52 protein-coding genes, 1 tRNA gene and 1 riboswitch (1 of these 54 running past the window's edge) are annotated in these 57,545 nt (G+C 64.2%); of the genes, 29 read left to right on the forward strand and 24 right to left on the reverse strand.

The window, feature by feature from the left end:
- The first annotated feature begins 265 nt into the window (after nt 1-265).
- Nucleotides 266-505: a hypothetical protein gene (locus DT069_RS22820; RefSeq protein WP_119462655.1), complete on the forward strand. Its 240-nt coding sequence runs from the start codon at nt 266-268 to the stop codon at nt 503-505.
- A 372-nt stretch (nt 506-877) separates the two neighbouring features.
- Here the strand turns inward: DT069_RS22820 and DT069_RS22825 are convergent.
- A tRNA-Gly gene (locus DT069_RS22825) sits at nt 878-951 on the reverse strand.
- 269 nt (nt 952-1,220) lie between these two features.
- On the opposite strand from DT069_RS22825, the gene DT069_RS22830 reads away from it, so the two are divergent.
- The 7 genes from DT069_RS22830 (at nt 1,221) to argE (ending at nt 9,053) form a co-directional block, all read left to right on the forward strand.
- Entirely contained in the window at nt 1,221-2,972 is a 1,752-nt protein-coding gene (locus DT069_RS22830; protein ID WP_162913391.1) for an ABC transporter permease, read from the forward strand.
- Nucleotides 2,969-3,667, forward strand: coding sequence for an ATP-binding cassette domain-containing protein (locus DT069_RS22835; protein ID WP_119462656.1), 699 nt, complete (start codon nt 2,969-2,971; stop codon nt 3,665-3,667). The genes DT069_RS22830 and DT069_RS22835 overlap by 4 nt, the downstream gene beginning before the upstream one ends.
- Nucleotides 3,668-3,885: 218 nt before the next feature.
- On the forward strand, nt 3,886-4,737 hold the full coding sequence (locus DT069_RS22840; protein WP_119462657.1) for an OmpA family protein: 852 nt from the start codon (nt 3,886-3,888) through the stop codon (nt 4,735-4,737).
- Between the two features lie 242 nt (nt 4,738-4,979).
- The gene (apaG, locus tag DT069_RS22845; protein WP_119462658.1) at nt 4,980-5,372 is read left to right on the forward strand and encodes a Co2+/Mg2+ efflux protein ApaG; all 393 of its coding nucleotides are present in this window, start codon (nt 4,980-4,982) and stop codon (nt 5,370-5,372) included.
- 171 nt (nt 5,373-5,543) lie between these two features.
- On the forward strand, nt 5,544-6,188 hold the full coding sequence (gene folE / locus DT069_RS22850; protein WP_119462706.1) for a GTP cyclohydrolase I FolE: 645 nt from the start codon (nt 5,544-5,546) through the stop codon (nt 6,186-6,188).
- Nucleotides 6,189-6,411: 223 nt separating this feature from the next.
- Nucleotides 6,412-7,863, forward strand: coding sequence for a TrkH family potassium uptake protein (locus DT069_RS22855; protein ID WP_119462659.1), 1,452 nt, complete (start codon nt 6,412-6,414; stop codon nt 7,861-7,863).
- Between the two features lie 11 nt (nt 7,864-7,874).
- Nucleotides 7,875-9,053: an acetylornithine deacetylase gene (gene argE, locus DT069_RS22860; RefSeq protein WP_425450487.1), complete on the forward strand. Its 1,179-nt coding sequence runs from the start codon at nt 7,875-7,877 to the stop codon at nt 9,051-9,053.
- A 94-nt stretch (nt 9,054-9,147) separates the two neighbouring features.
- Here argE and DT069_RS22865 read toward each other — a convergent pair whose 3' ends face one another.
- The 5 genes from DT069_RS22865 to DT069_RS22885 all read right to left on the reverse strand — a co-directional run bounded on the left by DT069_RS22865 (nt 9,148) and on the right by DT069_RS22885 (nt 14,263).
- A complete protein-coding gene (locus tag DT069_RS22865) occupies nt 9,148-9,744 on the reverse strand; it encodes a hypothetical protein (protein ID WP_119462660.1) in 597 nt (198 codons plus the stop codon).
- 63 nt (nt 9,745-9,807) lie between these two features.
- A complete protein-coding gene (locus DT069_RS22870; protein ID WP_119462661.1) occupies nt 9,808-10,770 on the reverse strand; it encodes an Hsp33 family molecular chaperone in 963 nt (320 codons plus the stop codon).
- Nucleotides 10,771-10,818: 48 nt separating this feature from the next.
- Nucleotides 10,819-11,787, reverse strand: coding sequence for an ornithine carbamoyltransferase (gene argF / locus DT069_RS22875; protein ID WP_119462662.1), 969 nt, complete (start codon nt 11,785-11,787; stop codon nt 10,819-10,821).
- Between the two features lies 1 nt (nt 11,788).
- Nucleotides 11,789-12,967 carry an aspartate aminotransferase family protein gene (locus DT069_RS22880; RefSeq protein ID WP_119462663.1) on the reverse strand — a complete coding sequence of 393 codons (1,179 nt, stop codon included), beginning with the start codon at nt 12,965-12,967 and terminating at the stop codon, nt 11,789-11,791.
- Nucleotides 12,968-13,189: 222 nt separating this feature from the next.
- The gene (locus DT069_RS22885) at nt 13,190-14,263 is read right to left on the reverse strand and encodes an aldo/keto reductase (protein WP_119462708.1); all 1,074 of its coding nucleotides are present in this window, start codon (nt 14,261-14,263) and stop codon (nt 13,190-13,192) included.
- A gap of 95 nt (nt 14,264-14,358) precedes the next feature.
- Between DT069_RS22885 and DT069_RS22890 the strand changes: the two genes are divergently transcribed.
- Together DT069_RS22890 and DT069_RS22895 are read left to right on the forward strand one after the other, a co-directional pair.
- Nucleotides 14,359-15,273, forward strand: coding sequence for a LysR family transcriptional regulator (locus DT069_RS22890; RefSeq protein ID WP_119462664.1), 915 nt, complete (start codon nt 14,359-14,361; stop codon nt 15,271-15,273).
- A gap of 152 nt (nt 15,274-15,425) precedes the next feature.
- Nucleotides 15,426-16,214: a polyphosphate kinase 2 family protein gene (locus DT069_RS22895; protein WP_119462665.1), complete on the forward strand. Its 789-nt coding sequence runs from the start codon at nt 15,426-15,428 to the stop codon at nt 16,212-16,214.
- Here DT069_RS22895 and DT069_RS22900 read toward each other — a convergent pair.
- The 3 genes from DT069_RS22900 to DT069_RS22910 form a co-directional block, all read right to left on the reverse strand.
- Nucleotides 16,208-17,107: a TraB/GumN family protein gene (locus DT069_RS22900; protein ID WP_119462666.1), complete on the reverse strand. Its 900-nt coding sequence runs from the start codon at nt 17,105-17,107 to the stop codon at nt 16,208-16,210. The two genes, DT069_RS22895 and DT069_RS22900, sit on opposite strands and share 7 nt — an antisense overlap.
- Nucleotides 17,108-17,179: 72 nt before the next feature.
- Nucleotides 17,180-17,983: an ABC transporter permease gene (locus DT069_RS22905; protein ID WP_119462667.1), complete on the reverse strand. Its 804-nt coding sequence runs from the start codon at nt 17,981-17,983 to the stop codon at nt 17,180-17,182.
- A gap of 38 nt (nt 17,984-18,021) precedes the next feature.
- On the reverse strand, nt 18,022-18,825 hold the full coding sequence (locus tag DT069_RS22910; RefSeq protein ID WP_119462709.1) for an ABC transporter permease: 804 nt from the start codon (nt 18,823-18,825) through the stop codon (nt 18,022-18,024).
- A 91-nt stretch (nt 18,826-18,916) separates the two neighbouring features.
- Between DT069_RS22910 and DT069_RS22915 the strand changes: the two genes are divergently transcribed.
- Nucleotides 18,917-19,552, forward strand: coding sequence for a regulatory protein RecX (locus DT069_RS22915; protein ID WP_425450488.1), 636 nt, complete (start codon nt 18,917-18,919; stop codon nt 19,550-19,552).
- Nucleotides 19,553-19,597: 45 nt separating this feature from the next.
- Here DT069_RS22915 and DT069_RS22920 read toward each other — a convergent pair whose 3' ends face one another.
- On the reverse strand, nt 19,598-21,883 hold the full coding sequence (locus DT069_RS22920) for a mechanosensitive ion channel domain-containing protein (protein WP_425450495.1): 2,286 nt from the start codon (nt 21,881-21,883) through the stop codon (nt 19,598-19,600).
- Nucleotides 21,884-21,950: 67 nt separating this feature from the next.
- Nucleotides 21,951-22,532 carry a TMEM165/GDT1 family protein gene (locus DT069_RS22925; RefSeq protein WP_425450489.1) on the reverse strand — a complete coding sequence of 194 codons (582 nt, stop codon included), beginning with the start codon at nt 22,530-22,532 and terminating at the stop codon, nt 21,951-21,953.
- A 16-nt stretch (nt 22,533-22,548) separates the two neighbouring features.
- Nucleotides 22,549-22,717: riboswitch (yybP-ykoY riboswitch) on the reverse strand.
- Nucleotides 22,718-22,975: 258 nt separating this feature from the next.
- On the opposite strand from DT069_RS22925, the gene DT069_RS22930 reads away from it, so the two are divergent.
- Nucleotides 22,976-23,473, forward strand: a complete 498-nt coding sequence (locus DT069_RS22930; RefSeq protein ID WP_162913393.1) for a tetratricopeptide repeat protein — start codon at nt 22,976-22,978, stop codon at nt 23,471-23,473.
- A gap of 19 nt (nt 23,474-23,492) precedes the next feature.
- Here the strand turns inward: DT069_RS22930 and DT069_RS22935 are convergent, their stop codons facing one another.
- A complete protein-coding gene (locus DT069_RS22935) occupies nt 23,493-24,164 on the reverse strand; it encodes a phytochelatin synthase family protein (protein ID WP_119462672.1) in 672 nt (223 codons plus the stop codon).
- A 235-nt stretch (nt 24,165-24,399) separates the two neighbouring features.
- Here DT069_RS22935 and DT069_RS22940 point away from each other — a divergent pair, with 235 nt between their 5' ends.
- A complete protein-coding gene (locus tag DT069_RS22940) occupies nt 24,400-24,663 on the forward strand; it encodes a DUF1289 domain-containing protein (RefSeq protein WP_119462673.1) in 264 nt (87 codons plus the stop codon).
- Nucleotides 24,664-24,832: 169 nt separating this feature from the next.
- On the opposite strand, the gene DT069_RS22945 is transcribed toward DT069_RS22940, so the two are convergent.
- Nucleotides 24,833-25,084, reverse strand: a complete 252-nt coding sequence (locus DT069_RS22945; protein ID WP_425450490.1) for a hypothetical protein — start codon at nt 25,082-25,084, stop codon at nt 24,833-24,835.
- Between the two features lie 506 nt (nt 25,085-25,590).
- Here DT069_RS22945 and DT069_RS22950 point away from each other — a divergent pair.
- Both DT069_RS22950 and DT069_RS22955 read left to right on the forward strand, forming a co-directional pair.
- Nucleotides 25,591-26,280 (forward strand): class I SAM-dependent methyltransferase, encoded by a 690-nt coding sequence (locus DT069_RS22950; RefSeq protein ID WP_119462674.1) that lies wholly within the window; start codon nt 25,591-25,593, stop codon nt 26,278-26,280.
- A gap of 9 nt (nt 26,281-26,289) precedes the next feature.
- Entirely contained in the window at nt 26,290-26,676 is a 387-nt protein-coding gene (locus DT069_RS22955; protein WP_425450496.1) for a DUF1326 domain-containing protein, read from the forward strand.
- A 17-nt stretch (nt 26,677-26,693) separates the two neighbouring features.
- Here the strand turns inward: DT069_RS22955 and DT069_RS22960 are convergent, their stop codons facing one another.
- The 5 genes from DT069_RS22960 to DT069_RS22980 all read right to left on the reverse strand — a co-directional run bounded on the left by DT069_RS22960 (nt 26,694) and on the right by DT069_RS22980 (nt 31,772).
- On the reverse strand, nt 26,694-27,770 hold the full coding sequence (locus DT069_RS22960) for a potassium channel family protein (RefSeq protein ID WP_119462676.1): 1,077 nt from the start codon (nt 27,768-27,770) through the stop codon (nt 26,694-26,696).
- Between the two features lie 188 nt (nt 27,771-27,958).
- A complete protein-coding gene (locus DT069_RS22965; protein WP_162913394.1) occupies nt 27,959-28,930 on the reverse strand; it encodes a PA2169 family four-helix-bundle protein in 972 nt (323 codons plus the stop codon).
- 353 nt (nt 28,931-29,283) lie between these two features.
- Nucleotides 29,284-29,859, reverse strand: a complete 576-nt coding sequence (locus tag DT069_RS22970) for a PRC-barrel domain-containing protein (RefSeq protein ID WP_119462678.1) — start codon at nt 29,857-29,859, stop codon at nt 29,284-29,286.
- Between the two features lie 112 nt (nt 29,860-29,971).
- Complete coding sequence (locus DT069_RS22975) at nt 29,972-30,538, reverse strand: polysaccharide biosynthesis/export family protein (protein ID WP_119462679.1); 567 nt, start codon at nt 30,536-30,538, stop codon at nt 29,972-29,974.
- Nucleotides 30,539-30,575: 37 nt separating this feature from the next.
- Nucleotides 30,576-31,772 carry an outer membrane beta-barrel protein gene (locus tag DT069_RS22980; protein ID WP_162913395.1) on the reverse strand — a complete coding sequence of 399 codons (1,197 nt, stop codon included), beginning with the start codon at nt 31,770-31,772 and terminating at the stop codon, nt 30,576-30,578.
- Nucleotides 31,773-32,211: 439 nt separating this feature from the next.
- Between DT069_RS22980 and DT069_RS22985 the strand changes: the two genes are divergently transcribed.
- On the forward strand, nt 32,212-34,299 hold the full coding sequence (locus DT069_RS22985) for a glycosyl hydrolase (RefSeq protein WP_162913396.1): 2,088 nt from the start codon (nt 32,212-32,214) through the stop codon (nt 34,297-34,299).
- 34 nt (nt 34,300-34,333) lie between these two features.
- Here the strand turns inward: DT069_RS22985 and DT069_RS22990 are convergent, their stop codons facing one another.
- On the reverse strand, nt 34,334-34,834 hold the full coding sequence (locus tag DT069_RS22990) for a GtrA family protein (protein ID WP_119462682.1): 501 nt from the start codon (nt 34,832-34,834) through the stop codon (nt 34,334-34,336).
- 396 nt (nt 34,835-35,230) lie between these two features.
- Between DT069_RS22990 and DT069_RS22995 the strand changes: the two genes are divergently transcribed.
- The 8 genes from DT069_RS22995 to DT069_RS23025 all read left to right on the forward strand — a co-directional run bounded on the left by DT069_RS22995 (nt 35,231) and on the right by DT069_RS23025 (nt 45,420).
- The gene (locus DT069_RS22995) at nt 35,231-36,244 is read left to right on the forward strand and encodes a glycosyltransferase family 2 protein (RefSeq protein WP_119462683.1); all 1,014 of its coding nucleotides are present in this window, start codon (nt 35,231-35,233) and stop codon (nt 36,242-36,244) included.
- A gap of 101 nt (nt 36,245-36,345) precedes the next feature.
- Nucleotides 36,346-37,926 carry a glycosyltransferase family 39 protein gene (locus DT069_RS23000; protein ID WP_119462684.1) on the forward strand — a complete coding sequence of 527 codons (1,581 nt, stop codon included), beginning with the start codon at nt 36,346-36,348 and terminating at the stop codon, nt 37,924-37,926.
- 46 nt (nt 37,927-37,972) lie between these two features.
- Nucleotides 37,973-39,664, forward strand: a complete 1,692-nt coding sequence (locus DT069_RS23005) for a hypothetical protein (protein ID WP_119462685.1) — start codon at nt 37,973-37,975, stop codon at nt 39,662-39,664.
- A gap of 91 nt (nt 39,665-39,755) precedes the next feature.
- The gene (locus DT069_RS23010; protein WP_119462686.1) at nt 39,756-40,253 is read left to right on the forward strand and encodes a hypothetical protein; all 498 of its coding nucleotides are present in this window, start codon (nt 39,756-39,758) and stop codon (nt 40,251-40,253) included.
- Nucleotides 40,254-40,690: 437 nt separating this feature from the next.
- Complete coding sequence (locus tag DT069_RS23015) at nt 40,691-41,371, forward strand: hypothetical protein (protein ID WP_119462687.1); 681 nt, start codon at nt 40,691-40,693, stop codon at nt 41,369-41,371.
- Nucleotides 41,372-41,793: 422 nt separating this feature from the next.
- The gene (locus tag DT069_RS23020; RefSeq protein WP_162913397.1) at nt 41,794-44,025 is read left to right on the forward strand and encodes a GumC family protein; all 2,232 of its coding nucleotides are present in this window, start codon (nt 41,794-41,796) and stop codon (nt 44,023-44,025) included.
- Nucleotides 44,022-44,186, forward strand: coding sequence for a hypothetical protein (locus tag DT069_RS25110; RefSeq protein WP_425450491.1), 165 nt, complete (start codon nt 44,022-44,024; stop codon nt 44,184-44,186). The genes DT069_RS23020 and DT069_RS25110 overlap by 4 nt, the downstream gene beginning before the upstream one ends.
- A complete protein-coding gene (locus DT069_RS23025; RefSeq protein WP_119462689.1) occupies nt 44,176-45,420 on the forward strand; it encodes a glycosyltransferase family 4 protein in 1,245 nt (414 codons plus the stop codon). The genes DT069_RS25110 and DT069_RS23025 overlap by 11 nt, the downstream gene beginning before the upstream one ends.
- Here the strand turns inward: DT069_RS23025 and DT069_RS23030 are convergent.
- Nucleotides 45,413-46,339: a glycosyltransferase family 2 protein gene (locus DT069_RS23030; protein WP_119462690.1), complete on the reverse strand. Its 927-nt coding sequence runs from the start codon at nt 46,337-46,339 to the stop codon at nt 45,413-45,415. The two genes, DT069_RS23025 and DT069_RS23030, sit on opposite strands and share 8 nt — an antisense overlap.
- 5 nt (nt 46,340-46,344) lie before the next feature.
- On the reverse strand, nt 46,345-47,337 hold the full coding sequence (locus tag DT069_RS23035) for a glycosyltransferase family 2 protein (RefSeq protein WP_119462691.1): 993 nt from the start codon (nt 47,335-47,337) through the stop codon (nt 46,345-46,347).
- Nucleotides 47,338-47,572: 235 nt separating this feature from the next.
- Here DT069_RS23035 and DT069_RS23040 point away from each other — a divergent pair, with 235 nt between their 5' ends.
- From DT069_RS23040 to DT069_RS23060, 5 genes are all read left to right on the forward strand, one after another.
- Nucleotides 47,573-49,042, forward strand: a complete 1,470-nt coding sequence (locus DT069_RS23040; RefSeq protein ID WP_162913398.1) for a lipopolysaccharide biosynthesis protein — start codon at nt 47,573-47,575, stop codon at nt 49,040-49,042.
- Between the two features lie 65 nt (nt 49,043-49,107).
- Nucleotides 49,108-50,028, forward strand: a complete 921-nt coding sequence (locus DT069_RS23045; protein WP_119462693.1) for a hypothetical protein — start codon at nt 49,108-49,110, stop codon at nt 50,026-50,028.
- Between the two features lie 81 nt (nt 50,029-50,109).
- On the forward strand, nt 50,110-51,600 hold the full coding sequence (locus DT069_RS23050; RefSeq protein ID WP_119462694.1) for a hypothetical protein: 1,491 nt from the start codon (nt 50,110-50,112) through the stop codon (nt 51,598-51,600).
- On the forward strand, nt 51,597-53,147 hold the full coding sequence (locus DT069_RS23055; protein WP_162913399.1) for an asparagine synthetase B family protein: 1,551 nt from the start codon (nt 51,597-51,599) through the stop codon (nt 53,145-53,147). Before DT069_RS23050 ends, DT069_RS23055 begins: the two co-directional genes overlap by 4 nt.
- Nucleotides 53,144-54,085 carry a glycosyltransferase family 2 protein gene (locus tag DT069_RS23060; protein WP_119462696.1) on the forward strand — a complete coding sequence of 314 codons (942 nt, stop codon included), beginning with the start codon at nt 53,144-53,146 and terminating at the stop codon, nt 54,083-54,085. Before DT069_RS23055 ends, DT069_RS23060 begins: the two co-directional genes overlap by 4 nt.
- A 12-nt stretch (nt 54,086-54,097) precedes the next feature.
- Here DT069_RS23060 and DT069_RS23065 read toward each other — a convergent pair whose 3' ends face one another.
- The 3 genes from DT069_RS23065 to gmd all read right to left on the reverse strand — a co-directional run.
- Nucleotides 54,098-55,234, reverse strand: a complete 1,137-nt coding sequence (locus DT069_RS23065) for a glycosyltransferase family 4 protein (protein WP_162913400.1) — start codon at nt 55,232-55,234, stop codon at nt 54,098-54,100.
- Nucleotides 55,231-56,514, reverse strand: coding sequence for a glycosyltransferase (locus DT069_RS23070; protein WP_119462698.1), 1,284 nt, complete (start codon nt 56,512-56,514; stop codon nt 55,231-55,233). The genes DT069_RS23065 and DT069_RS23070 overlap by 4 nt, the downstream gene beginning before the upstream one ends.
- A gap of 127 nt (nt 56,515-56,641) precedes the next feature.
- A protein-coding gene (gene gmd, locus DT069_RS23075) for a GDP-mannose 4,6-dehydratase (RefSeq protein ID WP_119462699.1) crosses the window boundary here: on the reverse strand, nt 56,642-57,545 show its 3' portion. 167 nt of this gene lie beyond the right edge of the window; 904 of the gene's 1,071 nt are visible here — the last part of the coding sequence; its start codon lies beyond the right edge, outside the window — the gene reads right to left on this strand; the stop codon is at nt 56,642-56,644.

The following is a 57,545-nucleotide window of genomic DNA, read 5'->3' on the forward strand; positions in this document are numbered from 1 at the left end:
TATCCGTTCGATCGGGCGAGACCCGCGTCCCAGGTGCCAGCCGGTGTTGGCCGAATGGTGCGCGGCAGTCCAAGCCCGGTCTCCCTGATCCTCGAGGTTCATCCGACCAAGCAACGCCACGCCGACCGTGCCCTCCGCGCCGACCGTACCCTCCGGGCCGACCGTACCCTCCGGAATGTCTCCGGCGGCCGGCGATGCTGCGGAACCAGACCCCGCCGAGCGGGTTGCCTTGCCACCTCAGAGCCCGGCGGCGAAGGAGAGAGCCATGCACGACGCCCGCACCCGAGAGCGGCTCCACCGCTCGCTGTCCGAACTGGTCGAGGCCGCCGGCGCCGTCATGGGCAAGAGCAGCCTCGTCTATGCCGCGGGGCTGCGCGCCCTCACAACCCGCACCCCGGACGATACACAGCAGTTCTTTCGGCATCTCGACCACCTCAACGAGGCGGACCAGATCTGCATCGCGCAGCGCCGAACCATGGTCCGCTATGAGCACTGGTCGATGTGATGCCTGCGACGGCGGCCGGCTCCGTTCCGGCGATCAACAAGTCGGGCCCATGAGGACGTAGGACCCTGCGAGCAGTTGCAGCCCAGTCGGGGCATTCGGGTCTGTCGCCGCGGCCCTCCACGACGCAGCCCATGCTCCACCACCTTGGGATGCCGTAGTCGGGATGGGCCCGCCGCGCCATGGCGTCAGGGGCGTGAGCCTCCCAGGCTGTGGAGCGAGGTTCCGCATCAGCCTCGGCTTTAGCAGCGGAATGGCCCTTGCCGCGTGCCAGTAAGGACGCGCCGGCTTCGGCGTGGGCGGCACCCTGCGCGCGGCGGCTTTTCGTAACGGTGCCGGGCAGAGAGACATAAGGAAAGGAACGTGGATAAATCCTGGAGCGGGTGAAGGGAATCGAACCCTCGTCGTAAGCTTGGGAAGCTTCTGCTCTACCATTGAGCTACACCCGCATCGGCGAGATTTATAGGTGAAGCGACCGCCGCATTCAAGGTGCCGTGGCGTTGCCGGAGAATGATCCGATCACGCCTGCGTGAGGCCGGACCGGGCAAGCTGACAAGCGCGGCCGCGGCAGAGTAGTCTCGATGCCTGATTGACCCGTCCGCCTTCGCCCGATAGAGCCGCTTATGCCGCGCCGCGCCCCTTCCTTGTCGGCCTCCCTGCCCGCCGCTGCCCCAGCGGGTGATGTCCTGCCCTCCTGGGCGGCACAGATCGAGGCAGAATGGCGCCGCCGCCAAAACCGATAGCCGGCGCGGTCGCGCCCGCCGGCCCCCAGCCGCGGCGCGCCGGGCTGGTGCGCTATGCGCCGCCGCTGACGCTGGGCCTCTTCCTGGCCCCGATCGCCGCCGGTCTGGTCGGCACCTGGCTGCCCGCGGCCGGCTGGCTGCCGGCGCTGGGAGGCGACCGGGTCACCCTCGCGGCCTGGCGGGCGCTGCTGGCGGCCCCCGAACTGCCGGGCGCCGTGCGGTTAACGCTGGTCAGCGGGTTCCTGTCGACCGCGATCTCGTTCGCGCTCGCGATCGGGATCTGCGCGACCGGTCATCATACGGCGCTCTTCGCTCGGCTGCGCCAAGCCCTCACCCCTCTGCTCGCGGTGCCGCATGCGGCGATCGCCATCGGCTTGGCGTTCCTGATCGCGCCCAGCGGCTGGATCGTGCGCCTGTTTTCGCCCTGGGCCACCGGATGGGATCGGCCCCCCGATCTGATAATCTCCCAGGATCCCTATGGCCTGTCGTTGGTCTTCGGCCTCGTCATCAAGGAGACACCTTATCTTCTGCTGATGACACTCGGTGCGCTTGGCCAAGTTCGCGCCGAGCGCTCGATCTCCGTCGCGCGGGCACTGGGTTACAGGCCGGCGACGGCCTGGCTGAAGGTGGTGCTGCCGCAGATCTATCCGCAGATCCGCCTGCCGGTTTATGCGGTGCTCGCCTTCTCGCTCTCGGTAGTTGACGTGGCGCTGATCCTCGCGCCGACCACCCCGCCACCGCTCGCCCCGCTCCTGCTCCACTGGTTCAACGATCCGGACCTGACGATGCGCTTCCAGGCGGCGGCCGGGGCCAGCCTGCAGCTCGGCATCGCCGTCGCCGCGATCCTGGTCTGGATCGGCGGGGAGCGGCTGGTCGCGGCCCTCGCCCGGCCGTGGCTCTCGGCGGGCGGGCGCGGCGCCGGGCAAGGGCTCGGGAGACGGACCGCCGGAGCACTGATCGCCGGCCTGCTCGGCGTCGCCGCGCTCTGCTTCGCCGGCCTCGGCATCTGGTCGGTGGCGGAGCGCTGGCGCTATCCGGATCCGCTGCCGACGACCTGGACGCTCGGCACTTGGCAGAGCCATGCCTCGGCGCTGGCCGGGCCGGCCTGGACCACCCTGTGGGTCGGTCTCGCGGCGGCTGTCGTCGCCATAATCCTCGTGCTCGGCTGCCTCGAGAACGAGAAGCGGCGGGGGTTGCACCCGTCCGCCCGCGGGCTGTGGCTGCTCTATGTGCCGCTTCTGGTGCCGCAGGTCTCCTTCCTGTTCGGCGCGCAGATCCTGCTGGTGCGGATCGGCCTCGACGGCACCTGGCTGGCGCTCGCCTGGAGCCATCTGCTGTTCGTCCTGCCCTATGTCTTCCTGTCGCTGGCCGACCCGTACCGCGCGCTCGACGACCGCTATGCCCGGACCGCGTTCTGCCTCGGCGCATCGCCGGCGCGGGTCTTCTGGCGCGTCACGCTGCCTGTGTTGCTGCGGCCCGCCCTCGCCGCGCTGGCGATTGGCTTCGCCGTCAGCGCCGGGCTCTACCTGCCGACGCTTTTCGCCGGCGGCGGGCGCTATGTCACGCTGACCACGGAGGCGGTCAGCCTCGCAGCAGGCGCCGACCGTCGCGTTATCGGCGTCTATGCCTTCTTGCAGGCGGGCCTGCCGCTGCTGGCGTTCGCGGCGGCGCTGGCGCTGCCAGCGTGGCTCTACCGCAATCGCCGCGGACTGAGCGGGCGCGGATGAGCGCGAACATGCTGCAGCTGCGCGGGATTTCGCTGCAGCTCGGCGACCGTCCGCTGCTGGCGCCGTTATCGCTCACGGTGCGTGCCGGCGAAGTGGTCACCGTCATGGGGCCGAGTGGCTGCGGCAAATCGAGCCTGCTCGCCTATCTTTGCGGCATGCTCGACCCCACCTTCCGGGCGGCCGGGCGCGTCCTGGTCGGCGGCGTCGACGTGACGGACCGACCGCCGGAGCAACGCCGGATCGGCATCCTGTTTCAGGACGATCTGCTGTTTCCGCATCTCTCGGTAGGCGAGAATCTAGCGTTCGGCTTGCCGCCGACGGTGCGGAATCGACGCCAGAGGCGGGCGCTGGTCGCGGCGGCGCTGGCCGACGCCGAACTCGCCGGGTTCGCCGAGCGTGATCCGGCAACGCTGTCCGGTGGCCAACGCGCGCGAGTCGCGCTCCTTCGCATGCTGTTGTCGGAGCCGGCCGCCCTGTTGCTCGACGAGCCGTTCTCCAAGCTGGACGCCGACCTCAAGGCGAAATTCCGCCATTTCGTCTTCGATCACGCCCGCCGGCAATCCCTGCCGACCCTGCTGGTCACGCATGACCGGGCCGATGCCGTGGCGGCCGGCGGCCGGATCATCGAGATCGGTGAATTTTCGGAGGGCGCCCCAGCGGAGTCGCCTTCGGAGTCGCCTTCGGGGTCGTTTTGAGGCCCCGAACCGGAGATTTGGCTTAGGTACCGGCGGGTTACGGCGCGATGCGGAACCTTTTCGGGGTACTGGCATTTATAGGCCTGACGCCTAGTATCGAATGCGTGGCGAACCGTTAAATTCTGGTATAGGCCGGTATAGTCGGGGGCATAACTAACGGACGGCCACCACCAGTAGCCGATTTTCAGGCCGATATGAGACATGGGAGAGGATTTTCTATGAATAAATTCAGTCTTTTGGGCATCATGGCCGCGGTCGGCCTGCTCGCGGGCTGCGCCAGTCCCACCGACGAGATCCGGGGTATGCAACCCACCGGAGTCTCGTTCACCGAGGCGCTCGCGACAGAGTACCGGGATTTCGCGCTCTTCGAGACGGATCAGATGTACGACTTCGGCGACGGGCGCTATTTCGCGCAGAAGGGGCTCGCGGCCGCCGACGGCGAGGTCGTCCTGCCGGAATCGCTGGAGAACTGGGACCTGCCGGACTCGGCGATCGGCGATCTGTCCGCCGGCCGGACGCGCTTGGTCCAGCTGCTGGACGCCAACGGGCGCACGACGGCGCCCGGGTTGGCGGCGCACGCCCAGGCGCGCTTCGACTGCTGGGTCGAGCAGCAGGAGGAAAACCATCAGGCAGCCCATATCGCGGCCTGCCGTGAGGAGTTCCTGGCGGCGCTCGCCGAGCTCGAGATCGCGATGGCGCCGGAGGAAGAAGAGGCCGTGGTTGTGCCGATCGAGCCGGAGGAGTTCCGAATCTTCTTCGAATTCGACCGCTATCAGCTCGCCGACAGCATCAACGGGCAAGAAATCATCGATCAGGTCCTGGCCGAGGTGCAGGAACTGGGCATGCCGGCGATCTCGCTGATCGGCCATGCCGACCGCGCCGGGCCGGGCGACTACAACTTCGGTCTGTCGCTGCGGCGCGCTGACGCGGTCCGCCAGGCGCTGATCGATGGCGGCGTCCCGGCCGATCGGATCAGCGTGGCAGGCCGCGGCGAGGAAGACCCGCTGGTGCCGACCGCGGACGACGTCCCCTTGCAGGAGAATCGGCGGGTCGAGATCCTGATCCAATAACCGACGATAAGACCTGACGGGAATGGCGGCGCCGGGCCACCCGGCGCCGCCTTTTTTTGCCCGGCCGCCAATGGCGGGGCACGAGGAATCGAGGCTCGGCGGGATCAAGGCCCAGCGGAATCAAGGCCTGGGGCCGTCCGCTCAGGCGCTGTCTGGACATCCTCCAACCGAGGCGTAGAATAGCTTCGAGCGATGCCGAGCGACGGAATGAACCGAGCGCGGCATGATTTTGTTGTGAAGCCATGTACTCCCAGACCACGCGATCGATTACGGTGACGGTCAGACCGTTTTTCCTTGAAGATCAATCCTCTCCGGACGAGGCGCATTTCGTTTGGGCGTATCATGTGCGGATCGAGAACGATGGGTCGGAAACAGTTCAGTTGCGCAATCGCTATTGGCGAATCACGGATTCGCTGGGACGTATTCAAGAAGTCCGCGGCGCCGGGGTTGTGGGGGAGCAGCCGGTGCTGCGGCCGGGCGATTCCTTCGAATATACGAGCGGCGTTCCCTTACCGACGCCCTCGGGTATCATGCTTGGGTCCTATCAGATCGAGAACGAGACGGGCGAGCGGTTCGATATCGCGATTCCGCCGTTCTCGCTGGACAGTCCGCACCAGCCGATTCAATTGAATTGACCGGCTGCCGACCGATCTTCAAACCCCGGCGCGCCATGCAAGTGCCCGCTGCGCATCGGCACTGCCGCGGTTTCGGGATAGGGTGATCCTGCCCCCTTGGTTGGGCGCCCCCTGGTGGGCGTCCGCTTCGCGAGATAAAGAAAGGAAATCGCCTTGACGTCATCTCATCGAATTCAGGTACCGGCCGGCGAGTCCCTTGCCGCGGACGCGCGGCGGAGCCCGGCCCGGCCCAGTCGCGCCGAGGCTGAAGAGGCGATACGGACCCTGATCCGCTGGGCCGGAGATGACCCCAGCCGGGAGGGGCTGCTCGGTACGCCGGACCGCGTGGCCCGGGCCTATGAGGAGTTCTTTTCCGGTTACGAGACCGATCCGGTCGAGTTCCTGAAGCGCACCTTCGAGGAGACCGCCGGCTATGACGAGATGGTCGTCCTGCGCGACATCCGCTTCGAATCGCATTGCGAGCACCACATGGTGCCGATCATCGGACGCGCCCACATCGCCTATCTGCCGAACAAGCGCGTCGTCGGCATCAGCAAGCTCGCCCGGGTGCTCGATACCTATAGCCACCGCCTCCAGATCCAGGAAAAGATGACGGCGCAGATCGCCAACACCATCGACGAGGTGCTGCAGCCGAAGGGCGTGGCCGTGGTCATCGATGCGGCGCATCAATGCATGACCACACGCGGGGTGCATAAGCCCGGCATGAGCATGATCACGAGCCGCATGCTTGGCGCCTTCCGGACCGATCCATCAACGCGACGCGAATTCCTCGCCATCATCGGCAACCCGCCGACGACATCGCTCGGGAACGTTTAGTCCCTGATCGCGCAAATTCGGGAAATGCACCGTTTCCCGAATTGCGCGTGCATCAGGTAGTCATAATTAAATTCATGTACCAACTTCCCATGAAAGTTGGTACTAGGGCCGGATTACCGGTTGCCGAACTGCCATAGCAACCGCTTCAGGGGGGAGTGGACCGCGGCAGGCACATCATGGCGTTATGGCGTGCCACCGCTGTCGGACTCAATAGTCGCAAGCCGTGCCAGATTTTCGGCCCGTTCTCTTCACTGCCGGCATCCTGCTGATCGCGCTTTCGGCGGCGATGCTGCTTCCCGCCGCCGTCGACGCGCTGCGCGGCGATCCCGATTGGCAGGCCTTCGTCTGGTCCGCCGGGATCACCGGAGCGATCGGTGGGGCGCTGATGCTCGGCTACCGCCAGCCGGAAACCTCTTTGATGTCCGCACGCGAGGGTTTTGTCCTGACAGTGCTGGCCTGGCTTGCGCTTTGCACCGCTTCGACGCTGCCGTTTATGCTGTCGAAGCTCAGCCTCAGCTTCACCGATGCGTTCTTCGAGGCCATGTCCGGCCTGACGACCACCGGCAGCACCGTTGTCGTCGGCTTGGACGAGCTGTCTTCGGGGATCCTGCTCTGGCGCGCCATGCTGCATTGGATCGGCGGCATCGGCATCATCGTGATGGCGGTGGCGATCCTGCCAATCCTGCGGGTCGGCGGCATGCAGCTTTTTCGCATGGAGTCGTCTGAAAAGGCGGAAAAAGTCCGACCGCGCGTCACACAGATATCGAGCCTTCTGGCCTCCGTCTATGTCAGTCTCACCGCGCTCTGCGCCGTCGCCCTGGTACTCGCTGGAATGGGGCCGTTCGACGCCGTCTGTCACGCCATGTCGACGATCGCGACCGGCGGCTTCTCGAACTACGACGCCTCGATCGGACATTTCGACAGCCGCGCGATCGAATGGATCATTATAGTCTTCATGCTGATCGGCGGCACCACCTTTGTCCTGTTGGCGCGCGCGGCCCAGGGCGATGCGCGCGCCCTCTTCCGGGACGAGCAGATTCGTTGGTACATCATCTATATCGGCATCTTCATCACCGCGCTTTCGCTTTGGCAGATACTCGTCAATGACGAACCCATACGCGAGGCAGTCCGGTCGTCGGCCTTCAATGTTGTCTCCCTGGCGACCACGACCGGGTTCGCCTCGGAGGATTATCAGCTTTGGGGTAGCTTTGCGGTCGGCGCGGTGATGGCCTTGCTCTTCATCGGCGGTTGCACCGGATCGACATCCGGCGGCATCAAGGTTTTCCGGTTTTGCGTCCTGGGCAGCGTCGCGCACAGGCAGATCCTGCATCTCATTCATCCGCATCGGACGCTACCGCCGACCTACAACCGGAAACCGATCGCGGACGAGGTTGTGCGCTCGGTGCTGAGCTTCTTCGCGTTCTATATCGGCGCCTACGCGGTGCTGAGCGTCGCGCTGACCGCCCTCGGCCTCGATTTGGTGACGAGTCTCAGCGGCGCGGCGCAGGCGCTCGGCAATGTGGGTCCCGGCCTCGGCCCGATCATCGGCCCGGCAGGAAACTACGTGCCGCTGCCCGACGCCGCCAAATGGCTGCTGTCCTTCGCCATGCTACTGGGAAGGCTGGAGCTTCTGACTGTCGTAGTCCTGTTCAGCGCCACCTTCTGGCGCGGCTGACGGGTCCGGTCGTGAGCGGACCGACCTACAGCACCATCGAAATGATCGAGCGGCTGGTTGCGTTCGACACCGTCTCGGCGCGCTCCAATCTCGGCCTGATCGACTTCGTCCGCGACTACCTGGCCGGCCACGGCATCGACAGCCGGCTGACCTTCGATACGCGCCGCGAGAAAGCCAACCTGTTCGCGACGATTGAGCCGCAGACGGGTGGCAGTCCCGGGGGCGGTATCGTGCTGTCGGGCCATACCGACGTGGTACCGGTGGAAGGACAGCCCTGGGATACCGACCCGTTCCGGGTCGTCGTGAAGGACGGACGGCTCTATGGCCGCGGCACGGCCGACATGAAGAGCTTCATCGCCATCGCCCTGGCACTGGTACCGGAACTGCGTGCTCGCGACCTGAAGACGCCGATTCATCTCGCCCTTTCTTATGACGAGGAGATCGGCTGTCTCGGCGTGCCAGCGCTGCTGCGCGACATTGCCGACGCCCTGCCTGCCCCGCGACTCGCCATCATCGGCGAGCCGACGCTGATGCGGATCGCCAACCGGCATAAGGGCGTCCTCGCCTTCGAGACGCGGGTGACCGGTCGCGACGGCCATTCCAGCGGCACGCATCGCGGCGTCAACGCGGTCGTCCATGCCGCCGAGATCATCGGCTTCCTCGACCGGCTCGCCACCGAGCGTCGCCGGCAGGGACCGTTCGACGACGGCTTCGATCCGCCCTACACGACGCTCAACATCGGCACCATCGAAGGGGGAGCGGCGCTCAACATCATTCCGCGGCACTGCGCGTTCAAATGGGAGTTTCGCCCTGTCCCGGCCGACGATCCGGCCGCGATCCCGGCGCGTCTCGACAGCTTCGTCGCCGAGACGGTACTGCCGCGCATGCGCGGAACCGCACCGGAAGCGGACGTGACGACGACGCCACGCTGTGCCGTGCCGGCCTTGCTGCCGGAGGCCGACTCGCCGGCGGAAGCGCTGGCGCGGTCCCTGACCGGGGCCAATACCACGGTCGGCGCCGCCTTCGCCACCGAGGCCGGCCTGTTCCAGGAGGCCGGCATTCCAGCCATCGTCTGCGGCCCCGGCAGCATCGAGCAGGCGCATCAGCCGAACGAGTTCATCGCCCTGGAGCAGGTCGCCGCCTGCGAAGCCTTCCTGCGGCGGCTGGCGGATTGGGCGGCGAGCGGCTGACTGTCGGAGAGCTTGCGAGGCGGCTCTCGTCCTTCGACAAGCTCAGGACGAGGGCCTCATGCTGAGCCTGTCGAAGCATGAGGGCTAATACCGATCATCGCAGAAATGCCGCGAGGTGCTCCCGGATGTTCCGATCCAGCTCCGCGTTGAGGTCGCTCATCAATGCTTCGGTCAGGTTGTACCAGGTCATCTCGCGCTCGTTGAGTGTCGCGTCCTCGACGACCGTCATGCTGCGTTGGGCGCGCGCCGTCACCGTGCCGGTCCGCATGCCTTGGGCGTTCTTCACCTCGAGCCGCACCTCGATGATCGCGTCATAGCGCTCCGACTGTTCGTCGGTAAAGAAGCCCTCGACCCCCGTCGTCTGCTCGAGCGGCACCTCGACAGCGCTTGCCTGCAGCACCGTGAAGAGCGCCGAGCCGTTGGACCCCACCGCGACCAGCCGATCCCTGGCCCACTGCATCGCCGCATCCGCCGGCTCGACCGGGAACAGATGCTCGACATTCGGCGCTCGCCGCGGCGACCGATAGTCATTGACGATGTCGACGACTGCGACGTCGAGCGGGAAGGGAGAGAGATGGGAAAAGGTAAGCTCGTCAAACCCATAGCGGTGCTGCGACGAACTGCAGGACGTGAGCCCGACTCCGGCGAGCAGCAGAAAGACGGCGGCGGCAAGCCGCGGGCGAGAGAACATCGACGGACCCCCTGATCGATTATTCAGCCAACCCCCGCATAGATACCCGACCGCGGCGACGGGTCAAGCATCGTAGAGCTTGTCGAGATCCTCCTCCGAAAAGCGATAGTCGCCGTTGCAGAACTCGCAGGTCACCACCACCGCGCCGTCGTCCTTCAGATCTTCGATCTCGCTGCGCGGCAAGGACTGCAGCACGCGCTCCACCCGCTCGCGCGAGCAGCGGCAGGCGGCCCGCAGGCTGCCGGGGGCAAAGACCCGCACGCCATCCTCGTGGAACAACCGGAAGAGCAGATCGTTTGGCGCCAGTGCCGGGTCGAGAAGCTCGGTCGAGGTGCTGCTGGCCATGAAGATCAGCGCGCGCCGCCAATCCTCGTCCGCATCGTCTGCGGCGAGTTCGGGCACTCCGCCCTCCGGAGGCATGCGCTGGACCATCAGCGCCCCAGCCCGCCAGCCGCTTCCGCCGTCGCTCCGCGCCTCGCGGCCGACAGCGAGCTTGATGCCCGCCTGAAGCTGTTCCGACTGACGGAAATAGTGATGGACACAGTCGACGAGCGTGGCGCCGACCAGCTCGACGATGCCCTGATACCGCTCGGTGTCGGCGCCCTGATCGACGGTGAAGGCGAGATAGCCAGAGCCAAGCAGCCGCGGCACGGGCGATCCCGCCGCCGGCGCCGTCTCGACGGCCGCAAGCTTCTCCGCATCGAACTGAGCATAGCCACGGATGTCGCCCGTGCTGGTCACATCCGCGACCATCAGCCGGATGGGGCCGTCCCCCTTCGTCTGAAGCGTGAAGACACCCTCGTATTTCAACGCGCCCGACAGAACCGCCGCCAGCGCGACCATCTCCGCCAGAAGCGCCGCCACCGGTTCCGGATAGTTGTGCCGGTCGAGCACCTCGTCGACCAAGGGGCCCAGCCGAACGAGCCGGCCGCGCACGGCCTTCCCTTCGATCTGGAACGGCTGGATCATGTCGTCCGGCGCAGGGCGCGGGGCCATCTGCCCCCCGCTGTGGTCAAGTCCGGCCATCAGTCAAATTCCGTGTGAGGTCAGATTTCTTGAGTCGGATCTCGTGAGTCAAATCTCGTTCAGGCACCAGCAGAGGATCGCCTTCTGGGCGTGCAGGCGGTTTTCGGCCTCGTCCCAAACCACCGATTGCGGGCCGTCGATCACCTCCGCCGTGACCTCCTCGCCGCGATGGGCGGGCAGGCAGTGCATGAAGATCGCATCGGGGTTCGCCAGCGCCATGACCCTCTGGTCGACCTGATAGGGCATCAGCAGGTTATGGCGGTCGCCCGCGTCCTTGTCGCCCATCGACACCCAGGTGTCGGTCACCACGGCGTCGGCACCGCTGATCGCCGCCGTGACGTCGGAGCTGACCGAAACTCGGGCGCCTTCCTTCCGCGCCCAGGCGAGCGCCTCGGCCGGCGGCATCAGCTGCTCCGGACAGGCGAGCCGCAACTCGAAATCGAACCGCGCCGCCGCATGAATCCAGGAGGTCGCCATATTATTGCCGTCGCCGCTCCAGGCGATCCGCTTTCCGGCGATCGGTCCCCGATGCTCTTCGAACGTCATCACGTCCGCCATGAGCTGACAGGGATGCGTCCGATCGGTAAGCCCGTTGATCACCGGGACCGTCGCATGCGCCGCCAGTTCGTGCAGCTTCTCCTCGTTCGTGGTCCGCAACATGATCGCGTCAACATAGCGGGACAGCACCCGCGCCGTATCGGCGACGGTTTCACCTCGACCCAGTTGCGAGCCGTCCCGCTCGAGAACGATCACCTCGCCGCCGAGTTGCTTCATGCCGATCTCGAAGGAGACACGCGTGCGCGTCGACGGCTTCTCAAAGATAAGCGCCAGGGACTTGCCTGCAAGGGGCCGGTCGACCCCGCCGGGCATGTCGCGCCGCTTCATCGCGGCGCCGAGCCTGAGCATTCGCTGCAGCGTCTGCGACTCCAGCCGATCGAGATCGAGAAAATGCCGCGGCGCGGCCGAATCAGGGGATTGCTGTACCGCCGTCTGGCCGGCGGTCTGGATTGTCGCCATGTTAGGCTGCCTCCTGCCAACGCCGGCAGGTCTGGTCGACGATGTCGACCGCCTCCGCGACGTGGCTCTCCTCGATGATGAGCGGCGGCAGAAGCCGCACGACATTGTCGCCTGCGCCAACCGACAGCAGGCCGCGCTCGCGCAGTTCGGCCACCATCTCCGTGTTGGGCACGCCGCATTTCAGGCCGAGCATCAATCCGGCGCCGCGAACCTCCTCGATCACCTTGGGATGGCGTCGCGCCACCTCCTCGAGGCGATCGCGCAACAGGCGGCCGATGCGGTCAACGCGGTCGAAGAACCCGTCGGCCAGAATCACGTCGAGCACGGCGTTGCCGACCGCCATGGCGAGGGGATTGCCGCCGAAGGTGCTGCCGTGGCTGCCGGCGGTCAGCGCCGCGGCGACCTTCTCCTTCGCGAGGCAGGCGCCCATGGGAAAGCCGCCGCCAATGCCCTTGGCGGTGGCGACGACATCCGGCTCGATGCCGGCCCATTCATGGGCGAAGAGCCGGCCGGTGCGCCCCATGCCGGATTGCACCTCGTCGAAGAACAGCAGCAGCCCGTACTCGTCGGCGACCGCGCGCAGGCCGCGGAGATAATCGATGGAGGCGGCCCGCATGCCGCCCTCGCCCTGCACCGGCTCGACCAGGATCGCCGCGGTCTCGGCTGTGATCGCGGCGCGCAGCTCGTTCAGATTGCCGAAGGCGACCTGATCGAAGCCCTCGACCCGGGGCGCGAAGCCCTTCAAATGCTTCTCCTGCCCGGCCGCGGAGATGGTCGCCAGCGTGCGGCCGTGGAAGGCGCCGCCGCAGGTGATGACCCGATAGCGGTTCGGATCCCCGAAATCGTCATGGTATTTCCGCAGCATCTTCAACCCGCATTCGACGGCCTCGCCGCCCGAATTGGTGAAGAAGACGGCGTCGGCGAAGCTGTTCGCGACCAGCCGCTCGGCCAGCCGCTCCTGCCCCGGAATGCGGAACAGATTCGCCGTGTGCCAAAGCTTCGCCGCCTGATCGGTCAACGCCTTGACCAGATGCGGATGGGCATGACCGAGGGCGGTGACCGCGATGCCGCTGGCGAAATCGAGATATCGTCGGCCGTCGGTCGCGAAGAGATAGGCGCCCTCGCCCCGCTCGAACGCAAGATCTGCCCGAAGATAGGTCGGCATGACGGCTGGAATCACGATACGGTCCCTTGCTCTGGTCTGGCCTTTATACTGGTCTCGCCTTTGCAGACAGGGCGCTCACCCCGCTGCGGGCTTGGTTGACCCAGTGTTTTCCCGGAAAGCCTGAGACTATCGGGACAAAGGGAGCGGGTGTCAACGCGGGTGAGATAATCGGTAGTGTTTCGGTTGCCAACGACCGGGGTCACATAGCGACCCCGGTCGCAACGGGGCAGATGCGGGTCAGGCTCTGGCGGCGATCTTAACGTCGCCGAACATGACGTTACGAGTCAGCGGCCGCGCTAGGAACTCGTGCGGGAAGCCGAGTTCGACGTCGCTCGCTTCCTCCAGCCGTGTGCGCTGCTCCTCCGCAAGCGTTACATCGAGGGCACTGAGATTGTCATCGAGCTGCGCGAGCGTCCTGACCCCCATGATGGGTGCCGCGACTGCCGGATCGAGCAATGTCCAGGCGAGCGCCACCTGCGCCGGCGTCTTGCCCGCCTCGGCGGCGACCGCCTTCACCACATCGGCGATCTCCAGCCCCCTCTCCGTCAGTGTGCCATTACCGGCAGCGATATTCTTGCGCGTGCCCGCGGCCTCCGCGCTCCCACCCCCGATATCGAGATCGGCCTTGGAGTATTTCCCCGTCAGCACGCCCATGCCCAGCGGTGACCATGGAACGACGCCGAGCCCCATTTCGCGCGCCATCGGAATGAGATCGCGCTCTACCGTACGCTCGAGGAGATTGTATTCGATCTGCAAGGCGATCAGAGGCGACCAGCCGCGGAGATCCGCGATCGCCTGCATGCGCGCGACCTGCCAAGCCGGCGTGTCGGAAATTCCGACATAGACCACCTTGCCTGCGCGCACGAGATCGTCCATGGCGCGCAGCACCTCCTCTACCGGTGTGGTGAAGTCCCAGGCGTGAAGATAGAGAAGATCGATATAGTCCGTCTTCAGCCGCTCGAGGCTCGCCTCGACGGACCGCACCATGCTCTTACGATGATTGCCGCCCGAATTGGGGTCGTCAGGCCGGGAGGCGAGCGTGTATTTGGTGGCAATCACCAGCCGCTCCCGCCGGTCGCCCGCAAATTCGCCGACAAGGCGTTCGGACGTGCCGTTGGTATATTGATTCGCCGTGTCGATGAAGTTGCCGCCGCGATCGACATAGGTATCGAAGATGCGGCGGGCTTCGCGCTCGTCGGCGCCCCAACCCCAATCGGTCCCGAATGTCATCGCGCCGAGCGCCATGGGCGAAACTCTGAGGCCCGAACGGCCCAGGAGGCGATAGGTATCCAGGGAAAGCGTGTCAGTCATGGTCATCTCCTGTTGTTGTCGCCGGAAGATGGCCCGCTTATACAATTTAGTTTATCCTGTATTATCTGAATGGGTTAGTTAGGAGATAGCGCATAATGCGCGGCAGCGACTATGCCGAGTTGAGGGCCTTCGCCGCCATCGCCGAACATGGAAGCTTCGCCCGCGCTGCGGCCCATCTCGGCGTCTCGCCATCGGCGTTGAGCCAGACCATTCGCGGACTGGAGGAACGATTGGGCATCAGGCTGCTCAACCGCACCACCCGCAGCGTGGCGCCAAGCGAGGCAGGAGCCAGGCTTCTTACCCGCCTCCTTCCTGCGCTTGCTGATCTCGACGCGGCCGTCGCCGATGTGCGGACCTTGCGCGATACGCCGTCGGGCCTGCTGCGGATCAACGCCACCCGCATCGCGGCCGTTCAATATCTGGCGCCGCTGATCGGCCCGTTCCATCACGCCTATCCCGACATCGTTCTGGATTTGGTCGTTGAAGACAGGCTCATCGATATCGTGGCGGGTCGTTTTGATGCCGGCATCAGACTCGGTGAAATGGTAGAAAAGGACATGATCGCCGTGAAGCTCAGCGGCGACGTGGAGATGATGGTCGTGGCTGCACCATCCTATCTCAACCGCTTCGGTACTCCGCAAAGCCCGCGCGAGCTGCGGCACCACCGATGCATCAATTTCCGCTGGCCGACCGACGGCAATCTCTATCACTGGGAGTTCGAGCACGGCGAGGAGACGTTGGAAGCGGCCGTGGAAGGGCCTCTCATCGTGAACGAGGCGGACGTTGCGGTCCAGGCCGCGCTCGATGGCGTCGGCATTGCCTATCTCTTTGACCACCACGCTCAGCCCGCTATCGAGGCGGGAAAGCTGGTGCGCCTGCTCGATGAGTGGACGCCACCCTTTCCCGGCTTCTATCTCTACTATCCGAGCCGGCGGCAGGCGCCGCCCACCCTGCGCGCCTTCATTGATTTCCTCAAACAGCCGTCGACGATCTCGGCGAGGGTTCGTTGATCCGACAGATCGCGCTGCACGACCGCACCGGACGTCTCGTCAGTGTTGCAAGCCTGCCGGACGATCAGCAAGGTTTGCCGGTCCCGGAGCGCTTCTATAGCGTGTGAAGGGGATTCAGGCTTTCGAACGACTGCTCGCCGGAGACACGCCCCATGGCCCGCCTCGCCAGGTTGGATCAATCGAAGAAGATCGCGGACAAGAAGGCCTACAAGCGCGAACTCGATGCGCTGCAGATGACGATTCTACAGATCCAGCAGGCCTATTTCCGCCAGCAGCGGCGGGGCATCATCGTTCTCGAAGGATGGGACACGGCAGGCAAGGGCGGGCTGATCCGCCGGCTCGGCGAGCATCTCGATCCGCGTGGCTTCCGGGTCTGGCCGATCGGCGCGCCGACGCCCGTGGAACAGGGCCGGCACTATCTCTATCGGTTCTGGCAGAAGCTGCCGGAACCGGGCAGCATCGTCGTGTTCGACCGCTCCTGGTATGGGCGGGTCCTAGTCGAGCGAGTCGAAGGCTTCGCCGCACCGGGGGAATGGCGGCGCGCCTATGACGAGATCAATGCGTTCGAGCGGCTGCTGACCGACGACGGCGTGCACATGATCAAGCTGTTCCTCCATATCACGCCGGAGGAGCAGCTCGCCCGCTTTCAGGCCCGCCTCGAAACTCCGCACAAGCGCTGGAAGCTGACGGAGGAGGATCTGCGCAACCGCGCCCGCTGGACGGATTATGTGGCCGCCATCGAGGAGATGGTCGAACGCACCTCGCCAGAGTCAGCGCGATGGCATGTCATCCCAGCGAACTTCAAATGGTATGCGCGGATCGAGGGGCTGAGGCGGATCGCGGCGACGCTCGGCGACGGGATCGACTTGGCACCGCCGCCGGCCGACCCGGACATCGCCGCCGCGATCGAGGCCATGGCGGCACAGGAGCAGAATCAGTAGATGCGCTCGACGCGGAACCCTTGCGCTTCCAGCAGGTGAAGCACGCCTTCATCGCCGGGCAGATGTCCGGCGCCGATGGCGGTGCAGAGATTGCCGTCGCCAAGGAGAGGGACCAGACGCTCGGCCATACGGTGGTTCCGCTGCGTGATGACCCGATCCATGAACGACTGCGCGGCCTGCGGGTCGGCACCGCCCTGCACCTCGAAGGTGAGAGCCAGGATCGACGCGACGTCCCGGGCCAGATAGGCGCGCTTCATCCGGGCAAAGATCTCTCTGACCTTCGGATGCAGCGCGACCGTCGCATCCAAGAGCCGGCCCTGCTCGGCAAGCGGAATGCCGTCGAAAACGGCAAGAAACTCCGGAACGGTTTCCAGCCCGTGGATTTCCTTGCCCCGTGCGGCGCCTTCAGCCTGAAGCCGCTCGTCAAGGACCTTCGCGCCGTTTACCTGACGGGCGAGTTCTTCGGGCGGCAGGCTGAGCATCCACATCACGGCCCAGGGCGCCACCCCTTTCAGATGCTCGGGATCGAGGCCGTGATCGCGCGCCGCCGCGGCGAAGGCCCCGAACCGATCCGGACCGAGGATCCTGTCCAGGCTCTGTCCGCCGTCGAGGAGCATCGCCTCGGTCATCTGCCGCTTCGCGGCGGTATCGAGAACGCTCTCGAAGGCAAGATCGTCGCACCGGGCGAAGGCCTCGGCGACCGGCGTCGGCAGCGTGACGATGTCGCGGTCGGTCGCGTGGAACGTCCCGAACAGATAGCTGTCCGCGACGCCGGCGGCTTCGATGCGCCATAGCAACCCCTGACCATGCCGCAGGGCCTCGCCGCGCGAGTCGGTCGGCAGGACAAGCAGCAGGAAAGGCAGTCCGATCAGGACCCGCCGCCAGAAACGCATGATACCCCCTCAACCATATCGCCGGGGGAGAGCATGGAGGCCTTATGCTGAAGACAAAGTAAATGCATCGCCTCACGGCTTCACGCGGAAGCCGGTCGCGAAGAGCCGGTAGACGACCGCTCCCAGGCAAAGATCGACGAGCAGCAGCAGGATCGCACCGACCGCCAGGGAGCTTTCCGCCTGTCCGGTGAAGCCGAAGCGGAAGCCGTCGATGATGTAGAAGATGGGGTTCAGGATCACCAAACTCTGGCCCAGCTCCGGCAGCTGTTGGACCGAATAGAAGGTCCCGGACAGGAAGACCAGGGGAATCACCAGGAAGGTCAGAGACGCCGAGTAGTGGTCCCATTTCTCCGCCCACAGCCCGACCAGAATGCCGAGCAAGGCATGCAGCAACGCTCCGGCCAGGGCGAAGAAGACGATCGCGGCCGGCGCGCGCACCGGCAGATCGACGAAGAACAGCAGCAGGACGACCACGACCAGCCCCGTGAAGAGGCCAGCGGTGGCGGCGCTGGCAGCATAGCCGGCCATCCGCTCGGCCGGCGTCAGCGGCGCCATCAGAATGTCGGCGATGATGCCCTCATGCTTGTCGAAGATCAGCGACGCGGCCACCGTCTCGAAGGCGCGCTGGCTGATGGCGAGGATGATGAGCCCGGGCGCCAGGAACTGCAGAAACGATACGCCGCCGACCAGATTACTGCCGTCCGGCCCCCGGCCGGCGCCCAGCGCCAGATGGAACACCGCCAGGAACAGCAGGCTGGACACGGCCGGGCCTAGCACCGTGTCGCGATAGTCCTTCAGGACGCGGAGCACCTCGCGGCGGTAGAGCGTCCAGAGACCGAGCCAGTTGACGGCGCCGAACCGGCGCGGAGCGGGCATTACCACCGCGACTTCACCTTCCGGAAGGAAACCGATCCTTAGGCCTTCAGTTTGTAGCCGGCGGCGAACATGCGATAGACGACCCACCACATCGCCAGATTGATCCCCGTCAGCACCAGGAGCCCCGCCGTGAGCGATCCGTCGGCATGACCGATGAAGCCGTAGCGGAATCCGTCGATCATGTAGAAGAACGGGTTCAGATGCGCAATCGTATGCCAGATGCCGGGCAGGCGCTCCACCGAATAGAACGTGCCGGACAGGAAGGCCAGCGGCGTGATGACGAAGTTGGTCATCGCCGCCATATGGTCGAACTTTTCGGCCCAGATGCCGCCGATGATGCCGAGCAGCGACAGCAGCAGGCAGGCGGCGACGGCGTGAAACAACACGAAGAACGGCGCATGCATGCGCATCGGAATAATCATCCACATCACCAGGCCGACGGTGATGCCGACGGCCAGCCCCCGCGAGACGCCGCCGCCGGCGATACCGAGAGTCAGCTCGCCGGGACTCAAGGGCGGCATCAGCACATCGACGATGTTGCCCTGCACCTTGGAGATCAGCAGCGAGGAGGACGTGTTGGCGAAGGCGTTCTGCACCATCGCCATCATCACCAGCCCGGGGGCGAGAAACTGAACGAAGGAAACGCCGCCGACCGTCTCCACCGCGCGCCCCAGGGCGAGCGTGAAGATCGCCAGGAACAGCAGCGTGGTCACGACCGGCGCCAGCAGCGTCTGCGTCGCGACCTTGACGAAGCGGCGGACCTCCTTGAGGTACAAGGTCCAGAGGCCGAGCCAGTTGAAGGCGCCGAAGGGGCGCGGAGACGGGGGCGTTGGTGCGAGCATCGGTTCGACCGGAAACTGGGAATTCTTGCCGCTGACCATAGGGTCGGCCCGGGTGCCTTTCAAGCATCGGGCCGGATCGGTGGCGGGAAGCATGACGCCCCCCTATCTTTCAGCCATGTCAAACGACAAGGATAAAGCGGTCCCTGGTCCTCCCGGCGCCCCTGCCGGTCGAAGAGGCCGGCGCGCGCCGCGCCGGGCGACGCCGGAATATCTGGAGCGGGCGGCGCTGTTCTATCTCGAGCGCTATGCCAGCTCCTCGGAGAACCTCCGCCGCGTGCTGCGCCGGAAGGTCGAGCGCTCGGTCCGGGCGCACGGCACCGACCGCGAGGCCGGCTTCGCGGCGGTCGACGCGCTGGTCGCCCGGTTCGCGCGGAGCGGCCTGGTCGACGACCGGCGCTTCGCCGAGGGCAAGGCCGCCAGCCTGCACCGCCGCGGCGGCTCCGCCCGCGCCATCCGTGCCACGCTCGCGGCCAAGGGCGTGCCGGCGCAGGAGATCGACGCGGCCGTCACCGGCCTGGAAGACCTGTCCGCCGACCCCGAACTCGCTGCGGCCTGCGCCTTCGCCCGGCGCCGCCGGCTGGGACCATGGCGCCGTCCGGAGGATCGGGCCGAGATGCAGAGCAAGGATCTTGCGGCACTCGGCCGCGGCGGATTCAGCTTCGAGACGGCGCGCCGCGTGCTACAGGCGGAGACGCCGGAAGAGCTCGAGGCGGAGTACGGACTTTAGTTGCCCCGCGACAAGCTCGAGGTGGGGGAACTCAGGACGAAACCCTCATGCTGAGCTTGTCGAAGCATGCGGATCGGCGTCCTTTCCAGAAGAACTCGCTCCGGTCCCCGGTGACTCCATCCGCACATGCACCGGCGGCGCATTGCCCGTCTTGTCTTCGCCGAAGTAGAGCGTCTGGTGCGGGAACGGAATCTCGATGCCCTTCTCGTCGAACGCCCGCTTCACCCGGCGATTGAACTCGCGCGCGACCATCCATTGCTTGAGCGGCCGGGTCATGATCCGGCCCTTGATGTTCACGGCCGAGTCGCCGAAGCTGTCGAGGCCGAACACCTCCATCTCCCCGATGATTTCGGGGCCAAACTGCTCGTCGGCCTGCAACTCGGCGCCGATTCCTTTCAGCACCTCAATGACTTCGTCGACATCCTCGCGATAGGCGACGCCGATCGTGAAGACCGCGTAGGAAAACTCCTTCGTCAGGTTCTGGACGGTCGACACCGAGCTGAACGGGATGGTGTGCACCGTGCCGGACAGGTCTCGCAGGCGGATGGTCCGGATGGTCATCGCCTCGACCACGCCGGAATGGCCGCCAAGATCCACCACGTCGCCGATGGAGATACTGTCCTCCGCCAGGATGAAGACGCCGGTGATGATGTCCTGGACCAGGGTCTGGGCGCCGAAGCCGATCGCCAGCCCGGCAACGCCGGCGGCAGCCAGCAACGGCCCGATATTGATGCCGAGTTCGGCCAGCACGATCAGCCCCACCACGATCGCGAGGGTGACGCGGAAGGCGTTGCGCAGCAGCGGCAGCAGCGTCCGTACGCGGGCGCTGCGGGCGAGCACCATGCCATTGCCGTCCATGCGCTGCAGATATCGCTCGATGAGCATCCCGACCAGCTCGGAGAGCGCAACCGCGACAGCGAGGATCAGGAAAATCGCCAGCACGCTGCCGAAGATCCGACGTCCGACTTCGGACCGGAACCAGTCGAAAACCTCGAGACCCCAGACTTCGAGCAGGGCAAGGGCCGCGACGATATAGATGACGACCTCCAACACGCGCTGCAGCAGCGGCAGATAGCGGTTGGCCCGTGCCTCGAGATTCGGAAACTCGGTCCGAAGGTCGGTGCTCAGCCGGAAGGCGCGTTCGATGAGCCGGCGCAACGCCGCGACCGCCAGTCGCGCCAGCAGCACGATCAGAGCCGTCAACACCGTCGCGCGCAGCAAGAACCCAAACCCGCCGGCGATTCCGAGCGCCCAGACGGCGAAGATCGCAACCACATAGGCGATGGCGAGGATGTGCCAAACCTCGGCGAGCCGCTGGCGCACCTGCCTCAGGCGTCCGGCGCTTCCATCGCGTCGCAACCAGGCGGCTGTGGTCGCGCGGTTCTGCAGGATCAGCACCACGAGCATCGCGGTAACCACGAGGCCGAGGACGCGCAGCAGGAACCCATAAGCGTCATAGGGCAGGCCGAGCAGAAACGCCGCCTCCAGCAAGAAGTAGCCGTAGATGGTCACCGTGGCGAGCCGCAGCACCCATATGTACGCGTAATTGGCGCTCTCATCCGATAGCGGCGCGAGGCGCAGCGACGAAACGGCCGGCGCGAGCAGGATCTGGGCGATCACGGCGATCACCCGCACGGCGATATGAGCGTTGACGATCGCCAGAGTGACCAGCCGCGTCGCGGCGCGCGGCTCAGTCAGCGGCAGCACGCTATAAGCGACGGTCGCGAACGCCACGACGGGAATCAGATCGATCAGGGCATGGCCGACAATCAGGGGAATTCGCACCCAGAGACTGCGAGCGCCATTATTCTCGACAGCCCGACGCGACCGCGCGAGCAACCGGCCGATCAGCCACTGGGCGAAGAATGCGGCGATCAGGACGACAGCCAGCTTCATCAGGAGATCCAGCCAGCTCGCGCGCACGTCCGGATCGGCGGCTTGCGCCACAAGATCGCCGGCAAGCTCCGGGAGATCGGCCAAGACGCCGGCCGCCGCGGCCAGGGCGGCGCTCGTCCGGTCGACGCGATCGGACAGCGCCCCCAGGACGCCGGCCTCCGCCTCCGCTTCGGCAGGCTCGGCCTCGGCCTGGGCCGCACGGAGAAGGCGCAACTGCTCGATCAGCTTCTCGCGTGCCGCGGGATCCTCAAGCGTGGCAACCAGATTATCGATCTGCTCTGCCGTCGGCTGTGCGGCTGTCGCCGCCGGCGTCTCCTGCGCCTCGGCCGATGCCAAACCGATCAGCAGGGAGAGAACCGCCAGCAGACCAACGATCGGCGCAAGCCGATGGCCGCGTCCCGCCGCGGTCCGGATTATCCCGAACCCCCTAAGCATGTCCGGCAATTTAACGGTCCGATTCCACTAAGTCGAGAGACGAGTCCGCAGCCAGGCGAGCACAGCCTCATGTTCCGACTCCCGCCAGCGCCAGAATGCCCAGCAGTGCGAACACGCCGGCCGCGGCCGAGCGAATGGCCTTGAGCGGCAGGCTGCCAGCGAGGCCGTTCCCGAACAGCACCGCGGGCACGTTCGCAATCATCATTCCGAGGGTGGTGCCGAGGGTGACGAGCACGACCGCCTGATACTGCGCCGCGAGCGCCACGGTCGCGATCTGCGTCTTGTCGCCCATTTCGGCGAAGAAAAAGGTGATGGCGGTCGCACAGAACGCGCCCCAGTGACCCTTCGGCCCGTCATCTTCGAGCTTGTCCGGAATGAGCGCCCAGACCGCGACGGCCAGGAAAGAGAGGCCGAGCACCCATCGCATCCACGGGCCTTCCAGAAGCGCGCCAACAACAGTGCCGGCGAGCCCGGCGCCGAAATGATTGAGGATGGTTGCGAAGAAGATGCCGAGGATGATCGGTACGGGTCGGCGGAACCGCGCTGCCAGGCACATGCTGAGGAGCTGCGTCTTGTCGCCGACTTCCGCAAGTGCGACGACGCCGGTCGAGACGAGAAAGGGCTCGAATATCAAAAACTCGAACGCCACGGGGGAGCACCTTACGGGACCAGACGGAGGACGTGACCGATGGCACAACGCTCCTCCGCCCGGTCCGGTACGGAAGCGCCGATGCCATAGGTCTCGCCATGCCATTTGGCCTGATGCGCCACGGGACAGGGTCCCGAGTGTGTTGACGCACCCCCTCTGAGTTCGAGGCGGCTACTCCCCTAAGGATGCGCGGACGATAAAGCCTTCCGCCGCCCCGTGCAAGAGCCGGCGGCATGGAAGGGCGTTGTCCCGGAGTCCAACTGTCGGGCGCCCGCGCGAGCAGAGCGGAGACCCGGTGCGGCATCCGCGTCGGTCCGACCGTAACGAAACGCCCGCAACGCGGTAATGGAAAGCATTGCAACTCGTTAACTTCTAGGTTCCCGTTTCGACGTATAAACGCCGATATTCGAATTCGGCCAAGAAGATCCGGGGGGAAATTCACAATGGCAAAGCAGAAGGGGGCAAAGGGGCGGTATTTTCTTGCCGCAACTGGATTTGTCCTCAGCCTTACTGTGGCACTGCCGGATGCCGGACTGTCCACCGGCTTGAGCGGAGGCAGTAACCGCGGTTCCAACGCGAGCCAGAGTCTCGCCGAGGTGGAAGCCAGAATCGCGGCGCAGGACTTTGGCGGCGCGATCTCGCTCCTGGAGAGAATCGTGAAAGCCTCGCCGGGAGATGCGAACGCGCTACAATATCTCGGCTATAGCCACCGCGCGCTTGGCGATTACGAGGCGGCGCTCGACTATTATTTGAGGGCGCTGGCGGTCGAGCCGATGCATGTCCGCGCCAACGAGTATCTGGGCGAGCTCCATCTGGAGATGGGCGATGTCGCCGGGGCCGAGGAGCGGCTCCTGGCACTGACGAAGGCCTGCGCCGGTTGCGCGGAGCAGATCGATCTCGAGAGAAAGATCCGGGCCTACAAGCGCAACAACCAGAGCTGAAAGCCGGAGCTGACCTGTTTCAAAGGGAGCGAGTGATCCGCAGATAGCCGCGCCGCTCACCGTCGATATGGCTCATCGTCGCCATGCCTGCGACAAGCCGGTCGACCGGCGTCCAATAGGGCTCGAACCAAGCGCGGTCGACGTCGAGGACGAGCACGCGATCGCGGCCTTCGTCGTAGGCCCCGATTGGGGAGAAGTGGCCGTAATCGCCGTGGCCGACGACCGGAGCCACATGGAAGTTCACCACCAGCAGGTCGGCGGCCGAGGTTTCGATTCGCCGCAGGGCGGCACGGAACTCCGCCACCGCGGCCTCGTTCGGCCGCAGCACCGGCACGGTCTCAATGGCGACCCCGTCGACGCCGTAGACGGCGAAGCTCCGCTCGAGCAGCGGCCCCATCTGGCGCTGCGTGACCCCCTCGCCTCCGTCGGCCCCGACGCCGGCCGTCCAGAGTGCGCTGTTCACGGCGGCCAGGAGCGCCTGCTGGGTCACCAGCCTTTCCACCGGGGCGAGCCCGATGCTGCCGCGGAGGGCGTTGACCAGCATCGTCGCCGTCGCCAGGGAGCAGGAGCAGTCGTTGAACTGTCCGACATAGTAGGGCACCAAGGCCCAGTAGCTGGGCGCCAGCGCGCGGCGGAGATAGTCGGAATCGGTGGCCAGCAGCGTCAACCAGGACGCGTATCGCGCGCGCAAGGCCGCGCCTCCCTCGGTTGCAAAGCATCGCTACGGTAGCGCAAGCCGGATGATGCGCACAATCATTCAGACCAGTGGCATTCAGGCCAGTGGCATTCAGACCAGTGGCTCAGACGGTTGGCTGTCGGGGGACAAGACTGTCTCGCGCAAGTTTTCCATGATACAGAGAAGGCACCATGGCTACCGACAAAAGACGGCCTTCATCGGGGGATCGCCCCAGCCTCAACAGCATGTCATGAGCGAGCGAGACGAGAAGCGGCTCCAAGCGCGGGAACAGCGTCGCGCCGAACGGCGGCGCCTGCTGGCCGCAGGACCGCCGTCTCCCTGCATCAGCGTCTGCCAGATCGACGATTCGACGGGGCTGTGCATCGGCTGCCTGCGAACGATCGGCGAGATCCGCGACTGGATCATCCTGATGCCGGAGGATCGGCACCGCGTGCTGCGCCAGATCGAGGAGCGCCGGGCGGCAATAACGGCCAATAAAGACCGGAACCGGTAACGTCCTCGTTTCAGGCCGGCTGGTCAAGCCAACTGACGCGGCCGGCAACTGAGCAACCGGCCACCCCAGAGTTCGGTCATGTCCTGAAGGATCGGCACCCCATTGCGGCGCCTGGATCGCCGCAATGGAGGCCGCGCCTGAAATTACTCTGGAAACCGCTCTACGTCGCTCAATCCCACACCGGGTCGCCGAGATCCAGGTCCTCCTCGTCGGTCAGACCGCCGACTGCGGCGCCCGCGGCACCGCCGAGAAGGCCACCCGTGATCGGACTTCCGCCGGTAATGGCGCTGCCAGCCGCACCTGCACCGGCGCCAATGGCACCGCCACTCAGGGCCCGGTCCGTGGTGCTGCTACCGCAGCCGGTAACCGCCAGCATCGCCGCACCCCCAAGGATGCAGCCGAAGATGTGCGTCTTCGTCATAAGAATATCCTTTCCGGTTGTTTGTCGATACCGGTCCCTCAAGCCTTCGAAAGGGACCTTTGGCGGACCGGTCCGCCTTCACCCGGATGGGATCTCGCTAGACCGCTAGCCCGCGGTCGCCAGATCTAACGGAGATGTCGGCCCCTGCCGCCAGTAGCTTTCCCAGTCTTCCGGCCTCCACTTCCATGGCTGCCGCGATTCCTGCGACGGCTGGACCTGCGGCGGCGCCTCTGTCTCCGTCCGACGATCACCTCGCTCCTTGCCGGATCCCTGCGAACCGTTCATCTGCCCTCCCGATGAAAAACCGGCACTCGCATGCCGGATGATTGCCCTATAAACCGCTCGCCAGCGCGAAAGTTCCGCAGAGAAAATCCCATGGATCTGCGGCAGGCCGGAAGGCGACACTGATGGCACGGTCACCCACCCGGGCATTGCGTGCTAAAGTCACGGCGCAGCCGGAGCACAGGCTCGGCTCCGAAGGGATGATGAGGCGGGAGTGAGGCGGGATGAGGCCGGATAAGGACGATCGGATCAGGACCTCCTGGGACGACAATGCCGGGCGGTGGACCGAAGCGGTGCGCGCCGGCTCGATCCGGAGCCGCGGGGCAGGCACCGACACCGCCGTGGTCGAGGCCGTCGCGCGGCTACGGCCCGGATCGGTCCTCGATGTGGGGTGCGGCGAGGGCTGGCTCGCCCGCCGGCTGGCACAGGATCTCGGCTGCCGGGTGGTCGGGGTGGACGGGAGCGCGGAACTGGTCCGGTTGGCCCGTGACGCGGACCCGACCGGCGACTATCGCCGCATCGACTATGGAGCGATTGCCGCGGACCCGGCCCTGCTGGGCGGACCCTTCGATGCGGTGGTCGCCAACTTCGCGCTGCTGTCGGAGGAGATGTCCGGGTTGCTGCGGGCCCTTCTGCGCGCCGCTCCCGGCGGCGCGCTCGTGATCCAGACGGTCCATCCCTGGGTCGCCTGCGGCGACGGCCCCTACAAAGACGGATGGCGGGAGGAAACGTTCGCCGCCTTCGGCGCGGAAGGCTGGAGCCGCATGCCGTGGTTCTACCGGACCTTGGCATCCTGGCACGAAGAACTCACGGCCGCCGGATGGCGGGTCGATGCGGTGCGCGAGCCGGCCGACCCGGAGAGCGGACGGCCGCTTTCACTTCTATTGACCTGCACGTCGCGCCCGGCGGCCTGAACTCTCCACATCAGGAAACAGGCTTGCTGCCTGTTCAGCATCATGACGGGAAAGGAAACCGACGAGGCGGCAACCTTCTTTTGGGTCTATTCGGCGATGTGCGACGAGATCCATGATCCCGTCTATGAAGAGATCCGCATCGCGGCGGACATGGAGGCCCGCTCGGCGCAGTGCGAAGCGGTTGGCGTCGCGACCGGTCACGGCGAGCCGATTCGCAACCCGGTCACCGGTGCGGAGCATCGCGTTGGAATCCTACGGCCGAACGGCTTCGAATATACCCGGAACGAATGCAGGCGGGGCTGGTCGGCGTCGTCCGGAAACGTGGCGATGGCGCTCGAAGACAGCTATGCCCACTGGTGCGAGCTTCATATGAACCAGCATGGCCTGATGCGGTAGCTGATTGGACCATAGCTCTAGGCGTGGGCGCGGTCGGTCGGCTCGATGAGCAGGAGAACGTCGCCGGCCTGAATCTCGCCGGCTTCGGCATGCCAGAAGCCGATCTCCTTGCCGTCGCGCTGAATGCCGACGACCAGCCCGTCCGTCACGTCTCGCAGGCCGCGCCCGACCTCCTCGGGCCGCGCCGGGCGTTCGTTCAGCTTCACCCGTCCGTGTGAGGTCGCGAGGTCGCAGACATAATCGGAGGTGTGGCGATGCAGCACCGCCTCGGCCAGCAGATAACCGCTGACCTTCGCCGGCGACAGGATCATGTTCGCGCCGCTCTGCTGGATCAGCTTGAAGTTCTCGTCCTCCTTCACGCTCGCAATGATCTTCACGGTCGGACTGACGCTCCGGATCGTGAGGACGATCAGGACGTTCGTATCGTCGCGTCCAGGGCTGACGATCGCGGCGCGTGCGCGCTCGATTCCGCTGGCACGGATGATGCCTTCATGGGTGGCATCGCCGCGCAGCCCGACATATCCGGCGTCCGCAACGTCGTACAGCGCGTCCTCGGACGGGTCGATCACGACGATACAGTCGGGATCGCAGCCCTTTGCCACCAGTTCCCGGGCAGCGATGCGACCACTGTGGCCATAGCCGCAGATCACGATATGGTCGCGCAGGCGGCGCTGCAGTCTGCCCATCCGATAATCCTCCAACACTTTCTGGATGACGAACTCGTAGGCCGTGCCCAGGAAGATCAGCAAAAGGAAAACGCGCACGGGAGTGACGAGAAAGGCGTCGAGCAGGCGCGCCCGGTCGGAAACCGGGACGATGTCGCCATAGCCGACGGTAGTGATGGTGACCATGGTGAAATAAATCACGTCGCCGAACGAGATCTCGCCATCCCGAGCGTCGCGCAGTCCGGACCGGTCGAACCAGAACAGCGCCACGACGGCGGCAAGCAGAAGGGCGACGATACCGAGGCGCGTCACCAGCTTCTGTTGCGGCGCGGCTTCGGCCTTGGTGAACAGAATGCGGGCACCACGGCCAGCCCGCCTCCGGCGCCACCACCTGGGGAGACGCAGGCGATCGCGCCCACCAGCGCTCATGGATCAGGCCTCATAGGAAGATCATGCCGGCGAGACTTCGGCAAAATGGCGTTCCCGGCCATCTGCCGGGTTCCACAACCGCAGAGAGCAACGGAAGCGGCCCGCCTGCCGCGGCCGCTTCCGCCCAGATCGAACGTCAGTGTGCGTCTCGATGCCTCACATGCCACACCCGCGGGCCGACGCGTGGATCAAGTGCGCGAGCCCGTCGTCTGGCCTGTGCTGCCGGATTCGCCGTAGCGCGCCTGCGTTCCCGCACCATAGCCCGCCTGGTCCGCCGTTCCGTAGCCATATCCAGACTGCCCGGCGGACTGCCCAGTCGACTGGCCACTGGACTGGCCGGTCGAGCCGTAGCCATACCCCGACCGACCGGAACCATAGCCGGCCCGGCTTTGATCGCCGTATCCATAGCCGTAGCCGGTCTGGCGCCCGCGATAGCCGCTCTGACGCCCGCCATAGCTCGAGCTCGTCCCCGACCGCATGGACATGGACAGCAGAACGCCCAGGACCATGCCGAGGCCGAGCGCCAAAGCGGTGCCCATCATCGGCTTCTCGACCACGTAATGCTCGACGCCACTAGTGAGCGAGCCCATCGTGCGGCCCTGTTGCTGCTGCGCACCGCCCGTCGCCCCTAACATCGAGCGGAACCGGTTCCGCGAGTTCCGAGCGCTCGAATGCTGCTGCTGGAGCGTTTGCTGGACATCTTCCGGAAAGGTCATGCCCCGCAGGTCCTGCTTCAGAGCCTTGTCGTAGCATTCTTCAAGATAAGACTCGCCGCGGACGATCTCCTGCAAGATTGATCGGCGATCACCGCCGGTGAGGGTGCTTTTCAGATCCGTCCACAGGCGATGCGCGGTCCCGGCCGTGCTGCCTTGCGGCGACGGGGGGGTTCCGCCGAGACGTTGAATGATCCGGTCGAGTTCCTCCGCCTGTGTGCGGCGCTCACGCGACAGGTCCGAGAACATCGATCGCAAGTCGCCGTCCTTGGCATTCTCGGCGGAGTGCTTATAGCCTTGCTCGCTATCGCGGACTTCGGTGGCAAGCTCCTCAAGCGCACTCAACAGTTCTTTATTTTCAGATTCAGTCGCCTTGGCCATAGCAAACTCCTCCATAGGAAACACGAAACGTAACGGTTGGCGCGCCGGTAAGTTCCCGCAATGCAAGGGGAGCTCCCTGGAGGGCCTCTCGACGGAGGGCCTCTCGACGCCGCCCAGACAGACAACGAGCAAATCGGTAGCGGAAAAAGAAATCGCCACCGCAATGGAACCAAATGGCCTGCGCGCAGTTTGTCAGTGTGGGTCGCGTTTCGGACCGGATGGGCAGCGGCCTGCGAGAGCAGGTCGAAGCGCCCACGGCTTCCCCCCAGGTCCCCTTCCGAGACGCGATCTGGCCCCGCTTCGGCGGGGCCTTCCCTTTTTGGGGTTTTAGAGCGTCTGACAGAGCCTATCCACGATCCACACCGGGCAACGCAGGGCTCCGGGAAAGGGGCTAGGCTCCGGAGCCCTGCGATCAGGTTCTACTCCGCTGCAGCATCGCCGACGCCGGCGTTGTCGCCCGAGTCGGTCGTGCCGCGCCCAGCGCCTGGCTGATCCTCGTCGACCTGGACATCCTCACCGGTGATCACCCCCGGCTGCGATTCGGAAATGTCGGGAAGCTCCGTCTCGCTCTCCGTCCCAGACGTGCCGGTCGTCATACCGGTGGTACCGGTATCGATGCCACCGCCGGCCTGAGCTTCGGTGCCACCGCCCATCATCTCCGGGTTCAGATCCGTGACAATGGCCTGATCGCCCGGGCTCATGGTGACATCGTCCCAATCCAGCGCAATATGGCCCGGCTGGGTTCCGAGAAAGTTTCCGGCATCGACGACAATGCCAGCCACCTGGCTGTTCGCGCCCCAAAGTATGTCGCTGACCTGCCCGATGGTCTCACCGCTCGACGTCTGCACCGTTTTGCCCATGAGCTGGCCCGGATCCGGCGCGTTTGTGGCCTGCGCCAGCTGTACCGGATCGCTCGCTTGGTCCGCATTCGCTTGCGCCCAGGCAGGAACCGCGAGGGCCAGCGCAATTGCCGCACAAGACAAGACTTTCGGCATTTGTATTCTCCCGAAAATTGATTCGCCTCAGTTGCGAACCGACTTCCGTGAAAACACGTGAACGATCTTGCGGGTTCCCCGGACCGGCCGGTCCGACAGGACCCTCCCAGTTCTAGAAATACCGCTCGAACACGGTAATGACGTCGCCTGGCCGCACGATACTGTTGCGTTCGGCCGCCCACTCCACCGCCTGGCCATCCTTCTCGCGGACAATGGAAAACCGATCGGTTTCGGCGCGATAGGTCAAGCCACCGGCAATGGCAATAGCGGTCAGCACCGTCATGCCGTCGACATAAGGATATTGGCCGGGCGCCCTGACCTCACCGAGGATGTAGAATGGCCGATAACTGACCACTTCGACGCTGACGTCCGGGGAAACCAACGCCTTTTCCGACAGCTCTTCAGCGATCGCATCCTCGGCCGCCGGCACCGTCAGATCGTCGACCGAAACACCGCCGATCATCGGCATTGCAACGTGACCGCTTCCGTCGACCGTGTACTCGCCCGAAAATTGAGGTTCGTTGAAAACGGTCACCCGAACCTGATCGCCGCTGCCGAGCGTGTATTCCGGGGCCGTCGCGCCTCCCTCCAACGGCGGCAGACCGCGCCCGGCGCCGCAACCGGCGACAAGCAGAAAAATAAAAATCACCAGCGTATTGCGCAGGTTCTGTCGCTTCATCTCCGTTACGCCTCCCTGCTCAATATTTTGTGGAAAGTCAGAACTGCAACCTCAGAAAAGCAGTGATCGCGTTCGCCGCAAAGTCCTCGTTCTCCTGTTCTGCCGCGCTTTGGCGATATTGGTAGGCCAGCCCCAACGTCAGGTTGCGATTGACCAGATAGAGGCCTTGAAGGCCGAGCGACAAGTCATTCTGGTCCAGGTCACCCCCTCCCTGGAACTCGTTGGTGCTGAAGGCGACAACCCCTTCCAGCAGAACGTTGCGCAACAGCTCATGCTCGACCGACGCTCCGTATGTCGTCTGCACAAAGCTCGAAATATCCTCCCGCCTCGACTCCGCGACCGCTCGCTCCGCCAGCAATCGGATCGACGTCAAGCCGGTGACGTTCCACAGCACCGCAGCGCCCAGGTCGAGGCCTGACGGATCACGCAGATCCGGGTCATCATAGCGCTGCCTAAAGAAGCCGAGAAACACCTCTCCCGTAAAGTTGCCGGGACTGCCCGGCGTGACGCCGGTGAAATCAAGGGTTGTACCAACGCGGGCTCGGTATCCGTCCGAATCGCGCGAGGGCGCGTCGTCATGACGACGCATGTTATAGCCAACCTCAAGGAACGGCTGGACTCCGGGAAGAACGCGGTAGCCGACCCGCGTGGCGACGCCATAGCTGGTGTAGTCCCGCTCATCATTGTTGATGAAGCTTCCGTCTGCCGCCCTTACATTGCCGTAGTCGATACTGTCGACGGCGCCGTTGACCCGGACGGCAAAGCGGCTGAACTGCTGGATGCCGCCGACCGAGAGGGCGAGTGCGGTGATTTCCGTCGGCTCGGCCGTGTCTTGCTCGTCGGGCGCGCCACGCTCCTCGAAGCGGTGCTCGTAGGCGATGCCGCCGAACAGCCGGCTCTCATTCGTGACGTCCAGGACGCCTTCGAGATCGGCGCCATAGGATGTCGTGTCTTCGCTCTCGTTCTCGGCATACTGACTATCGGCCGCCTGCGCCGAGAAACTGAGACCGTGCCGGGCCCAATCGGTCGAGACGGATACGGACGGCGCGATCGTCCTGATGAAATCGCCTTCCTTGTCGGATTCGGTCGCGAAGATGTTGTCGTTGTACGTCGCGCGGAAATCGATCCGCGGCGCCACAATGAGCGAGCCGACCCGAATGTTGAGAGGGTCGACCTCCGGCCGGGGCCGCTCCAGGACGCTGACGTCCGGCTCAATCTCCTGGGCCTGCAGCACTCCCATTCCGGGAGCGGATGCAAGGATGACGAGCAACCAAACAGCAGGCCGAACAGCAGGCTTGAACCATCGTGTCATGGATCCCCACCACTTCGGACGGGGCCGTTGCCGGCGCCACGGAGCAGTAACCCACGATGACGAAGTTCACGAGAAAAGCCAAGTCCATCTCTGCGGAGCGGAACTTTCAGCAAGTATTTGCCGGTCGTGCAGGGTCCAACCACCGGTCCAGGTCCCTGTCGTCATATCCCTTTTGGCCATGCTCACGGAAAATCGGTGATGCGCCGCAGGATGGATCTTGCCGGTCCCTAGTGACATCATCAAGGTGAGTGATCGGTCTCGAGCGCGCCTCGATGACGGCATGACGGGAATCCTGACGCCGGCCGAGCGTACGCCCCCGCTCCTCAGCGTTCCGCCATCCAACTCGTGGAGATTTGTCCCGATGATGGCACGTCTCGCAATTCTTACCCTTCTTGTGTTTGCCCAGTGCCGGTTCGCAGCGGCCGGCGAAAGCCCGGACCTGACAATCGAGCAAGCCCGCCTTGGCAATGTTTTTCTGACCACGGAAACCGTGCGAATTCCGGTGCGCAGCAGCGCGAGCAGGATCGCATGGACGATCACCGATTTCTTCGGCTCGAGAATCGCCGACGGCGTCGCGGCCGTCCGCGGCGGCCGAGCCGTGGTCGAACCCGATCTCGGGCGCAACGGCTATTTCGAAATAACCCTTGCCGCCGAGCGGGCAGGCAAGACCGTTACCGAGGCCCAGACGACGTTTGCAGTGATCCGCCCGAGCGAGCCGATCGAGCCGGCCGGCTCCAGCTTCGGCGTCATGACGCATTTCGCCCAAGGCTGGAACACGGACATCATCCCGCTGATCGCCAAGGCGGGGATCCGACATGTCCGTGACGAGCAATACTGGAAATCCGTCGAACGGGAACCCTCCGAATACGTGTTCTCCGAAAAATATACCGGCTACATGGAGGCCTTGGCCGACCATGGCATCGAGCCGCTCATCGTCATGTCCTTCGACAACGAGCTTTATGACGAAGGTCAGACTCCGCACACGGAGGCGGGGCGCGAAGGATACGCCAAGTACGGCCGCGCGATTCTCGATCGTTATGGCGACCAGATCCGCACGCTGGAGATCTGGAACGAATATAATGGATCCTTTGCGGAGGGGCCGGCCACAAAGGACCGGCCGCGCTATTACACCCTTATGCTCAAGCGCGCCTACCAGGAGATCAAGTCGGCGCGGCCGGACGTCCAGGTCCTCGGCGCCGCCGTGGTGAAGGTCCCGCTCCCATATCTGGAGCGCCTGTTCCAGCATGGCGCTCTGGAATACATGGATGCGGTGGCGATTCATCCCTATCGGAAGCAGCCGGAGGGAATCGAGCAGGAGCTGGACGAGCTCAAGGCGCTCATCGAACGCTACAACGGCGGGGAGGGCAAACCGATATGGGTGACCGAGTCGGGACGCCAGGACAAGAGCCCCAGCGGTCGCCACGAGGCGGCAAGATATCTTGTCCAGTTCTATACGCTGCTGCTCAGCGAGAATGTGGAGCGGATCTATTGGTATCTCCTGCGCGACTATGAAAACTTCCAGGCAATGGGGCTGCTACACGACGAGGACGGCCCTCTCGGCCGCTACGCTCCCGCCCCCGCCTATCCTGCCTATGCCAACCTGATACGGCAGCTTGACAGTGCCCGCTATGTCCGGCGGGAGCCGACCGACCCGCGCACCCGCCTCTATCTCTTCGAGAAGGATGGCGAGGAAATCCGGGTGGGCTGGTCGACGGAACCGCCGTCGCGCGTCGTCTTCCGGACGCGTTCGCCGCTGACCGTGACCGACATCATGGGTGGGGAGCATCTCGTGCCACCCGCCAACAAGGAGGTCGTCCTGCTGCTCTCCGATAACCCGGTCTATGTCAAAGGCCCCGTTGCAGAGGTCCGGGAGAGCGGGCGCGACGAGATCCTGGCCGATTCCGAGAGCGATTTCGGCGGCACTCAGGGGGCGAACGGCTGGTACTACGGCTACTATGACGGCAACGGCCAAGGCGACGGCAACCGCGTCGAGCCGACCGGTCCATACACCGACGACGATTTCGAGCAGCTGGCCTGGATCGAGACGGAATGGGGGTACCATTGGACGCGCGACGGCCTACGCGAGCTGTCGGTGGCGGGCAACATGGTGCATCCCTCGAAGACGAAGGGCGCCCCGGTCTGGGCGGTGCGGCGCTGGAAGAGCAGTGTCGACGGCACGGTCCGCATCGCAGGCTCGTTCGACCGGTCCAGCTCTCGTGGTGACGGGACACAGGCGCGGATCCTCGTCGACGGCGTCACGGTATTCTCCATTGATCTTGGCTCGTCCGATCGTCAAGCCGCACTCACCTATGAGCTGGAGGTAGCGGTCGAGCGAGGCACGACGGTGGATTTTGCGATCACACCCGGTTCCGGCACGGACATCGATTACGACGCGACGGCGGCGGCGGCGCGGATCCTTTATCCCCGGCGCTCGCTCGGACCGTCTTGAGACGGTGGCTTGAGACGGTGGCTTGAGACGGTGGCTATTCAGCGATCGAGCTCAATGTCCGCCGCGACGTCCGAAACGCGAAATGCTTCGCCCCCAGGAAGTTGAAGAACATGGCGGTGACGGAGCCGACCGCCAAGGCAAGCGCGGGATAGCGGAAGGCCGTATCGAAGGACGCGACCAGCAGACCGTAAATTCCGAAATTGATCAGCGCGCCGACGAACTGGACACCGAAATAGCGCGAATATTCGCCGGGGCGCATCCCGGCGCCTTGCGGTACCGCAAAGGTGAACTGCCGGTTCAGCAACCAAGTGACGGTGACGGCAACGCCGAAGGAGATGACGCGGGCGCTGTAGCGGTCCACGCCCACAAGCGCAACGAGGATCGTGAGGACGCAGGCATCGACGGTGAAGCCGACCGTGCCGACACCGGCGAAGCATAGGAACTGGCGGGGCACCGGGAGCCTGTCGAACAGCATCTTGCAGGCGGACAGCATCATGCCGATCCGGCTCCGGTCGCCAGGGTCAATTCCCGACATCGGTACGCCTTTACTCCGTTCCCATTCCCGTACCCGGTCGAGCGACGGCCGATGCCTCGATCTGCCATTCGACCTTTTCGGAAATCCTCGCCCAAAACCTCGCCCTAGATCCTCACCCCAAGGGCCGAGCGGCGCCACACGCCTATCCGTATTACCCCGGATGCCCGATGCTTCGTGCCCGGCCCGCTCGAGCGCGGGCGAGCAGCGTTGCCGGTGATTCGATCTGTGGCCGGATGGGATCTCGATAGAGCGGCCGTTCCTCCGTATCCCGGCATTGGATCACGAAGGTGATAGTTCGTCCGCTCATGCCCCGAGGTCGCCGGATTGCTGTAGTAGTGGTTCCAGCACTGATGGAAATGTCGAGCGTCGAATACTCGGCCTGCGAACGAGGAGACCATGGCGACACTGAAGGCCGCATCGGCCGAAACCGTGTCTCTGCGAACGAGCGATGACGACGATGTGCTGGGCAAGTTTCCCTTCGCCGCCCCATCGATCGACATCGTCATATGTTTCCACAACGAGGAGGACACGATCGAGCTTCTGTTCGACCGGTTGCGCGCGGTCCTCCGCGAATGCGCGATCAGCTGGCGCGTGATCTGCGTCAATGACGGCAGCACCGATCGGACTCTGGAACTGCTGGTGAAGCAGCACGAGCATGACAGCCGCGTGAAGATCATCGATCTGAGCCGCAACTTCGGCAAGGAGCAGGCCCTGACTGCCGGGCTCGACGCCTGCGACGCCGACGCCGTCGTCTGCATGGATGCCGATCTTCAAGACCCGCCCGAGACGATCAAGGATTTCATCCAATACTGGCGGCAGGGCTATGAGGTCGTGTATGGCGTCCGTGCAAGACGCGATCGAGACACGCTCCTGAAGCGGGCGACCGCCGATCTCTTCTATCGTGCGTTCAACCTGTTGAGCAATTCCAGCATCCCGCGCAATGTCGGCGACTTCCGCTTGCTTGACCGCAAGGCTGTCATCGCCCTGCGCCAGCTGCAGGAGCGGAACCGCTTTATGAAGGGCCTATTCAACTGGGTCGGGTTCAGCCGCATCGGCGTTGACTATCACCGTGAGATGCGCATCGCGGGCAAGACGAAGTGGAACTACTGGCGGCTGTGGAACTTTGCCCTGGACGGGATTACCAGCTTCACGACATTGCCGCTGCGGGTCTGGGTCTATGTCGGCGTGATCACGGCGCTGGCCGCCTTCGTCTATGCGAGCTTCCTGGTGGTCAGGACGCTGATCCTCGGTGTGGATGTCCCCGGCTACGCGTCGCTGATGGTCGCGGTTCTCTTCATGGGCGGGATCCAGCTCCTCTCCCTCGGCATCCTCGGCGAGTATGTCGGCCGTCTTTACAACGAGGCGAAGGGCAGACCGCTCTACCTCGTCCGCCATCGCATCGGCTTCTGAATATCGGCAACCGGCGCCGAGCGTGGTCCGCGGGCGAGATCCGTGGCGGAACAGGAGATCTCGAGGCATGCTTCGCCGACCGGCCCGCCCGGAGTTCCGGCATGACGGTGTATAGAGAGAAGGCGAACCGTCCGATCGATCGCTCTTATCTGCCGGTATCGGCAGGATCGATCGCCGTCGCCCTCTTGCTCGTCGTGGCGCTGCTCGTGCATCTGATCGGCCTCGTCGACCGGTCGATCTGGGGGGACGAGGCGATAACGTTGCTCGAATTGTCCGGCCATGCCGACCCCGCATTGCCGGCGACGCCCGTGCCGCTCTCGGACCTGAAACGGCAGATGACGGAATCGACCAGTCCCGGCGCGCTTGTCGAAGCCTTGTGGTCGACCGACGTCCATCCGCCGCTCTATTACCTGGCTGCCGACCTCTGGCGCGACATGCTGGGCCCCGGCATCGCGCGCTTGCGTCTGTTCTCGCTGCTGGCCGTCGGTATTGCCGCCGCGATATTCTATGCGACGCTGCGGCAAGCGGCCGTGCCTCTACCCGGCTTCGCGGCCCTGATCTTTTTCCTGTCCGAATTCACCCTTTTCTGTTCCGCCAATGCCCGGTCGTATGGGGTGGCCCTGCTTCTGGTGGTTCTGACCCTGCATCTCGCCCTGCGTTCGGTCGATTGCCAAGCAAGATGCCGCGGGACGGCCGCACTGCTCGGTCTCTGCGTCGGTGCCGCTTTCCTGACCCATTACTTCACCCTGTTCATCACTGGCGCCGTGCTGATTTGGCACGGTGCCGCAACCTGGCGTCGCGATCCCGGGCAGGCAGTTGCGCCCATTGCGGCTGCGCTCCTGGTCGGGGCGGCGGCTCTGCCGATCCTGGCCGATCAACTCGGTGCGCGCCCGGAACAGTTTCTGGGCTTCTCCGGTCTCCTGGCCGAGGGCTGGATGGCGGTCAAGTCCAATCTCAAAGCCCTTACCCGGAAGCCGGCCGAGTTGCCCATTGCGCGAGTCGCGCTTGTCATTATCGCCGTCCCGCTTGCCGCCGGCCTGCTGGCAACGTTCCGCCGGAACGGCACGGACCGATTCACGCACATCTCGACCGTCGCCGTATTGGCGGTTGTCGCCAACAGCCTCGGGATACTCGGCCTGTTCTATGCGAGCGACAAAACCCTGATCCATGGAGCCGCGCTCCGGTATTTCGGCTTCGCCTTGCCGTTTCTGGTCATCTTCCTCGCATTCGGCATCCATGCGCTGGCCAAGGGATCCGAACGGCGCGCCGCGATCATCGCGCTGCTGGTCCTCGCGCTTCAGCTGGCCGGCTGGAGTAATGATTTCCGCCATCAGGCACGGTGGCGTGAGATCGCGCAGATGATCCGGGACTCGCCGACGCAGAAGGCGCTCGTCGTTCTGATTGGCGCCGGCAGAGGAGCCTTCGGCTCCACCATCTACGAGTTTCCCGGCGAGGCCTCCGTGGTGACGCCGCCGGTCACCGGCTTGTCGCCGGCGCTGATAGCGAACATCGCCCGCTACAACGAGATCTGGCTCATCGCAGCGCCGACATCCCGGCGCGCCATCAAGGATGCAGCGCTCCGGATCGAGGAGCATCCCGCACTGGCCTATATGGGCACCACGCCATCCGGAAAGACGCTCGATGCGGTGGAGGTGCACCACTGGAGGAGAGTACCGTGGTGACCGGGCGGAGCCGGAAGATGCCAACCGGAGTACGGTGCGCATACCAATGAGGCGGTTCGCGCCCGGGCGACAGTGGTTCCCGTGCCTCGCCATATTGCTCGTGAGCGTCGGCGCGGTCCTGCCCTCCCTTCTTTCGGAGCTGTTGCTGGCCGGACATGATGCGAAGCACCATGTCAGATGGCTGCATTTCTTCGCGGAGCAGTTCTGGCAGGGCACGCTGTATCCGCGCTGGCTCCCGGAGATGAACGCCGGATTTGGCAGCCCGGTCTTCTTCATCTATCCGCCGCTGCCTTATTTCGTCACGGCCCTGCTGCATCCGTTCGCTCCGGATCCTGCAGCCGCCCCCTACAGGCTCGCGGCAGGAATCGCGCTCAGCCTATTCGTGGGCGGCATGGGAACGTTCTGCTGGATGCGCGAGCTGGTGTCGCGCCGGAACGCTCTCCTTTCGGCGATCCTCTTCATTCTGCTGCCCTATCACCTCCTCATCGATGTCTATCTGCGTGTGGCCTATGCGGAGCTCTGGGCCCTGGCGTGGGCGCCCTGGGCCCTGTTCGCGATCCACCGATTCGACCGAAACCCGCCGCTTTACGGCATCCTTTGCGCGGCAAGCCTGGCAGCACTCGCGCTCAGCCATGCTCCATCGATCCCCCTGCTCGTCCCCGCCATTCTGGCCTACGGACTCTCCGTCGCGCTCATAAAGCGACAGCTGCTTCCCATCGGCATCACCATCGGCGCGGTCATCCTGTCATTCCCGCTCTGCGCGGCATATCTCGCGACGGCTCTGAATCACGGCGAACTCATCAACCAGGCGGCTTTGTTCGATGGCCGGCACCACTACTCGCGGTGGCTGCTGTTCGGGGCGGAGCCGTGGCCATCCGAGGAAACCTGGCGCATGATCCTGGCCACGGTTTTCGCTCAAGGCGGAATGACCGTCTTGTTCGGCCTGGTCCTGCTTTCGGGACCGACCTCCCTTCGCCGGTGGGGCTGGACTCCGCTGCTGCTGGCCGCCGGCAGCCTCTTCCTGATGACAACGTGGAGCGATCCGGTCTGGCGCCTGTTTCCGGTACTCCAGAAGGTCCAGTTCCCCTGGCGCTTTCTGATTGTCCAGACGGTCGCGCTTACGGCCCTCGCCGGACTCGCCCTGGAAGCATGCGCCCGTCGTCCTGCGCGCATTGCCGCCTGGATGCGGCCAGCGGTGCATTTCGGTCTGGTCGGCCTCGCGCTCGTGAATGTCGCGCTGCTGCCTCCAATCGCGGCAAATCGAGAAGCAATCTCGACCGAGTCGGTGTTTGCCCTCCCGCGGGGTCCCAAGGAATATGTCCTCGGCGACCTCGACAAGCTGCGCCAACTCTTTCCGAGGCGGAGCCGGGCCCTTGTCACCGCCGGCGAAGGTCGCGTGGCCGTTCGCGACTGGCGCTCCCGTCGGGTCGCCCTGGAGATTGACGCGCGAACGACGGTAACCGTGGCCGTTCGGCAGTTCCATTACACCGGCTGGCGATATGTCTCGGATAACGGAGTTGCCAAGGCGGCCGACGCACTGGTGCGGCTCGGCGTTGTCGGCCTGAAGCTTCCTCCAGGACGGCATCATGTCGAATTGACCCTCACGCCGACCGGGGAGGAGCGGTTCGGGCGAATGGCGTCGCTGCTCAGCGTCGCGGCCTTGATCGTCGCAGCTTTCTTCAGCGCCAAGAGGTCACGCCGGATTCCGTCCTGGGCCAACGCACGCCCGCCCGCATAAGCAATTTACTTATTATTATAGTTCCTATTCTACCGCTAAGTCCTCACGGGGCATCTCACATGCCCAATTCAATATTCTGGGGAAAAAATACATGTCGAAGTTTTTAGCCGGTGCCTTGCTGCCGGCGAGCCTGCTGCTCGCATCCTGCGCGTCGATCGTCGGGGACGCCGCCAAGACGGTCAACGTTAGCTCCCAGCCTTCCGAAGCGAGCGTCGCAATTACCGACGAAACAGGCAAGGAGATCTTCAACGGAACTACCCCGACCACCGTTTCTCTCGAAAAGAGCGACGGCTCCTATTGGGGCGGCAAGGAGTACACGGTCCGGTTCTCGAAGGAGGGCTTTCAGACGCAGATGGTTCACCTCGAGACGACGCCGAACGGCTGGTATCTCGCCGGGAATCTTGTCTTTGGCGGCCTGATCGGCTGGTTCATCGTCGATCCGTTCAGCGGCAAGATGTATACGCTGTCTCCCGACGAAGTGAATGCAACCCTGCCGGAGGGGTCTCAAATCAGCGCCAATGAACTCCGGATTGTCCTGCTCGAAGACGTCTCCGAAGCGATGCGCGAGAAGATGACGGCTGTCAACTGATCCGCGACCGCCGTTCTCTGGCGAGATTCAGTGGACATCTCCGATAAGAAACTCAGCACATCGGCCGCGACATAGCGCGTCAGTCTGGGCGGCGCATGCCGCCCAGACCACGACCCCGGCGGTGGCATCGGCACCACCGGAACCAACGGACAGCCTCGGATCAGGGCACCCGCGCATAAAATATCCGCTGATCATCCAGCCATGCGATACAGATGATCATTTTTGTTAACGCAAGATTTACGATACCATAGCTGATATGTGGCAATATTCAATGCGCGATCTCTTTTATTTTTTGTTGACTAACTACTGATACCTCTTTGATTCCGGAAAGGATAATTGCGGCACGCTGCCGAGTTCTCGCGTGCGGACAGGACAGGACACCTGATGTTCCGCCGACACCACTGCAGCATGCCGTCGTCATCGCAGAGAGGTCATTTATGAAGTGGGTACGTATCACCGCGGTCCTGTTTGCCCCCCTCGTCGCCACCCCGGCCCTGTCTCAGGAGATAGATGATGACGGGCCGGCCGGGACGTTCTCGATCGGTCCCAGTCTCAGCACCCTCGGCATCGGTCTCGAGGTGGGTTATCGGCCCAGCAATTATCTCGGCTTCCGGGTTGGCGGCAATTTCTTCGAGTACGATACGACCCACGAGCTTGACGGAATCGAGTATGACGGCAATCTGGAGCTGAAATCGGCCGGCCTGATCGCCGATCTCCACCCGTTCGGCGGCGGTTTCCGCATCTCGATCGGGGCACGCCTGAATCTGAACGAGGCGAGCCTGACGGCGACGCCGGCCGAGAGCGTGGAAATCGGCGGCGTGACCTACACGCCGGCGGAGATCGGGACGATAACCGGCGATATCGAGTTCAACCGGTTCGCCCCTTATGTCGGCCTTGGTTACGAGGGCGCGCCGTTTCCTACGGACGCATTTACGCTCGGCATCGAGGCCGGCGTGATGTACCACGGCGAGGCTGAGGTCAGCCTATCGGCCACCAAAGTGGCTGCGACCGCGAATCTCGCCGACGATCTGGAGGCGGAGCGCCGGGACGTCGAGGACGATATCGGAAAGTACAAATTCTACCCCGTTGTCATGCTGACGGCGAAATATCGGTTCTGACGATTCTTCGCCGACCGTTGGCGCCAACGGCTGATTGATTCGGGTCGGTCCATGATCGCGACCGACCCTCGGATGCCGGCCGGAAGGAACGCTCAGATCCGACAGCCGCAGTGGCCGTGGCCCGAGGCCGCCGAGCGCCAGGCCACATAACCCGCTGCCCACCGACGCCGGGCACGATCAGGCGAGCCCAGGCTTCTGCTTTCCGCCCCGGCCTTGCCCCTCGGGTTCCTCCTTTTGCGATGGGCGATACCTCGATCGCATCGTTCGGCACCAGCCAAGCCTGTTCTAACCTTTGCAAATGCAATCGAGGCGGCAAGCTGCGGCAAGGCAGCGCCGATGTCGACGGCCGACCCATCGGCAATGCTCCCCGTCAAAGAGCACGCTGCTTCCGTCATCATTGTACGAGGGCCGTAGCGATCGCCATGAACACTCTCTCAAATCCCTCGCGTTTCCCGGCCGTCGTAGCGACATCGCCGTCGGATGATATCGATATCCGCAGGCTTCTCCGGACGGTGTGGCGCCACAAGCTCCTGATCGTCTTCGTGACGTCCGTCCTTCTTGTCCTGAGCCACGCTTACATCACAAGCCTGACGCCGCTTTACACCGCCGAAGCCGTCATGGTGCTGGACATAAGGCGGCCGAACATCCTGGACATCGACCCGATCGTCGCCGACCGGACCGCGACCGACACCGTGATCCGCAGCGAAGTCGATATCCTGCGCTCGCGGTCGCTGGCACGGCGGGTGGTTCAGGAGATGGGACTGCTGCGGGATCCGGAATTCAATCCTCGCCTGCGGCCGCACGAACCCGGCCTGCTGGATCGTATTGCCGCTATCAAATGGGTGCCGTCTGAGATTCGGGCCTATCTCGTCAGTTCACCGGCAGAACCGGCGGAGGACATCTCGGAGCCGCTGCTGGCCTCGGTAACCGGTGGGGTCCTGAATCGCCTGACCGTCGTCAATGACGGCCGCTCCTACACGATCCGTCTGCGGTTCGAGTCCGAGGACGCCGAAAAGGCCGCACGCATCGTCAATGCCTTCGCCGATCTCTATCTGACCGGCCAGCTCGAAGCCAAGTACGACGCCGCGGAACGGGGTGCCGTGTGGCTCGAGAACAAGATCGGCGAACTGCGGGAGCGCGTGCAACGGGCCGAGAACAAGGTTGTCGAGTATCAGGAGCAGAACTCGCTGGTGACAGTCGGGGAGGAAACACCGCTGACGAAGCTTCTGACGAACCTCAGCAACGCGCTCATTGAAACCAAGACGGACGTCTTGAAGGCTCAAGCGCGTCTCGGCGAAGTCCAAGAGGGCGCGAAATCGTCCGACAGCCCATCCACGGCTTCGATCATCGCCAGTTCACCGCTGGTTCAAGGTCTCCGTGCTCAGATCATCGCCGCGGAGAGCCGCTTGGCCCAGTTGCGGAGCACCTATCGCCCCACCTACCCGACGGTCGTCCAGGCGGAAGCCGAGCTCAACGAGCTGAAAGCCCGACTGCAGACGGAGATCGACCGTGTCTTGGCAGGCGTAGAGGGCGACGCTCGGGTGACGGAGCATGAAGAGGAGACAATCGCGGCTCATGTCAAAAAGCTCGAGGCGCGCTATCTCGAAGCGTACCGCAGGCAGGTCGAACTGACCCAGCTCCAGAGCGAAGCCGCGGCGGCCCGATCCCTGTTCGATACGTTCGTCGGAAGCCTGGACCGGACGACCATTCAGCTCGACCTGCTGCAGCCCGATGCCCGCGTCCTGTCGCGCGCCGAGCCGCCCTCATGGCCCTCCTATCCGCAGCGGGAGATTCTTCTGGCTCTCGCCGCCACGGGATCGCTGTTGGTGAGTCTGGCCCTCGTCACCATCAAGGAGATGCTTCAGAAGGGCTTCCATAACGCAGAGCAGGTCGAAAAGGCGTTCGGCGTGCCGGTTATCGGGATGATTCCCCTGGTGAAGAACCGTGGCGTCGGACGCAAGCACCCGTCCATCTACGCCCTCCAGAATCCCTTGTCCGCCTATACCGAGTCGATCCGCCTGATCCGCACGCGGATCCAAGGCGTTCGCACGCATCGCCAGTCGCAGGTCGTGCTCGTCACCTCGGCGCTGCCGGATGAGGGAAAGACCGAGCTATCCCTGGCGCTTGGCCGTCTCAGCGCGGCGTCGGGTCAACGTGTGATGCTGATCGAGTGCGATCTTCGCCGACCGAGCATCGCGGCAAACCTCGGCATCGACGGCCGCAATGGCTTGGCGCAAGCCCTGGCCGGCGAGACCACGATCAAGGATGTCCTCCAGGTCGACGAGCGGTCCGGCATGCTGGTCATTCCCGCCGGCCGCAGCAGCGCCCGGGCGATCGAGCTGCTGATTTCCCAGGGCATGGACAAGCTGATCCGGGTGGCCGCCGAACTGAGCGATCTGGTCATCCTCGACGCTCCGCCGGTCACGCTCGTGACCGATCCCATCGTGCTGTCCGGGATCGCCGATACCACGCTGCTCGCGGTCCGCTGGGGCCGCACCCCGCGACCGCTTGTCGCCACAGCCCTGAAGAAGCTCGCCATGGCCGAGGCGCCGATGACGGGGATCGTCCTGTCGCAGGTCAATCTCTCGCGCCAGGCCAGCTACGGCTTCGGCGATGTCCCGAACGGCTATCTGAAGAGCTATCTCGCGTCGTGACGCGCAAGGTTGCCATGGAACGCGCGTTCTGGGGTATGAGCGGCCCGGGGAGCGTTCTGGCGCCTTACGCGCTGTGTCACGTCGATCTCGGACGCGTCCGGCCGCTAACGTCCTCGACAGTCCTCACCTATCGCGCCGAAACGGACAGGTATGAGCAGTAACCCGGCCGAAAGGCGCAGCACACCGAGCATCAACCTCTTGCGCGTGCGGGACAACGCTCCTGCGAAGGCGCTTACCGTCAACTCGTCCATGGTGCCGGAGCCGCAGCGCACAGCCGCCCGTCGTCTTAAGATCTGCTATGTCGCCGAAACGGTTCGTACCGGAGTCGGCCGTCATCTCCGGGATCTCATTGAGGCCATGACCGCCCGCGGGCATGAGATCCACCTCCTTCACTCCTTCCGCCGCACGGATCCGCACCTGCTGCGAGAAATCCAGGATCTGCCGAGAGTGCGCTGCAAGGCCTTCGCCATGCGGCGCGAGCCGCACTGGTCGGACATCAGCGTCATCTATGCGCTCGCCCGCTATATACGCAGAAAGGGGCCCTTCGATGTGGTGCATGGCCACAGCTCCAAGGGTGGCGCTTACGCCCGCCTCCTCGGCCTCCAAAGCCGGTGCAAGCGCGTCTATACGCCGCATGCCTTCGTGACGATGTCTCCGCACCTTTCCTCGCTCTATCGAGGAACCTATGCCTGTGTGGAGCGCGGATTGTCCCACCTGTCGGACCGGATCATTTGTACGTCGGACCTAGAAAGGACCCATGCCGTCGAGCTGGGGATCCGACTGGACAAGCTGACCGTCGTGCCCAACGGGCTGTCACCGTACGATGTTCGGATGGGGAGCCGCGCGCGGGAGCGCCTGGGGTCGGCGGCGGACGTGGTCGTCATCGGCTTCGTCGGGCGGATGGATGCGCAAAAGGCGCCGGAGCGGTTGGTGGAGGCGGCCGCGCGAATCATCGGGCGGGGACGCAAGTTACATATCGTCATGATCGGCGACGGCCCTCTTCGCGAAAGCCTTATGGCTCTCACACGGCGCCTTCATATCGCGGACGCCTTTTCCTGGCTCGGCGTGGCGGTGGCTCGAGAGTGGTTGACGGCGTTCGACGTGCTGGCCATGCCAAGCCGATATGAAGGCTTCTCCTACGTCCTTTTGGAGGCCCTTCACAATGGCGTGCCGGTCGTCTGCACGGCGGTCGGCGGCGTTGCGGAAGCGATCGAGGACGGCGTCAACGGCTTCGTGGTGCCGCATGACGACATCGATGCGCTCGCACACCGCCTCGCCCAGCTCGCCGACGACCCGGACCTGCGGGTCAGAATGGGGCTATGTGCGCGTCGGCGTTCGACGCAATTCTCGCTACAGCGTATGGTCGACGGAACTGAGGAAATCTATCTCAGCTGAACGGCCGCGTCCCGTCACCTCGAAAATCGACGGTATGAATGGGCACGTAGGAGGCGTTAATCCTGCTGCGGACGAGCCGATAGAGCGGAGCGGCCACCGCCGTCATACGCTGCGACATAGCCGTCTTTGCGATACGGAACAGGGCCTCCATGCGGGCAGCCACGGGGTGGCGGCCATGCGCTACGGCAATCGCCTCCACCTCGCGGATGGTCCGTACATAACGGGTATTGGAAATGCCGTCATGCGTCATATGGCCGATCAGCCCGGGCAGATGGACACCGCGCCCGCCGGCCACATGCAGACGCAGGAACCAGTCGTAATCCATCGCGCAGCGATATCGGAGATCGAAGAGGCCGATGCGCTCAAAGGCCGCGCGGCGCACCAAAACGGTCGGGTGATTCAGCGCCGGCATGCGGTTGTGAATGGTCGTCCGGTAATCCGGGTCGCCGAGATAGAGGAAGATCGGACGGTCGCTCCGATAGAAGATCAGATCCCCGAAGACGAAATCGGCGCGCGTCTCCTCCAGCCCTTGCACGGCAACGGAAACCTGTTCGGGCGACAGCCAATCGTCGGCATTAATGATCTGGACGTAATCGCCGCCGGCCAGGGCGATGCCCTTGTTGAAGGCATCGCTGATTCCCCGGTCCGCCTCGCTGATCCAATAGTCGCAAGGACGAAGGCGCTCCTTCAACAGCTCCGTCGTCCCGTCGGTGGAGCCGCCATCCACGACGACATGCTCGAAACCCGGGAACGATTGGCCTTGGACACTGGCGATGGTTCGCTCCAGCGTCGGCCGCGCGTTCAATGCGACGGTTATCAGCGTGACCTTCGGCCTCCGGGAGCCGGCCGGACCTGCGCCGGAAGCGCCGAAGCGGCGCTGACGCAGGAGGCGATAATCGTCGAGAGTCGGCGCCGCCATCCCGATCAGGACGGGCTCTGCCCGTCAAGGAGCGCGCGTTCCCGTCTATGGAAGCGATGCTCCTCGACGACCCGTCTGATCTTGTTCCTGAGCCGGGCGGAAAGCGACCTGTCGTCGATGAATTGCCTGTGCGCGTAATCGTCATAGGCATGATCGCGCGCGATCATCGGCGGATGCCGCAGCGGAAAGGATATATCTTGCAAGGCCAGCTTGCCGTAACCGCCACTCACCTTGGTATGGGTGGACTCCGGGCCGAAACCGATATTGCGCACCAGGTTCCGTCCGGGCACCGCCGTCAATCCGCCCTGGAGCCAGCAGGAGAACATGAACGGATAGCCCCAGGAATCGAACTTTCGAAGATAGGCGGAGGTCATGATCTTCTGCCAGTAGGCAGCCTGAGCCGGATCGGGAAAGACATGGGACAGCAGCGCGTTGTCGCGGACTTCCGGCCAAAGCGTCATCGCGGGATCGAAGGCCTCCCAGCTTCGTCGCCAGAAGGCGCGCCCCCAGGTGCATGGCAGGATCGAAAAGCCGTAGCTGTATTTGGACGACCAGGACGGCGACAGGCAGAGGCCGGTGATGGCCGCGACCCGGGGCTCATCCCGGTAGTGCCGCAGGAGATCCTGGCAGAACCGGAAAAAGCCGGGATGAGGAACCGTATCATCTTCGAGGAATATCGCCTCGTTCACCTGACTAAATACCCAGTCGGTTCCGCTGATCGTTCTCGCCCGGCACCCCATATTGGTGTCGGCGAAATCCGTCTTCACGTCACAAGGCCAAGTCACGTTCTCGATGACTGCGCGGGCTTGTCTACACTTCTCGTCGTCCGTCGAGTGAGATGGCCGCGGGCCGTCGGCAATGATGAAGAGCGTCTTCGGGCGGACCGCGGCGATCGCATCGAACACCCTCTTGGTGTGAGCGGGCCGGTTGAAGATCACGAAGGCCACCGGCGCTCTAAGATCGACGTCCGACATCGGCTCCGAGATGATCTCCGACATGGGCTCCGCCGCTCCTCCGATCAGGCTGTCGCCGCTCCGCCCCGGCACCTAGTGCAACACCGGAGAGCAGGCCTGTCACAAGCGCATGAGACCGACCCCCTATGAGCAGGCGATCGAACCGTAAGAGGTAATTGCGGTCGTGCCGACGGGTGTCGGATGATTCCCCCTGAACGCGTGCTCTCGAAGACCCGGCCGCCTCGCCCGGGCAGCTTTGTTTTTGCATCGAGAATTCAGATTGCTTGACAAGAAAACCATCGTGAAAAGCGCGATCTGGTCGACCGCCGGAAGCTGGGGCAGTCAAGTCATCGGGCTCGCGGTCTTCACCATTCTGGCGATCTTTCTCGGTCCGGAGGCTTACGGCCTGATCGCGATGGCAATGGCGGTCATCGCGGTTTCCGACGTTCTCATCGTCGGCGGCATCGCCGACGCGCTGATTCAGAGAAAGCAGCTCGCGCGGGAGCACATCGACAGTGTGTTCTGGCTGCTTATCGGGCTTGCCGCATGCATTGTCGCCTTGGCGCAGATTTGCGCCGGGCCGATCGCGAACGCCTTCGGCGAGCCACGCATCGCGGAGCTGATCCGATGGCTTGGCATTCTGCCGGTCCTGCATGCGCTGTCCGCCGTTCCCACCGCCCTGCTCACACGTGACATGCGCTTCGATCTGCTTGCCCTGCGCTCGGTGCTCGGGCTGAGCATCGGTGGCGCTGTCGGCATCGGCATGGCCCTAAACGGCTTCGGAGCCTGGAGCCTGGTGGGCCAGCAGCTGACCCAGCAGGCGATCATCGCCGCGGTTCTGTGGAGCACCGGGCGATGGCGCCCCGGGCTCAGATTCTCGCTCCGGCATCTGCGTGAGCTCCTGGGGTTCGGCAGCCAGATGATTGGCCTGAAGCTCGTCAAGCTGGGCGAACAGCAGTTGGTGCGCATCATCATCGGAGCGTCGCTCGGCCCGACGGCGCTGGGCTTCTTCCACATGGGATGGCGCCTGCTCGACATTCTGCGATCCTGTCTGCTCCTGCCGCTGGCCAATACGGCCATGCCGGCATTTTCGAAGATGCAATCGAACCTGCCGCAGGTTCGCCGCGCACTCCATACCGGTGCCCGACTCTCTACGCTGATCGGCTTTCCTAGTTTCCTGGGCTTGGCCGCCATAGCTCCGAGCCTGATCCCCTCCGTGTTCGGCGAGCAATGGGCCGGAAGCATCCGCGTGACACAGATTCTCGCGCTCCTGGGTGCCTTGTGGTCGCTGACCCATTTCTACGGCGCCGTGATGCGCGGATTGGGACGCCCGATGATGCAGTTGGCGCCGCAGATTCTGGGGTTCGCCCTGCTCTCGCTGATGCTGTTCTTCTTCGCGCGGCACGGCATCGAGGCGGTCGCGTGGTGCATGCTCATCCGGGCTCTGCTGATCCTTCCGCTCACCGCCTACCTGGCACGTCGCCTGACCGGTCTGCAGGTCAACAAGCAATATCGCGCCTGCTTGCCGGCGCTGGTCTCGTCGGTTGCCATGGCCGCCGCCGTGATCGGCTGGCGCTCGGCGATGACCGGCAGGTTAAGCGGCCTGATGATGCTGGCTTCCGGTGTCCTTGTCGGGGTCGCGGTTTATTGCGCCTGCATCGTCGTTCTCGATCGTCGCGTCGCCCGAGAGGTGATTGACCTGGGGATGGTGGCCCTGGGACGACGCCCCATTGCCGGAGTCGACTCATGACCGGTCCGCGAGAGGGCGGCCCGCGATCCAGTCGCCATCGCACCCCCTGAAGGAGCACCCGACAGATGAGCAGTGTCCTCGCGTTCTTCCTGTCCCCCGGCCGCAGCGGAACCCAGTGGATCACCGACGTGCTTCGCCGGGATTACTCGGACATCGCGGAGGTTGTGCACGAGCCGGTGACCCATAACTATCGGCCGAAATCGACCCTGCGCACCGGACGCTTTGCCGACGCCATCGAGCAAAGCGACGAGCTGAGGCAGCATCTGGCCCGCATCGAGACTCTGCTGCAGTCCGGACGATCCTATATCGAGACAGGATGGCCCGCCTTCGCTTGGATTCCCTACTTCATGGACAAGTACCAGCCGGCCATCAGGCTGGTTCATGTCACGCGCCATCCCGTCTACTTCGCGCTCTCGATGGAGACGCATGGCTTCTACAATCCTGATACTCGGAACGATGGCTATGTCCAGCATGCGCAGCTCGACCCGACGGATCCGGGCGTGCTGCACAAGGAATATGGCGATCGGTGGAACGGGCTGTCGCGTTTCGAGAAATGCCTTTTCCAGTGGCTCGAGATACATGCCTATGCGCTTGAGCTGCACCGCAAACATCCTGACGTGCCGTTCCTGCGCCTTCGCATGGAGGATCTCACAGCGTCAAACGCGGCCTGGGCTGAAATGACACACTTCCTCGGTCTGCCGGCCAGAGGCGCGAAGGCCCAAGCTCCGCGTCGAGGTCCCGTCGACAGATACAAATACAGACGCGACGCGATCTCCGACCCGACCCTCATTTTCAATCATCCCGCCGTTCTCAAGCTGGCGGCCGAATTCGGGTATGACCCCTACGACTTCGACAGGAGCGAAATCGCCGGCCGCTATCAGCGCCCTTGGCATCAACGGACACTGAAGAGCATTGGCAAGCGGATAATACCGAAGCGGTACCAACGCGCCGTCGGTCAGATGGCACATAGGCTGTGGGATAGTTGACGAGCCATTTCTTGCGAGGAAGCGAGCGGGCGCCCCCCTTTGGTGCCCCCTTGGTGCCATAGAGTTTCTCCGGGGCATGCAATGACGACACCAGGCCTCTTCCTTATTCCTCTGTCGCTGCTGCTGATCCTGCTGCCTTGGCGCCACAGCTTCGTTGCTCTCGTCCTGCTCATGATACTGGCCGATGTTGCGGTCATCATCGTCGGATCGTTCGGGGTGTCGCCCGTATTCTTCTACGGCAATCTGATAATTGCGCGCAGCGCGGTGGAGATTGCCTTCGGCCGACGCCATCTGAATCAGGGAGTGATCGAGGAAATCTATCCCCTGTTCTTTCTCTTCGCCGTCAACATCGTCGTCCTCTGGATCGCGCTGAGCGTCTTTCAGGGAAAGATCGACGTCATGACCGGCACGATGGGCTTCAATCTGAATCTGGCCCAGCCCTACCATCTCACGCGCGAAAACTTCACGCAGATCTTCTATCTCGCGTTCCACATCGTTCTGGTCTACGCGATCGCCCATCAACTGTCGTGGTTGGAACCGGTGGCGGCGGCGAAGATCGTGGATCGCGCCGTCGTTCTGGCGATACTGCTCGCGGCCGGCTTCGTCTTCTGGGAACTGGCGGCCTTTCACGCGGGCCTGACCTTTCCGGCGTGGTTTTTCCACTCCGATGTGCATTCCGGTGCATGGGGACAGGTGACCGCCGGCCACGTTCTGCGCGCGAGCGGCTCTTTCCCTGAACCGGCCGGGGCGGCCTTCGTCTTCGGTGGGTTCGTTCTCTATGCCTGGAAGCGCTACAAGCTGGGCATTGGCTCGACCATGCTGTCCATGGGGCTGCTTCTGATCAGTCTGGTCTCGCTCGGTGCGTCGACCTCAACGACCGCCTTCGCCCTTATGGGCTTCTTCGCGCTGGTGGCCGCCAAGGACATGCTCGGCTTCCATCTGAGGGCCCGCGGTGCACGATCCCGGCTGCGCCCCCAGGATTTCGTGGCCCTCCTTTTTCTCGGCGCGGGCCTTCTCGGCGCAAGTCTCTACCTCAACGCTCGCTGGGAGACTGTCGACGAGGTTCTGACCCGGGCCGTCTTCGAGAAGGATCAAACGGGCTCATTCGACGCACGGAGTTCAACCGACTTCATGGCACTCGACATTCTGGTCAAAACCGGCGGCCTCGGACTCGGCCTCGGCAGCCATAAGCCGAACAGCGCCGTGATGACGATCCTGTCCAACACTGGGATTCTCGGCTCTCTCGCCGTCGGACTGTTCTTGTTCATGCGCCTCAAGCCCTATCGCCCCCGTCTGTCCGCCACGGATGAAGAACCGATCCCGGTCACCGTACCGTTGCAATGGCTGCTGATCGGCTTCCTGCTCGCCCATGCCATCTCGAATCCGAATATAAATCACATCGGCGTCTGGATGGTCTCTGGACTGCTGATCGGGATCGCGGCCGGCCAGTGCCGACAGTTCGACGCAGAAGAGCGGTGGTACATGCTGCAGACCGAAGGAGCCGAGGGCCGTGTCAGATCATACCCGCGGCCGCTGCCATTACCGTCGGCGGGTCGGTCGAACGCGCGTTGATTGCCGTGGAAGAGATAGAGCAATGGGCGAAACCAGACGCCAGAACCCTCAAAGAAGGTGCTTTTGACACTATGACTACATACCGTACGAACTGGCTCCGCTCCGACCCCGTTTTCTACAACCAGCGGACAGGTAAGGTTAGCCGGTCGATCAACGACGTCATAGATTTCGCAAATCTCGAATTTCACCCTGAGGGCCTGAGCAACTATCTGGCCTTTGGATACTCGGTCTTCGAGCAGACGCCGATCAAGGACGTCAAGTTCCTGCGACACTCGTCCAAGCTGACCATAGAAGCGCAAGGGAACCTCTCACTCCAACAGTTGGACGATCCGGCGGAAGCGCTCCTGTCAGGACGGACCAGGGAGAGTGACGCAATCGAGCTGCTGCGGAACAGGGTCCAGGATTGGGAAAGCAGTGTCGACGGCCCGATCGTGATTCCAACCAGCGGCGGCTACGACTCGCGTATCCTCAATCTTCTCGTGAAGGACAAGTCACGCATCCGCTCCTTCACCTATGGCCTCTCCGACCGCCAGCTCGATCATTTCGAGGTGGTGCGCGCAAGAAAGCTCTCGGAGGTCATGGGAACGGATTGGACCTGGATACCGCTTGGCGATTTTCACGAATATCTCCCGGATTGGGATCGGCTCTTTGGACCATCGACGCACGCCCATGGAATGTACCACATGGAATTCTATGGAAAGATGCGCTCACTGGCCCCTGCGAACAGCTTCGTCCTCAGCGGCGTCAATGGAAGTGCTTGGGCGGGAGAGTTGCGTCCTCAATCCCCTCGGGGGCCGCGCGACCTGATCGCGCTGGGCTACACGCATGGGCTATGCGCTGATAGCAGCCAATGCGTCCTGCGGCACTCGGGAGACCTCTGGCTGCAATATTGGGAGGAGCACCGGGAGAAGCTTGCCGACCCTCTTTACTGCCTGCTCAGTCTCGTCCGGATGAAGGCGATCTTGCTCTGCTATCTGAAGCGCGTGCCGATCTCCCTGGGTTTTCAGGTATGGACTCCATTCCACGATATCGATGTCGCATTCGCGATGCTGACGCTCCCACCGGAGAGGCGGCTGCACCGGGCATGGCAACGGGATCTTTTCCGGCGGCATGGTTTGGATCTGGAGGCCCTTGGACTGCGGGCGGCGCGGGCCGACACGATCAATCATCACGCAATGCGGCGCGTGCCGCTCGCCCCCTTGGATGCGCGCCTCCTCAGAGAAGCGGTCAAGCCATCCTACGTCGAATGGATCAATCGGAAAGTCATCGGGCAGATGCCTCTGGAAGAAGCCAAGAGGTGGATGCTGGGTCTGCCGAAGATCGGCGGCGCGATGCGCCGGCTGGGCATCACCGACGATAAGCTCAAGGCCTATCGGGCCTATCTGACCCTCAGGCCGATCGAGAATGCGATAAGGATGAGATCGTTGGCGCAGAAGGGCGCCGGCGCCGTGATCGACAGGACGTTTCGCCCAGCGCAAAAGTCTGAGGCAAGCGTGGCAGCCTTCGCCCCGGTTCCAGACACCCGTTCGATGCGGCACTCATCATGACCGCGCTGACCCTCGGTTTGCCCGTTTTCAACGGATCGCCCTTTCTCGCCCGCACGATCGAATCGCTTCTCGACCAGACATTCCGGGACTTCTCGATCCTCATCAGCGACAACTGCTCGAGGGATGAGACGAAGGACATATGCGAGCGCTATGCCCGCCTCGACCGGCGCATCGCCTATATCAGACAAGACCGGAACATCGGCGCCATCCCGAACTACAACTTCATCTTCACCGCGTCCGAAGGTCGATATTTCAAATGGGCGGCCGCCGACGACATCTGCCATCCCGACTACCTGATGGAGTGCGTCGGCGCCCTGGACAGCGACCCGGGCATGGCGCTGTGCCACAGCCGCGTTCGACTGATCGACGAGTTCGACGAGCCCCTTCCCTATGACGCAACGCTGGACCGTTATATCGACCGTGACGGGCGCCCGCGCATCGGCCCCAACGAACAGCCGATGGCGAAGGACGGGAGCGCCGTGGAGCGGTTCAAGGACGCAATCCGCAAGACCCCGCCCTGCTTCGACGTGTTCGGCGTCATCCGGCGGGACGTGCTGGCGAAGACGCGGCTGCATCGCCCCTGGTATGGCTCGGACCGCGTTCTACTCGCCGAGTTGGCCCTCTATGGGCGCCTGCACCGCGTCGACCGGGAACTCTTCTTCGGTCGAGAGCATGCCGGACAGTCGATCGCCCTGTCCCGGCGAGAACAGGCGCGCTGGATCGGACATCAACTGCGGAGTCGGTTGATTCCGGCCAACATGCAGTTTCGCCTCCAGCTGGCGAGCGCAGTCATGGAAAGCCCGCTCGGCCTGGGGGAGAAACTCGAATGCCTTGCATTCCTGTGCAGCAAGAGCACCTATCGCAAGCTGCTGGGACGCCGTTTCACGGAATCGTACATGCGATCGGCGCAGGGGCTCTCTCGCAGGGCCGAGCCTTAGAATCCCGGCAATTCATCCGGCGATCTGCCGGACGACCTCGAAGAAGCGCTCTCCGAAGGCATTCCAGTTCAGGCGCTTTTCGTAATCCGCGAAGCTCGATCGGGCGAGGTCGCGGTAACGGTCCAGGCTGCGGAAGCTGCCCTCGATCGCTTCGGCAAAGGCATCGGGCGGGCTGTCGGGCGCAAAGGTGAAGCCCGTGCGTCCGTGCTGAACGATCGTCGGGATTCCTCCGACATTCGTCGTGACCGACGGAACGCCGTACGCGGCGGCTTCGCAGAACGCCATCCCGTAGTTCTCGGCACGCGACGGCACGAAGAAGAAATGCGCCTTGGCAAGCAGGCTCTCGAGCCGGCGCCGATCCGTCGGATCGTTCTTGTCGAGCAGGCCGTGCAAGCGGGCATAGGGCGGCAGAGGGACGGGCGTTTGCGTAACGCCGACGATGTCGAGGTGGACCGGCACCTTGGCGCGGGAGAGGTGATCGCAGACCGCCAGAACGATATCCCCCCCCTTGCGGCGCCAGTCGCGCCCGACGAAGAGGAGATCGAGCCTGTCGAAGGGCCGGGCATCGATCCAGCCCTTTACCGTCGCCGCATCATGAACCTCGACGTTTGCCCCGAACGGGATCACATGGATCTTGCCGGGGTCCACACCGTAGAACTCGATCGCGCTTCTCGCCGCCCAGTCCGACGGATAAATCGCCGCCGCGCAGTTCATCAGCGCCTTCTGATCCTGCGCATGCCCCTGGCGTATGAATTCGGGCGCGCAGTTCGTGAAAGTGTCGTAGAAGTCGATGACGTTGGCGAAGGTCGCATCGGCACAGAAGACCTTCGGATGCGGCGTGTCGAGCTCCGCAATGGCATGCGAGCCGGGAGCGAACAGAAAGTCCGCGGCGATGCCGTTCACCCGCCGTTCGATTTGATGGGCGAGACTTCGCAGAAGCGCGGATTCCCGATCCGGTCGATAGACTTCCTCACCCAACCGATAGCGGATCTTCTTCCAGAGGAAGAGATGCTGCAGCCGCTGCTCCAGCGGGAACACCGGGACGATATCGGTGCCGCGCCGCTTCATCTCGCGCAGCACCGAGAATGGACGCCCCGATTGGACATTAATGTTGCTAGCGTCGAATTCGTAAGCGTAGATCGCTCTCATGGTCTTCTCGGCATCTGGGTTCTCGATATTGCCGCTACGGCGCATCGCCGCTCAGGTAGCGCGAGCTGCGCTTGCAGGATCTCGCGATACACGCGCGTCAGCATTTCCGCGTGGCGCATTCGGTCCGGGGGAGCACGCCAATAGGCTTGGTAGGCGCCGCGACTCAGCCGCTCGGCCAGTCGGTCGTCCTGCAGCCGCCTCAGGCAATCCTCCAGGCCGCCGACATCGCCGGGATCGACCAGCAGACCCGACAGTCCGTCTTCGATCAGGTCCACGGCGGCTGTCGCACGGCTGACGATTGCCGGCACGCCATGGGCGAGAGCTTCAGCCACTACCAGACCGCTCGTTTCGAACCAGAGAGACGGGAACAGCAAGGCCCGCGCCGATGAGAGCGCTTCGGCGACCGCTTCGGCGGAGCCCCATGGCAGAATGCGTGCTTCGGGATAGGTCGTGCGGATCGCCTGCTCGGCTGGCCCGTCCCCGAGGAATGTGATCGGGACCTTGGCGGCATGCGCCGCCGCCGCCGCCTGGACGCACCCCTTCTCCGGCGTGAAGCGGCCGATATAAAGAAAGCCTCGGTTTCGGCCAACCTCGACGCGCGCCCGCCGGTCGGCGTCGACCGGGTTCGGAACGACGAAACTATTTGCGCCCTTCGGCAGGAATGGTTCGACGGCCCATTTGGCGAAGGACGATACATGGATCAGGTTGACCGGCTGCGAAGCTCTTCGCAGCGACCGCCGGATCGCTCCCTGGCGGATAAGACGGACGACCTTGTGCGGATAGCTTCGTGCGTCGCAGTTCGCGCCGATGCATGCCGCCGAGAGGGGCTTTACCTGGCAAGGGACCTGACGCTTGAAATCGTAATAGGCGCCGTTGGGGCAAACGGTGAAGTAGTCATGCAGAGTGATCGCGACCGGGCAGCCGGATGCTCCCGCCGCGGCAATGGCGCTCGGGCTGAAGCACTTGGTCCATTGGTGGAAGTGCACGATGGCGTCGCGCGAGCCGATCGCCTGCAGTTCCCCGGTCAGGCGACGAGCCGCCTCGACGTTCCAGATGCCCTGAATCGCCGCCTCGGTTCGTGACGGCCGATCCCAGATGTTCTGCAGATCGAAACAGCGGGTTTCGATATTGTGGTGCGACAGCAGCGGGTTGATCGGCGGAATCGCACAGATGAACAGGACGCTCACGCCGCGCTCCGCGAGCCCGCGTGCGCTGAGAATCGCGACTTTCGCGGCGCCGCCGGTGATATCGCCGAAGTCGCTGATGATGACAACCCGCATGAGCTGTGTTCCGTGATTGCCGAACCGGGCCGATCAGGAGAGGGAGGCCGCCGTCATCCGCGGGCCTCCGGCCGATACTTCAAAAGCCAGGCGCAGGTCCCGGAGATGCCGTCCCGAAGCGCGGATCTCAGCCGTGGCGATCATTGCGGCCCGCCTCGCGAAGCACCACGTTCAGATCGGATTGGACCATCTCCGCAACCAAGTCGCGGAAGCCGGTCTTGTGGGTCCAGCCGAGCGTCTCACGCGCCTTGGCCGCACTGCCCAGCAGAAGGTCGACTTCCGTCGGGCGGAAGTAGCGCGGATCCACCTCGATCAGGGCGTCGCCGGTCCTGGCGTCGAGCCCCTTTTCGTCGACGCCCTTGCCGCGCCACACGATCGTGCGGTCGACCTGGCCAAAGGCCACCTCGACGAACTCGCGCACGGTGTGTGTCTCGCCGGTGGCGAGCACATAATCGTCGGGCCTGTCCTGCTGCAAAATGCGCCACATGCCCTCGACATAGTCGCGCGCATGGCCCCAGTCGCGCTGGGCGTCCAAATTGCCGAGATAGAGGCGGTCTTGAAACCCGTAGTGGATCGCGGCGACCGCGCGGGTGATCTTGCGCGTGACGAAGGTCTCGCCGCGGATCGGGCTCTCATGGTTGAACAGGATCCCGTTCGAGGCATGCATGTCGTAGGCCTCGCGATAGTTCACGGTGATCCAGTAGGCATAGAGCTTGGCCGCCGCATAGGGCGAGCGCGGGTGGAACGGCGTCGTCTCGTCCTGCGGGACCGCCTGCGCCTTGCCGTAGAGCTCGGAGGTGGAGGCCTGATAGAACCGGGTCTGCCGCTCCAGCCGCAGGATCCGGATCGCCTCGAGCAGGCGCAGCGTGCCGAGCGCGTCGGCGTTGGCCGTGTATTCCGGCGTCTCGAAGCTGACCTGCACGTGGCTCTGCGCCGCCAGGTTGTAGATCTCGTCGGGCTGCGTCTCCTGGATGATCCGGATCAGGTTCGTGGCGTCGGTCATGTCGCCGTAATGCAGAAAGAAGCGGGCG

The sequence above is a fragment of the Virgifigura deserti genome (assembly GCA_003576685.1).
GTDB lineage: Bacteria > Pseudomonadota > Alphaproteobacteria > Dongiales > Dongiaceae > Virgifigura > Virgifigura deserti.

Coding starts and splice junctions, on each gene's coding strand:
- DT069_RS22820 (WP_119462655.1), top strand. CDS start 266: ATGCACGACGCCCGCACCCGAGAGCGGCTCCACCGCTCGCTGTCCGAA.
- DT069_RS22830 (WP_162913391.1), top strand. CDS start 1,221: ATGGCGCCGCCGCCAAAACCGATAGCCGGCGCGGTCGCGCCCGCCGGC.
- DT069_RS22835 (WP_119462656.1), top strand. CDS start 2,969: ATGAGCGCGAACATGCTGCAGCTGCGCGGGATTTCGCTGCAGCTCGGC.
- DT069_RS22840 (WP_119462657.1), top strand. CDS start 3,886: ATGAATAAATTCAGTCTTTTGGGCATCATGGCCGCGGTCGGCCTGCTC.
- apaG (WP_119462658.1), top strand. CDS start 4,980: ATGTACTCCCAGACCACGCGATCGATTACGGTGACGGTCAGACCGTTT.
- DT069_RS22865 (WP_119462660.1), bottom strand. CDS start 9,744: ATGTTCTCTCGCCCGCGGCTTGCCGCCGCCGTCTTTCTGCTGCTCGCC.
- DT069_RS22870 (WP_119462661.1), bottom strand. CDS start 10,770: ATGGCCGGACTTGACCACAGCGGGGGGCAGATGGCCCCGCGCCCTGCG.
- argF (WP_119462662.1), bottom strand. CDS start 11,787: ATGGCGACAATCCAGACCGCCGGCCAGACGGCGGTACAGCAATCCCCT.
- DT069_RS22885 (WP_119462708.1), bottom strand. CDS start 14,263: ATGACTGACACGCTTTCCCTGGATACCTATCGCCTCCTGGGCCGTTCG.
- DT069_RS22890 (WP_119462664.1), top strand. CDS start 14,359: ATGCGCGGCAGCGACTATGCCGAGTTGAGGGCCTTCGCCGCCATCGCC.
- DT069_RS22895 (WP_119462665.1), top strand. CDS start 15,426: ATGGCCCGCCTCGCCAGGTTGGATCAATCGAAGAAGATCGCGGACAAG.
- DT069_RS22900 (WP_119462666.1), bottom strand. CDS start 17,107: ATGCGTTTCTGGCGGCGGGTCCTGATCGGACTGCCTTTCCTGCTGCTT.
- DT069_RS22905 (WP_119462667.1), bottom strand. CDS start 17,983: ATGCCCGCTCCGCGCCGGTTCGGCGCCGTCAACTGGCTCGGTCTCTGG.
- DT069_RS22910 (WP_119462709.1), bottom strand. CDS start 18,825: ATGCTCGCACCAACGCCCCCGTCTCCGCGCCCCTTCGGCGCCTTCAAC.
- DT069_RS22915 (WP_425450488.1), top strand. CDS start 18,917: ATGACGCCCCCCTATCTTTCAGCCATGTCAAACGACAAGGATAAAGCG.
- DT069_RS22920 (WP_425450495.1), bottom strand. CDS start 21,883: ATGCTTAGGGGGTTCGGGATAATCCGGACCGCGGCGGGACGCGGCCAT.
- DT069_RS22930 (WP_162913393.1), top strand. CDS start 22,976: ATGGCAAAGCAGAAGGGGGCAAAGGGGCGGTATTTTCTTGCCGCAACT.
- DT069_RS22940 (WP_119462673.1), top strand. CDS start 24,400: ATGAGCGAGCGAGACGAGAAGCGGCTCCAAGCGCGGGAACAGCGTCGC.
- DT069_RS22945 (WP_425450490.1), bottom strand. CDS start 25,084: ATGACGAAGACGCACATCTTCGGCTGCATCCTTGGGGGTGCGGCGATG.
- DT069_RS22950 (WP_119462674.1), top strand. CDS start 25,591: ATGAGGCCGGATAAGGACGATCGGATCAGGACCTCCTGGGACGACAAT.
- DT069_RS22960 (WP_119462676.1), bottom strand. CDS start 27,770: ATGAGCGCTGGTGGGCGCGATCGCCTGCGTCTCCCCAGGTGGTGGCGC.
- DT069_RS22970 (WP_119462678.1), bottom strand. CDS start 29,859: ATGCCGAAAGTCTTGTCTTGTGCGGCAATTGCGCTGGCCCTCGCGGTT.
- DT069_RS22975 (WP_119462679.1), bottom strand. CDS start 30,538: ATGAAGCGACAGAACCTGCGCAATACGCTGGTGATTTTTATTTTTCTG.
- DT069_RS22985 (WP_162913396.1), top strand. CDS start 32,212: ATGATGGCACGTCTCGCAATTCTTACCCTTCTTGTGTTTGCCCAGTGC.
- DT069_RS22990 (WP_119462682.1), bottom strand. CDS start 34,834: ATGTCGGGAATTGACCCTGGCGACCGGAGCCGGATCGGCATGATGCTG.
- DT069_RS22995 (WP_119462683.1), top strand. CDS start 35,231: ATGGCGACACTGAAGGCCGCATCGGCCGAAACCGTGTCTCTGCGAACG.
- DT069_RS23000 (WP_119462684.1), top strand. CDS start 36,346: ATGACGGTGTATAGAGAGAAGGCGAACCGTCCGATCGATCGCTCTTAT.
- DT069_RS23005 (WP_119462685.1), top strand. CDS start 37,973: ATGAGGCGGTTCGCGCCCGGGCGACAGTGGTTCCCGTGCCTCGCCATA.
- DT069_RS23010 (WP_119462686.1), top strand. CDS start 39,756: ATGTCGAAGTTTTTAGCCGGTGCCTTGCTGCCGGCGAGCCTGCTGCTC.
- DT069_RS23015 (WP_119462687.1), top strand. CDS start 40,691: ATGAAGTGGGTACGTATCACCGCGGTCCTGTTTGCCCCCCTCGTCGCC.
- DT069_RS23020 (WP_162913397.1), top strand. CDS start 41,794: ATGAACACTCTCTCAAATCCCTCGCGTTTCCCGGCCGTCGTAGCGACA.
- DT069_RS23025 (WP_119462689.1), top strand. CDS start 44,176: ATGAGCAGTAACCCGGCCGAAAGGCGCAGCACACCGAGCATCAACCTC.
- DT069_RS23030 (WP_119462690.1), bottom strand. CDS start 46,339: ATGGCGGCGCCGACTCTCGACGATTATCGCCTCCTGCGTCAGCGCCGC.
- DT069_RS23035 (WP_119462691.1), bottom strand. CDS start 47,337: ATGTCGGAGATCATCTCGGAGCCGATGTCGGACGTCGATCTTAGAGCG.
- DT069_RS23045 (WP_119462693.1), top strand. CDS start 49,108: ATGAGCAGTGTCCTCGCGTTCTTCCTGTCCCCCGGCCGCAGCGGAACC.
- DT069_RS23050 (WP_119462694.1), top strand. CDS start 50,110: ATGACGACACCAGGCCTCTTCCTTATTCCTCTGTCGCTGCTGCTGATC.
- DT069_RS23060 (WP_119462696.1), top strand. CDS start 53,144: ATGACCGCGCTGACCCTCGGTTTGCCCGTTTTCAACGGATCGCCCTTT.
- DT069_RS23065 (WP_162913400.1), bottom strand. CDS start 55,234: ATGAGAGCGATCTACGCTTACGAATTCGACGCTAGCAACATTAATGTC.
- DT069_RS23070 (WP_119462698.1), bottom strand. CDS start 56,514: ATGCGGGTTGTCATCATCAGCGACTTCGGCGATATCACCGGCGGCGCC.